Source organism: Mammaliicoccus sp. O-M54 (genome assembly GCF_022386035.1).
GTDB lineage: Bacteria > Bacillota > Bacilli > Staphylococcales > Staphylococcaceae > Mammaliicoccus > Mammaliicoccus sciuri_A.
On the sequence record NZ_JAJNJE010000009.1, the window covers coordinates 1 to 57,671 of the forward strand.

A 57,671-nucleotide genomic window follows, 5' to 3' on the forward strand; every position below is an offset into this window, starting at 1 on the left:
TAATTATATCTTCAATTCCAGCACGTGACGCTTCTTCTACAATATATTGAATTGTTGGTTTATCTAATATTGGTAACATTTCTTTAGGCATTGCTTTTGTAGCAGGTAAAAATCTTGTTCCTAAACCAGCGGCAGGTATAATTGCTTTTTTTATTTTAGTCATAATAATCTCCTTTACTTAAATACATTTATAAATTCTTGTTTAGATTTTTCTTTATAGTAATTGAAATCAAATTCTTCAAACGATTTATTTCCTTCTAGATGTATCATAAAGCCATCTACAAGGCCTTCTACACTGTTTTCTGTAATTATCGCTTGATTTTCATTTAAATATTCAGTTGTTTCTTTTAAATTCACTGTTATTACATCAGTATTTAAAGCTAATGCTTCATATACTACTAACCCTAAACCTTCATAATTTGAAGATAGAACGAAAGCATCCACATGATCTAATAAAGGATATGGGTTGTTTATGCCACCCAGAATTACAATATTTTCTTTTGCAACTGAATCTCGAACCCATTGAATCGTTTGAGATTTCAAAGGTCCATGTGGACATACCATAATTAAAAATACATTAGGATTTTCAATATATACTTTTTCAAATGCAGCTATTAACTTATCGTGACCTTTTTGATAATCATATCTTCCAATATTCATGTATACTTTAATTTCTGGATTATACAAGGCATCGAGCATTCTACATTTTGAAACCCTCATTTGATTATATAATTCCACAGAATGAACAATAGGGTCCTTCTCATTTAAATTAAAGTATTCATCGATTACATCTTGGTTATTCACAAATAAATGTTTGAACGTTTCTGTTAACTCTCTATCTTTTAAGAAATCTTCATAAAGTCCAGTAATAGAGTTTACAATACTTTTTTCTATTTTATCTTTTTGAGTTACTAATGTTGATTTTGAATATTCTTCTTTAGTTTCCAATTGCTTTATAGAATTAGTTATATTTTCCGTCAATACTGTTTGTTCTGGATAATCCTGTATTATTTTATCATCTAGCTGTTCTTGATCTAAATTGGCAAAATCCAAATACATATTTTCGTTATAAGCATAATCAACATGTACAATATCAATTGATTCTAATAAATTTTCTTTTGCTAGTTTTCTTGTTCTTTGTTCTCCTAAGAAATTATTTACAGTGACGACTTTATTAGAAACTTGAGGTAAATGATTGATTAGATTTGCTTTTAGATTTCTATGAACAAGTACGATTTTATTTGCTTTTTCATATGCACCATAGATAATTTTTTTACTAAAATTCTTTTTAGCTTCATACTCAGCAAACATATCAGTATGAACCCAGATAGCAGTATTGGTATCAATATGTCGCATCATTTCAGCACTTTTTCTTTCAAAACCAGTATAATGAATAAACCAATCTATTTTTAAATCACCAAATAGTCTACTAAATTCTTCTTTAAAAATTCTGCTTAAATCTTTTTCCATGCCTTTAATTTTGAATTTTTCGTTCCATAAATATCTTTTCATCAGCAATCTATCTTTAATACTACCGTTTATTTCTCCAACTGTTGGATAAAAATGAACGTTTTCAGGTAAATCTAACAAGCGATAATAATGTTCTTTTTTAACCTTATCTTTTTCAAAGAAACAAATATAATTTTTTTCTGTAGTATCAATATTTTCTAATGTGTTGATTAAAGCAGTCGTAATACCATTGCTCCAAAATCCTCCACTAACAATTACTACTGTTTCTTTACCATTATGAAGATTATGTTCTTCAATCGTTAAATCATCTTTATCTAGAAACATATGATTAATAATAATTTTAGGCGCATCTATCTTGTCATACTTATTATATTCATTTTTAAATTCTTGATAATCGATTTGTTGCGGAATTTGTTCAACTTGCTTTAACAATCCTTCTAAGCTATTTGATTGTAGAAATGGGTATAATGATAAATCGTCATATAAACCTCTATTTTCTTTATAATCTTTATAATCATAAGTATAAAGTATAACTGGTTTACCTAAATTCACGTAATCGTACATTACTGATGAATAATCTGTAATAAGACAATCAGTGACAGCTAGAAATTCATATGTCTCAATGTTAGACGGGAATGGTTTAACTTTCTCGTATGAATCTGGAATAATCGTTTTTTCAAATGGATGAAGTTTTACGTATAGCACTGTATTTTCATCTAAATTTTCTTCAAAATATGTAATTAACTTTGTAACATGTTGTGAATTCTGTACACTACCAATATTCCCTCTCCATGTAGGCATATATGCTAGTATTTTTTTATTATTTAAATTCAAATCATTTCTATTCTGATTTCTTTTCTCTTCTTCAAAAAAGACACTGTTTCTTGGAGAAGGACCAACTATAAATTTACCGTTATAAACATTGTTTAAATGATGCGTTCTTGCCAATATTTCCATTGTTTTTTGATTATTGACATATATTCTATCAGCCATATAGAAGTTTCTTTGCACATTAGCAATATCTACTACTTTAGGAATATCTTTACCCATATGTTTTAAAGGTGTTCCATGCCAAATGATATAATATTTCTGCCCTTCTCTCTTATTAAAGAATGGATAAAATGTTGTATCATTTATTAAATATTCACAAGTAGCCATTAATTCATAGTATTGATTCGACATATGTTTTACAAAATTAATTTTCTTTAGTTCTGACTTATCGAAAAATAACTCAATATCTTCTGTCTCTTTCAAAGCTACATAAATTTTAAAATTTAGTTTACTATTATTTAACAATTCTTTTATCATGTAATAAATATGACCACTATATGTATCACCATGCACCGCTTCAAAAAGTATATTACCTTTTTTAATTTTTTTATTACGTCTTGCATTTACATATATTAACTTACCTTTATTTTTCTTATAATTATTATATTTCTTTAAAACTCTATTTTTCATTTTTTCCTCTTCTTTCTAATAAATTGTTATCTATTATAATTTCGGGAAATTCAGTCAAACTCGATCAACACATCGAATCGTCTGTCGATTATTCTATTCCTCTTTATATTCACCATTTTTAATTTCCAAATAATCTTGAACTATATTTTGTATTTTAATTAACATGTATATTAAAACCGTTGCCATGCTCATAAATTTGAGAAATAACTTCATATCTCAGCCCCCTTGTCCCATATCTCTTTATTTATAATTTTGTAAAATATCAAGTGTATATTTTGAAATCTTAACTACTATTTCTATTTATAAAACAACATATTAATAAAAGCGTTTTCAAAAATAGGAAAAATAATACATTTTACATACTATGATTATATCATTAAAATTCAAAAGAAAAAGGTAATTATTTGAAGTCGCAAAATTAAAACTTACTCTCTTCAATTTTAAAATAATAGACATTTATTTTTTTGTTTTTCTATAGTATTTTAATTCAAGAAATATCGAACAAATCTAAAATAATATATATTTCATACAAACTACTTATAATAAGTTGATTGTATGTCCTCCAAGATTTAATAGTATGATCCTCATATATTTTTAGCTACTTATTCTCCTGTATCATCTTATTATGTGTCACGCGGTTATCGAAATTTTTAGCGATATTAATTTTATAATCTGTATGTTTGTCATAATCTGTTCCATACACGCAAGCATACAAGATATCCATTAAGAAGCTGATGGAATCTCGAGTTGTGAAGTTGCTTATTTTGGAATATAACTTTTCTCTTGTTGAGATGCGTAATGTACTGTCTGCGTATTTGGTTACTGTATTTTCACCAATACTTGTGAGTCCGATAATCGGAATATGCTTTTTCTTTAACATTGGTAATAATTTCAAGATGCTTTGATTTTCACCACTATATGAAATGAAGATGGCACATGTATGTTTCGACGACTTCTCTATTTCAAAGTGGGGTTCGAGTGCACAGAGTTTAACGGTTTTGCCAATTTGGTTCATTCTCATTTCAAAGTCTTCGCATATCATCAAATTATGATACAGTCCAAAGATTTTAATGGTTTCCGCTTCTTTTAAATACGTGACTGCTTTATCCAATTCTTGATGATCGATTAAATGCACAGTATCGTCTATCGTTGTTTGATTGAGTCGTGCTAATTTATGGCTAATGGAAATGTTATTATCTGATGCATCAAATGGAAAGTTTGCATCTATTGATTCATAATGTCGATTTAAGTATTCTACTTCTTCTAAATAATGATCTTTCAACTCTAACCAACCGTCGTATCCTAACTTTTTAGCTATGCGAATACCAGTAGAAGGATGTGTATATGTTTCTTTAGAAATTTGATTTAACGTCTTAGACTTAATCTTCTCTTTTTCTTCAAACAAATATTGAATGATACTTTGTTCTGCTTGTGAAAATATATCTTCTTTCATTCTTTCTGTTAAAAGCATATTGATATCTCCTTTTGTAAAAAGTCATTACAAAAATCCGGTTTATTTTTAGGAAATTTGTAAATGCCATTTGATAATGCCCGATTTGCCTTTTTAATGATTACTTCTATTTTATACTTAACGTGTATAAGAAAGAAAATATTAGGAGGTCATTATAATGGAAAAAGGGATAAAAATTGTAACTATCGGTGGCGGCAGCAGTTATACGCCTGAATTGATGGAAGGTTTTATTAAACGTTATGAATCGTTACCTTTAAGTGAAATTTGGTTGGTGGACATTCCTGAAGGTAAAGAGAAATTAGAAACTGTCGGCAAAATGGCACAAAGAATGTGGGATGCTTCTCCATATGATGTCACAGTACATTTATCATTAGATAGACGCGAAGCTTTAAAAGATGCTGATTTCGTTACAACACAATTTAGAGTAGGTTTATTAGATGCTAGAATCAAAGATGAGCGCATTCCTTTATCACATGGTTTCTTAGGTCAAGAAACGAATGGTCCGGGTGGTATTTTCAAAGCGTTAAGAACAATTCCTGTCTTATTAGATATTGTCGAAGATATGAAAGAACTTTGTCCAAATGCATGGTTAATTAATTTTACAAATCCAAGTGGTATGGTTACAGATGCTATCGTACGATACGGCAAATGGGAAAAAGTACTTGGTCTATGCAATGTACCTGTGAATAGTTTGATTAATGAGCCGGAAATGTTGAATGTTGGTGAAGGAGAACTTACACATCATTTTGCAGGGTTAAACCATTTCCATTGGCATCGAGTTAAAGACGCAAATGGTCATGACGTGACTGATCAATTAAATAAACAATTAGTTGAAGATGCATCATCGTTACCTTCTAATATCTTTGATGTGCCATTTTTCGAAGAGCAATTACAACAAATGCAGCTCATTCCATGTGGTTACCATAGATATTACTACCGTGCAGAAGAAATGCTTGAGCATGCACTTAAAGAATATAATGATCCAGAAATCGGTACGCGTGCTGAACAAGTTAGACAAACGGAAAAAGAATTATTTGAACTCTATAAAGATGAACATCTCGATCATAAACCAGAGCAACTAAGTCAACGTGGTGGTACACATTATTCAGATGTCGCATGTGAGACAATTGCATCTATCGCTTCAAATAAGAATACACATGTCGTAGTATCTACTGTTAATAAAGGAGCAGTACCAGATTTAGCACCTGATGATGTGGTAGAAGTGTCAGCATATATCAACGCGACAGGTGCTCAACCAATCGCATTCGGTTCCTTACATCCAGCAGAACGCGGATGGTTACAAGTAATGAAGAATATGGAATTATGTGTAGAAGAAGCAGCCGTTACAGGAGATTACGGATTACTATTACAAGCATTTATTATCAACCCATTAATTCAAAGTGGAGAATCTGCGAAACAAGTGATGAATGAATTACTCATTGCTCATAAAGCATACTTACCACAATTCGCTGACACAATCGCTCAATTAGAAGCACAAGGTGTCACTATTAAAGATGACAAAGCAAGAGCATTGAGTGCAGAAACATCATTGAAAGAAGTGTAAGTAAGAGTATAGGAGTCTTGGATAAAGCGTGAGGCAGAATGATGTCTCACGTTTTTTTGTGTGGATGTGGATGTGAATGTGGTGCGCTAACGATCTTGTTTGTGATTCTTGAGCGTTAGAATTTCTAACAATCTTGTTTTGCACTCTTGATCGTTAGCGCCTGCGTTCCTCTCATTTTTTGAAAATTTCTACCGGCTAACGATCTTGTTTGCGATTCTTGAGCGTTAGAATTTCTAACGATCTTGTTTTGCACTCTTGATCGTTAGCGCCTCGGTTTCTCTCATTTTTTGAAAATTTTTATCCGCTAACGATCTTGTTTGTGATTCTTGAGCGTTAGAATTTCTAACGATCTTGTTTTTTCACTCTTGATCGTTAGCGCCCCCATCAAAATACAAAAAAGCCGATTGTGCCCCTGCACAATCGGCTTCAATACTTTCCTATATGATAATATTATCTATTAATCTTGCTTGGCTAAATTTAACGGCTAGTGAAATAAAGATTTGTCCTTCTATTGTATGTTGTTCTTCTAATTCTGGATAACTGTAAATTGCAACTTCTACTATATCTCCGCTCACGTTACTTTTTAAATATTGCGTGATAGCTTGTATTAAGACGTCACTATTTCTTTCGCCTTCATCATATTTCTTCTTAGCTAATGCTAAACTTTTAGATAAATGTACGGCTTCTTTTCTTTCTTCTTCTGTTAAATAAATATTTCTTGAACTTTTTGCTAGTCCGTCTGCTTCTCGCACGATATCTATTGGTACGATTTGAACTGAGTGGTTAAAGTCTTCTACCATTTTCTCTATTATAGCGAGTTGTTGTGCGTCTTTTCTACCAAAGTATGCGCGTGTTGGTTGAATAATATTAAACAGCTTATTAACAACTGTTACAACGCCATCAAAGTGACCTGGTCTTTTCTTACCTTCTAGCACTTGTGCTAAACGACCTACTGTAATCGTCATCTCTAGTTCTCCTGGATACATTTCTTCAACTGTTGGATGAAATACATAATCTACACCAATTTGTTTAAGTTTCTCTAAATCAGATTCAAATGGTCTTGGGTAATCATCAAAATCTTCATTAGGTCCGAATTGTAATGGATTTACAAAAATACTCACTGCGGTTACATCATTTTCTTCTATTGATTGTTTCATCATTTTTAAATGACCATCGTGTAATGCACCCATCGTTGGTACGAGTCCTATTGTTTTACCTTGAGATTTAAATTGAGATACGATTGAATTCATACCTTTAATACGTTCTACTACTTGCGTCACTACTCTGTCTCCCCCATCACTTTCTTCTTATATGTGTGTGCTTCTGAAGGGAATGCACCACTTTTAACTTCTTCATGATATGCTTTTAGTGCATCTACACCATTTGAAAAATCACCATATTGTTTCACAAACTTAGCAATATGTTCTGAACCGTAATTTAATAAATCATGATATACAAGTACTTGACCATCTGTACCTTTCCCTGCACCTATACCGATAACTGGAATTGTCAGTTGTTCCGTAATCACTTCTGCCAAATCACTTGGAATCGCTTCTAATACGAGCATCACTGCACCTGCTTGTTCAACTGCTTTCGCATCTTCTATCAGTTGTTCAGCTTCTCTTTTTGAGCTTGCTTGTAATTTATAACCTGTAATGCCGACACTTTGAGGTGTTAAACCTAAATGAGATACGACTGGCACACCAATTTGAGTACAACCTTGGATCAATTTCGTATGCACACCTTCGATTTTCACAGCGTTTGCTTTAGTATCTTTATACAATTGAATCGCATTTTTCATATCCGTTGTATGATCAATACCGACTGCTCCAAAAGGTACATCAACGATTACGTAACTTTCTGGTGCACCTCTTCTAACAGCTTTCGCATGATGTATCATATCTTCCATTGTCACTTCGACTGTACTATCGTAGCCCAACACAACCATTCCTAAAGAATCGCCTACTAAAATAGTGTCTATTCCTGCTGCTTCTGCTTGTTTAGCACTTGGATAATCGTATGCTGTAATCATGGATATTTTTTCTTTTTGTTCTTTCATGGACAACAATTGTTTAATGGTTTTCATCCCGTACCACCTTCTTATATTTGTTATTATGTATATATTAACATTGAAAGGAAAATAATAAATGAAAAAGTTTGGAATAATCGGTCCTGGCGCTGTGGGTACAGCCATTACATTTGCATTAACGCAATCAAACCTTGATGTTACGCTGTTTGGAAGATCAAACGCTACAGTCTATTTCCAAGAATACAATCAAGATGTGCAACATTCATTTCCCGTTCAATCTTTAGAAGATGCACATGAAAAAGTAGATATCTTATTTATTGCTGTTAAAGCAACGCAACTTGACGCACTCATCCCGTATCTTCATCATATCCTACATGCTAATAGCGTTATTATTTTAACTCAAAATGGCTATGGACAGTTAGAGAAAATTGATCACCCGCACAAATTTCATGCAGTCGTTTATATAAGTGGCCAAAAAGAAGACAACGTCGTCACGCACTTTAGAGATTGGACTTTAAGATTACCTGTTCACGCACAAACATTAGACATTAAAAGTTTAACTGAAAATAGTTTACTTAATATTGAATGTCTCGAAGATTATGATCAACATGTTTGGTATAAATTAATCGTCAATTTAGGCATTAACACGGTAACTGCTCTAACAAGACAACCAGCTCGTGTACTTAAACATGATCAAATACATGCACTTTGTTACAACTTATTAGTTGAAGGTAATCGTGTCGCTAAAGCTGAAGGTATTTATTTTGATGATGATTTTGAAGAGAGCATTATGAAAATTTATGAAGGCTACCCTGATGACATGGGTACAAGTATGTATTACGACATCATAAGTGAAAGACCTTTAGAAACAGCATTTATACAAGGTTATATCTACAAAATTAGCCAAAAACACAATTTAACAACACCTTATATAGATAGTACTTATGCAGTTTTAAGTACTTATTAATGCATCAATATTAATAGCCCCTATACCACGGGAATAATGGTATAGGGGCATTTTTTATACGTTTAATTTTCGAGTAAATAAAGTGACGATTGATAGCATAAATGCTATCATATAAATATGAAAAGCATAATATTTGAATACGACAATATAGTAAGTTTTCAAGAATATCTCAACAGCATACCTGTTAAAGATTCAGTTAAACTACTTCAGATTATATCTTTAATTGAAGAATATGGAATTCAACAAGCTCAAAAAATGGAATGGACAAAGAAACTAGAAAAGAATCTTTATGAAATACGTTCGAAAAGAGGTAGTAACATTCAACGAGTTATATATTTTAGAGTAGTTGATAACAGATATGTAATAACTCACGGTTTCACTAAGAAACAACAAAAAACACCTAAAAAAGAGATTGAAAAAGGTAAAAGAATTAGAAGAAATTATTTAGATTAAGGATGTGAAAAAAATGAGTCAAACAGACAAACTGATTGCTAAAAGTATAAGCGATAATCCTCATTTAGCTCATGAACATAAAATGGCAAGAAAAAAATTAAGAGCTGCAATGTTGGTTGTTAACTTAAGGGAGGAAAAAGGCTGGTCCCAAAGAGAGTTAGCTAATAAACTTAACAAACCTCAATCTACTATAGCCAGAATTGAAAACGGAGATGTTAACCCTTCTTTCGGTTTAATGGATGAAATCGCTCATTTAGCTGATAAAGAATTAACTTTGACTAAATTATAGAATACTTAATATTCTTTTTGGCTTTGACAAATTAATAGTACACATTAATTTATAGCCCCTATACCACGGGAATAATGGTATAGGGGCATTTTTTATACGTTTAACTTCCTATTTAATATATCTTCCATCATCAACCAACCTTTTTGATCTGTATTATCTGGGTCATATGGTTCGAAACCATAATTTAAATACATATTAATTGCTGGATAACTTGTTGTTTGTGTCGTTAAATATACTTCTTTATGACCAAGCTCTATTATTTTGTTAAGTGCTGCACTCAATAATGGCTTTGATAATTTCTTACCTTGATATTCCGGTTTAATGGCTACGAAATGTATTCTACCTAGATGTGAGTCTGTTAATGGTAATTGCCCGAACCATGCTGTCGTCGTTCCTATTACGTCTCCTGAATTATTCTCAATAAATAAGCATCTATATTTCATTTCTTCTATATGAGAGCCAAATTCTTTATGAAACCTTTGCAATGCTTCGTCTATATTTGAAAATTCTCCTGCAGCAGTTTCAACTTCTGCCCAAAGACGTTCGTCCCCTTCTTTAAACAATCTAATTGAGTAACCTTCTGGTAATTCATATTCAGGTATGTTGTCTAAATGATTTCTAATCATCTTAAGCTTAATTCTTTCCATAATAATACACCTCTATTTCTATAAAGTTACTGTAAACGTTTCAAATTACAACTTGTCATATGCCTATTATCTTTTTAATCTGACTGTCATAAAAGAAATTTTATTTTTATTCTCCTGTAACCTATGATATCAAAAATGGTGTTAGAGTGTATGAAGTAATAAAGATACAAAATTTATAAATGCTTTAAATAGCACATGGAGGATATTTTTTTATGAAGAAATTATTATTTGCAACAACAGCTGCAGCAGGCATTATTGCTTCTGGATTTGGCGCTCAAGCAGATGCAAGTGAATATACAAACTACTCTAATCAAAATACAAACTATAACTATACAACTACACAAGTCGCTCAACCGACTCAAGCAACTCAAACTACAGAATCAACTGATTCATCTAATACAAGTGAAGTATATAAAGAGTTTATCGCTGCTGGCGGTACAAAAGCATTATGGGATAACATCGTAATGCCTGAATCTAGCGGTAACCCAAATGCCGTAAATGAACTTGGCTACAGAGGTCTTGGTCAAACTAAAGAATCTTGGGGTACAGGTAGTGTTACTGAACAAACTAAAGGCATGATCAAGTATGCTAAAGAACGTTACGGTTCAATCGAAGCTGCAATTGCTTTCCGTCAAGCTAATAACTGGTGGTAAGATATAAATAAACAAACATCTGCTATGTGGATTTCCACATAGCAGTTTTTTTATACACAAAATCTTTGACAAAACCCGATATACATATTATACTCAACTTGTATCTAAATTAAATACAAGAAAGAGGTTATGTAAAATGAAAATAGGTGTTATAGCAGCAAACGGTAAAGCAGGTAAATTAATTACAGAAGAAGCAATTAACAGAGGATTAGATGTAACAGCCATCGTTCGTAACGAAAATAAAACAGTGGCAACACAATCTATTATTAAAGATATATTTGATTTAACAACTGAAGACTTAACACAATTCGATGTTGTTGTAGATGCTTTCGGTGAAATTAGAGAAGACAAACTTCATTTACACCAAGACTCTATTCAACATTTAAGTGATATTTTATCAAACACAAACACACGATTAATTATTATCGGAGGCGCTGGTAGTTTATACGTTGATGATCAATTAGAAAATCAACTTTTCGATACACCTGATTTTCCAGAAGTATTTAAACCACTTGCAAAATCTCAAGGTAAAGCTCTTGTAGACCTTCGTAAAAGAGATGACGTACGCTGGACATTTATAAGTCCTGCAGCAGAATTTATAGCTGATGGAGAAAGAACTGGAGAATACATTTTAGCTGGGGAAGTCTTCACTTTAAACGATAAAGGTGAAAGTAAAATAAGCTATGCTGATTACGCCATTGCATTAGTAGATGAAGCAACTGAAGGTAACCATATCCAAGAAAGAATTTCAGTATTATCAAAATAATACGCATTTACTATCGCAATTCTCATCTCTCAAAGTTATAATAAATAAGGAATCTAAGAGGTGAAAAGCGTGAATACACAAATATCAGTAGCAATTCATATATTATCATTACTATCTGTAAACAAAGAACCTATATCTAGTAAATTTATAGCAGGTAGCATTAATAGTAACCCTACACTTGTAAGAAAAATATGTAAATATTTAAGAAATGGTAACTTAATCGAGAGCCAACAAGGTAAATCAGGCTATCGACTGGCTCAATCAGCAGACCAAATCTTATTAGGCGACGTTTATAAACTTATTCAAGATGAAGAGCATTTCGCTAAAATTCATCAAGACACAAATCCAGATTGTATCGTCGGACAAAATATACAGTCTGCATTAGATGATGTATACACACAAGTAGATCAACAAATTATTGATACACTCAATCAAACATCCATATTAGATTTAACATCTAAAATGACCGAAACCGTACAGTAATTTTAATTATATAGAAAAAGCTGGAGACATCTTTAACAACAGATGTCTCCAGCTTTATTTTTGTTTAAATGAGAAACTGAGCGCACGATATCTACGAGTCTTCGTGCGTTACACCCCTATTTTGTACCCTAGCGCACGATATCTACGAGTCTTCGTGCGTTACACCCCTATTTTGTACCTTAGCGCACGATATCTCTCAGTCTTCGTGCGATACACTCCTATTTTGTACCCTAGCGCACGATATCTCTCAGTCTTCGTGCGATACACCCTTATTTTGTGCTCTAGCGCACGATATCTCTCAGTCTTCGTGCGTTACACCCCCATTTTGTACCTTTGCGCACGATATCTAATTAAAAAACACTAAATATATAAGAATATGTATTAAATTATTCAATCCATGCGCTATAATGGCTACTTCTAATCGGTTAGTCTTTAAATAAAGTGCGCCAAATAATAATCCTATTCCAAAGTAAATGATAAACTCACCTATGCTTGATGGTCCATGTGACAATCCAAATAGTACACTAGATGAGATATATCCTATTAATAGGTGTCCTTTAAACATCCCTTTTAACATGAAACCTCGAAATATAAGTTCTTCAAATATTGGTCCTAGTATCACAAATATAATAATAGATATGTATAGAGGTAAAGTATTTAAATCTTTATATACTTCCATTTGATTTTGTGGTTGTCCTATAATTGCCGATACAGTCCAATACATGATAAGTGCTATACCTAATGTACTCAATGTATATTTGATATCTGCTTTCTTTAAAGCTTCAAATTTAATAAGTTGTAATTGGAATCGATGCATTAAATAAAGTAACAGGATAAATAACACACACCCTATTAATACAATGAACAAATTGCTAGCTAACGCAATCGATGTATATGTACCCATGCATATAATAATGAGTAAACACGACTTTAAGATTACATACTTCGTTTGATCTTGAAAAATTGGTTCACTATCTTCAAACATTTGTTTCATACTCATTTATTTATCCTCATTTCAATAAATTAACAATTTATTTTTTATAAATAAATGTATTTCGTCCATTATAACAGGAAATCTTATGTTATTGTAACTTCTCATTATACAGCTTATTTCCAGATTTTTTACATAAAATACTGACATGACAATATGAAATATCGTATATTATATATATGTATAATTATATTTTGTAGGTGATTTAAAAGTGAACTATTTTATTGTAAATAATATCAATAATAAAATAACTGGCATTGAAAAATCAGTTATAAATAGACTAAAATTATTTAATTCATACAACTTGTCAGCAAAAATTATTACATTATCTTGGAATCCTAATTTACATAAGAATGCTCATATATTCGGAGTAAATAAACAAGTCTTTTCAATGTTTGATTATTTTCAAGAATCTATAAACATTCATATGAATACAGTTAAAGACTGGATTGAATATTGGCAACATGATTTGAACTATGAAATTAAATATATTCCTAATACAAACGATGTAAGAGTATTTCGCAATGGTAAGAGATTTATATATGCTAGTTTCCGCGACTCCGACTACAAATTATTAAATTTTGTGAATCATATAGATACAAAAGATAAAAAATGTAAAAGAGATTATTACGATTCTAGAGGTTTCTTAAGTCGTATTAGATATATGTGTGCTAAAGAAAAGCCGGTCTATGATGCTTATTTAACACCAAATGGACAAGTAAAGTTAGAAATATATTTCGATCAAAATCAAGAAAAAGAAATCATTTCTAGAATCATGCTTTATGATTTTCATTCTAAAGATTATATATTTGATAACAAAAATGAACTGGTCGCATTTTTCTATGAACATTTATATAAAGACGGTGACTTATTCTTTAGTGATAAGACTGCTATTACTTCTCCACCATTCTTACTTACAGATTCGAAAATACCCGTTATATCTGTATTACATAGTACACATGTTAAGGACAACAATGATATCGAAGGTTCAGACATTAAAAATATTTATGGTAGTGTATTCAATCATTTAGAGCGATTTTCTGGTATTTTAGTATCTACTCTTCAACAAAAGAAAGATGTAGAGAAGCGTATTCAATCAAAAATACCTGTTTATAATATTCCAGTTGGATATGCTCAACCAATAGAGCCGAATTATTCACCTACTGTGCCTGACGGACCAATTAAATTAATGTCGATCGCACGATATTCACCTGAGAAACAACTCGAGCATCAAATTCGACTCGTCGATAAATTGAAAGAAGATTTTGAGCAAATTGAACTTCATTTATTTGGATTTGGTAGTGAATTAAATAAATTAAAAGAATTGGTTGATTCATTAAGTTTAGAAGAACATGTTAAATTCCGTGGATTCATCCCTAATATTACGAAAGAAATGCACAAATTCCATGTAAGTATGATAACAAGTAATATGGAGGGATTTGCATTAGCATTGTTGGAATCATTATCAAATGGGCTACCTGCAATCAGTTATGACATCCCTTATGGACCAAGTGAATTGATTGTTAACGGTAAAAACGGTTATCTTGTTCCTAGAAATGATGAGGACAACCTTTATGAAACCGTGAAGTCTTACTTAAGTAATCCTGAACTGCAAAAAACATTCCGAGACAACTGTATGACTGAATCACAAAAATACGCACAAAGTGAAATTATTAAGAAATGGCTTCATTTATTAGGTGAAGTAAAATCATAAATTCAAACAAGAACCCCCAATTCATCATTCTGAATTAGGGGTTCTTATTTATGTTATTTCATAGGTACTATTAAATAAAATGTTGTACCGACATCCTCTTTACTTTCTACCTTTAACTGTCCGTCCATTTGTTCGGCCAGATTTTTCGCAATATATAAACCTAAACCTGACCCACCCGTATCTTTGTTTCTAGACGCTTCAACGCGATAAGTGCGATCAAATATACGGTGTAAATGTTGCTCTGCGATACCTGGACCATCATCAGAAACGGCAATGCATATATTACTGTCTTCTTTCGTAACTTTAATTTCAACTCTTGTTCCAAGTTGTGTATATTTAAATGCATTATCTAAAATATTCATGAGTATACGTTCTAATGGTACTTTATATTGTTTGAAGTAAGTGATATCTTCACATAAATTAACATCTATCGTGCGATTTTCACTCGCGATTTGTTGTTCATAAGATTGTAAAAGTGTCACAAAAAGTTTATCTAAATAGATCGTTTCTAATGGATAACTTTGTTTATGATCCCGATTAATTTCCATTACACTAGTCAATTCATCAAACATCATTGAAATTCTTTGAGATTGTTTAATTAACACACTGTAAGCTTTCTGTTGTTCATCTGATTGACTGATAATACCTTCTTTTAAACCTTCTGCATAGGACGTAATACTTGATAATGGTGTCTTTAAATCATGTGTTAAATTTTGTACCATTTCACTTTTTTCTTGTTGTTCATATTGAACTTGTTGTATTTGCGCTTCAATATTTCGAGCCATAGTATTAAAGGCCTCACTTAATTCTTTCATTTCTTTCGGACTATCTATTTTTATGGCCGTTTCACTATATTGTCCATCTGCTATTAATTTTGTTTGTTTATTCAACAATCTAATACGTTTAACTAATGGCGTAATAAACAACATACAAATGACTGTCGTTAAACAACTTGAAATAATCGCACTAATCGTCAAAAGTAATGTTGTATGTGCATTAAACCACATCCATTTATATGCAATTGCTAGAATAATTGTCGTTAATACAATGCTACTGATAAATGCAGTGATAACTTGTGTTCGAATTGTTAGCATTTATTTCGCCCTTTCAAATTTATAACCTAATCCCCAAACGGTTTTAATAACATATTCATCATATTGATGTTGTTCTAACTTTTCTCTTATACGACGTATATGTACATTTACAGTGTTGGCATCTTCGTAATAGTCGTATCCCCATACTTTTTCGAGTAGTTCTGATTTAGAAATGACCATTTTCTCGTGGTCTGCTAAATACCAAAGTACATCAAATTCTTTTACTCTTAATGATACTTCTTGATCATTTACTTTAATGATTTTTTCTTGTTTACATAATTGTAAAGAACCAAATGTTAAGTAATCTTGTTTAAAATATTTTTGAGTACGATTTAATAAGTTATGCGCTCTTAACACGAGTTCACGAGGACTGAATGGTTTCTTTATATAATCGTCTGCACCTAACGTCAATGCATAGATCGTATCGTGTTCTTGCGTCTTAGCAGTTAAATAGATAAAAGGAATGTCTAGTTCCCGCGCTTTCATCTCTTTAACGACATCATAACCGTTTTTTTCGGGCATCATAATATCTAATATCATTAAATCAATTGCGTCATTCAACTGATGGATGGCTTGTTGTCCATCCGAAGCTGTCACAACTTGATGCCCTTCATATTCAAAGTAAGTCTTACAAATATCTAGAATATCTTGTTCGTCATCTACAATTAAAATATGCGCCATAATCTCTATCCCGCTTCCTTCTTCATAAACTTCTTAACGATAGCAGCTGCTGATAATTTACGTAAACTTCTGATATTTAATGCAATCAATATAAAGCCTACAAGCTGAAGTGGATACGTAAAAATCATATCTGCTAAAATGTAATTTATCATTATAAATATACCAAAAAGTGCTGCATAATACTCCAGAAATCCTAGAATTAAAGCTAATCCTAAAAATATTTCACCTAAAGGAATGACCCATTCCCATAAAGTCGTATATGGTGCAATAATATGCTCAAAAAACCACTTGTACCACATAGGAGAGTCTTGATTCTGTGCGATTACTTGCGTTAATCCTTGTAAACTAAACCCTCCTGTTAATTTTTCATATCCTTGCATATAGATTAAATAACCACTATAAACGCGAATGATTAAACATATGAATGTATATATCTTTGTCATGACATGCTTTCTCCTTTTATAAAGTTTAAGGGAAACTCAGAATTACTGAATTCCCCCTTAGTGAAACGTATTTATTTTAATTTAGCACTACCGAATACAACATGTGCTTTATCACAATAAATTGTCACTTCATTATATTTAGATGTGTCCATGTCTTTTAAATCAAATGTTTGTTCCATCTTATCGTAATCTACTTTATCAATTTTCATACCTTTTTTAATATCGCCATCTTTAGTTAAGTAAACATGTAAGTCAGGTCCTTTTGATGATTTGAAATCAGTTAACATTAATTTATTATCTTTAATCGTTGCCTTACCTTCTACTTTTTCACCATTCATAGATTCAAACATTCCAGACATCATCATGTCTTTCATGTCACTGTCTTTCATGTTTTCTTTACTCATGTCTTTATCTTTCATTTCAGTTTTCGTATCCATCTTATCGTCTTTTTGCATATCATTATTACCACATGCACCTAATAATATAGTTGTTGTTAATGCAAATGCTCCAAATGTTGTTTTAGTTAAGTTCATTTAACACATCTCCTCTTTAGTTGATATGTTAAGTTTATGCCCTATGACATCAATAAACCATTAACTGTTTATTAACTACTATGAACTCATTATTAATTCTCGATTTTAATGACACTTTGTGTTTCAGAACGGCTCATGAATACTTTTTTCGCCATATTGATAAATAATCCAGTCTCTACAACGCCTATGATAGATATTAAATCTTGATTTAATTGTTCTGGATGATGAATCTCTCCAAACTCACAATCTAATATGTAATGATCATTGTCTGTTATATATACATTTGAATCTTTCGTTCGTAATGTCGCTTGGCAACCTAAACTTTCTATTGCACGTGCTGTGATTTCCCATCCAAAAGGCACAACTTCTACTGGTAGCTTAAACTTACCTAACGTCTTAACGTATTTAGTTTCATCTATAATCACAATAAAATTATCCGTGGCATTCGCAACAATTTTTTCACGTAGTAACGCACCACCGCCACCTTTAATCAATTGAAGATTTTCGTCCACTTCATCAGCACCATCAATAACTAAATCTAAGTGGCTCACTTCTGAAAAATCAGTAAGCGGAATTTGATGAATACGCGCTAATTCAGCAGTATCTTCAGATGTTGGTATACCTTTAATTTGAAGGCCATTTTTAACACGTTCACCTAACTTCTCAATTGCATAACGCATAGTTGAACCTGTACCAATTCCTATCGTCATACCATCTTGTATATCATTAACCGCTTCATAAGCAACTTCTCTCTTTAGCTCATCTTGATTCACGTTGTACACCTCATTCGATTTTTTCAATTATTGTTTCAAGTTTAACACACCTAAAATATATGTTCAGAGTACAAAAAAGCTGAGGCAACTTCATGCCTCAGCTAATCAAAACTATATATATAAAATTATGGATTATTTAGTTTGAGAAGTTTCTTGATCAGTTCTTGGTAATGGGTAGAAACCTGCTACAAACTGTTTCCATAATGGGTCTGGTAAATCATGTTTATCTGCTCTTTCAGGATCGAATACAGAAACGATTTCGTCTTCTTTTCCTTGTTCGATTTTTGATACGAATTGGTAATCAAGTAACAATTCTCTACCAAGTGCAATAAGTGGTGCACCTGTTTCAATTGCTGATAATGCATCGTCAGCAGTAAAGATTGAACCAATTCCTATTAATGGCACACGACCATTTATCCATTCTAATAATAATTTAATACGTTCTTCACCTTTATATTGACCTTCTCTTGTTGTTGAATGAATATCCATTAATGATACATGTAAGTAATCAAGTGGTTTTTCAGATAAAGTCTTAACAAGTTGTTCTGTTAATTCCATAGAAATACCTGGAGATTCTACTTCTTCAGGAGAGAATCGATAACCTACAATAAAGTCAGGTGTTGCATGTTCACGTACAACTTTAAGTACAGCATCAACAACTGCTAAAGGATATTTAATATGTTCACCCCACTCATCATCTCTTCTGTTGTAATAAGGTGAGAAGAATTGATGAATTAAATAATGGTTTGCACCATGAATTTCAACACCATCAAAGCCAGCATCTATTGCTATTTTAGTAGCGTTCGCGAAAGATTCAATAGTATGTTCAATTTCTTCTACAGTTAATGCTCTCGCAACATGTGTTTCTTGTTGTCCGAAGCCTTTCACTTCAACTTCACTAGGAGCAGCCGCTTCACCAGTTGGCGTTAATCCAGGTAATGCCATCGCACCACCATGATGGATTTGAATTAAAGCTTTCGCACCATTTTTCTTCATAACTTCAGCTTGTTTCTTCAGCCCAGCAAGATCCGCTTCTTTAGATACAGAAGGTTGTCCAGGGAAAGCTTGGCCAAGTGGTTCAACATAACTCGCAGCAGTAATAGAAATACCTACATCTTGAGAACGTTTTTCTATATATGGAATTTCAATATCAGAAATCGTACCATCTTCATTTGATGAAATATGTGTTAATGGCGCAAGTACAAATCTATTCTTAACTTCCACACCATTCGGTAATTTTAAAGATTTAAATAAAGGTTCATATTTTTTGTTCATTTTCAATAACTCCTCCTTATGAAATAACACTATACCACCATCAGAAAATAACATGCCAATTTAATGCTTATAGAAATGGTATGAAATAGATTTTTTTGGTTATCTCGTGAGTTTACTTCATCTTTAACTCATATGTTTGGTAATTTATGAAAAGATAAAATTTTCTTTTAGAATCAATTAATATCAAATGAAGTTTCTTATAAATTAGGTGTCAAATTGATAAGGGCGCAAATGGTGAAAGTTACAAATATTAAAGTTTATACCATGAATATAGTAGCAAGCGATTGTATTATTTCCATATATTCTTATGATTTATGACACCATAATGCATAAGAATATAAAAAAATTGTCAAATCAGAAAGAAATGGCTATAATTACATAAAAAATTTGTAAATGAAATATGCTAATTTAAAATATTAATACTAATAAATGGGAGGTTTTTATGAATAATATTAAAGGAAATAGATATATATATCATTATCATGTTTTTGAAAATGCTATAGAATCTTTTGCTAACTATAATTTAAGTAAAATAAGAGAAGTGTTACCTATAGTGGCATATGGTGAATTTCAGAGAGAAAATGATATAAATATTGGGAGAATTACTGAGAACCATAAGCTTTTTAAAAGCCAAAAATTTTATAATGAAATATTAAAATACGTAGGAAGAAATTATTTAGAGTCTGAAGGATATTACAATAGTTATATATCTATGGATTCATACTCTAGTTATCATACTTATTTCTTAGCACCTATAGTATTTGAAAAAATGAATAAAACTATATATATTTACTTTACTTTGAAAATTTTTGATCAAAAAATCTTTTATGTAGAAATATCTGATGAGTTAGATAAATTAGAAATAACAGAAGATAATTTCAATATTTTAGAAACTGCACAAAAAAACGATAAAGTTTTAGCTCCTAAATTAACAAATGGAGAAATTGACTATGAAGAAATGGTAATAAAAGATGGAGTAATAAATGACTTTGTCACTGACTATTGGAAAGAAATAGTCGAAAATATTGAAAAAATTTTTAATCAAAAAACTAAACATTCTTATTATACTCTTTTTATGATAGACAATAGTATGCATAATATTTCTAGTAATATTAACGATTATAAAAAACTTGCTGCAGCGCCATATTATAATAAATTAGGAACTTATTTTTTAAATGAAGTAAATCAATTTACCTTTAATCATTTTACTTTTATTGGAAATATCGATCGCATGGTTATTAATATCAAAAGTGGAAAAAATGAATATGAAATCCCCAAAAAAGAGTATTTAAATGATAAGACACATTTTAGAGGAATTAACAATGCCTTTATTATGTCTGCATTAAACCACATTTATATAAAGAAAACTATATTAAATCTTTTGGCAGAAACTACATATGTTGATACACCGATACATAAAGAATGGCTCAATAAACTGGAAAAAACTATAATACAAGGATATTCTTTAAAATACTTGCCATCTCATAATCTAAGAAGTAAACTAGACAAAAATTTTATAGATGATAAAGAGTTTGAAATAATACAAAAAGTACATTTAGAAAATTCTAATAATGTAATAAATAAACAACAAAAGGTTATGGAATCAAAAATAAATTTTCTAAATATTATTATCTTAATATTTACTATTATTTCATTAGGTCAAATTATTAATATCTTTACAAATAATAAATGGGTTATAATGGGTATTATTTTAGCTGTTGGTATTATTACTTTGGTTATATATATGGGTTATTTAAATTGGGTGAAAAAGAAACTTATTTAGATAGGGTTACTAGTTTGTTCAATTATATATCTTATTAAAAATTAAAATTAATGTTTATCTATAGTACACTCCCATATTACAAATAAGGTTTTGAAATATTAGAAACTCAAATATGAATCAAAGTATAAGGTGATCAAATACTTATATACTATACGAGAGTATGTATAAAAATTCCTAATAATTTGAGAAGATATCTTTTTTTCTATATGGTACATTCAATCCGGAAAATAGTGAAAATAATAGTCCAATTATTCCTATAATAATTGATATAATTGTACTTGGAGAAATTATATACATACCAAATACATCTTTAACAATATTGGATTGATGTATAACAATACACAATAATATAATACTTAAAGGGTAAAAAAGTAATAATATTTTGATTGCCATACCTATATAATTAAATAGAATAGTCTCTAAATTAATCTGTTTATTTATAAATGATAGTAAAAAATACATTAACCCTAAAATAAAATAAGATGTGCTAATAAAATAAGGCGTTAATAGAAGTACGTTTCCAACATTTATTAGGTTTCCAGAATTAGAGATATTATCTATCAATGAATATATGAATGATATTCTATTAAATATAGGTGAAATAGTTAAATCATATAAACCTAAAATGGTTATTGAAAAAAATATAATTGTTAGATTTTTTGTATACCATTCAAATTTTAATAAATCAATAAGCTTAATGAATAAATTTTCCATATATCTTTCTCCTTAACAATTATTCTATAGCGTCTATTCCATATCCTCTTCTCAAATAACTGTTTATTCATCGTATAAGGAATTAATTACTCTTTCTAAGATATGCTAAAAAAGGGAATCCTTCTTTTTCCCTTTCCTTTTTTCCGATACTTAACTTATATTATAGACTCGGATTCGCTTAATAAGTTAACTCCCAGTTCTAAAAATATACTTATCATAAAAATTTGCCCATATGTTTTGATTGATACATTCATTTTGAGCTGTGTAAATTAATATTATTATAATTTAAACATTAGGAGAATCTATTAATCTTTTAGATTTTCATACAGCAATTATACATCCTAAACAAATCTTTCGATTATATTAACCACCCATTAAAACTATGTTCTAGTTTTAATACATACATATAATCAGTTTTTAGGATTTAATATTATACTCTATTTATCTAATATAGTTGCTTAAATTATATTAGTTAAGATATCTGGCTTATTATATCTTTCTCATAGTGCTTCACTTGAGAAAAAATAGTATCCTTAAATTTCTTCTCAACATTTTCTTCATCAGGCTCTATATTATAAAAGTTTTTTAGAATATAACGTTTGCGAGATAAATCTATTTCATCAGGTTTAAATATATAGTGACTTTTTTGTAAATTATATTTCATCTCAAAATAAGTTTTGCTGAACTTTTTGATTTCTTTTATTTTTTCATTTGTAGTGATTTCACTAACTTTACGTTTTACGAGCATATCTAAATGATATAAAATTGTTAAATCTGTTATTTGTAAATAATGAAATAACCATCCATATCTATTGTGTTTATGGCTTCCATCATCTTTATTATTGATTATACAACCTGTTATCAATAAATTTAAGTTAAATATCATTTTTTCAAGAGAATACTTTTTGTCTCTCTTAAAGGCAGTAATTATATTTAATAGTTTATTCTCTAGTTTGTTAATACTTTTTTTATTCATCACAATTCTTACAAGATCTTTAGAATTACTTTTATTCCCTATATCATAGCCTAAAAAATTAAACTTATCATTATATATATTACCCACTCTACATTTACTTTCGTTTATTTCTAGACTTAAATCTTCTTTTAGTTTCACTCTAATTTCCTCTTTAAAACTATTTGCCTCTTCTTCACTTGGAAATAATAATAGTAAATCATCCACATATCGTATATAAGTTACGTTTTCTTTTTCATTATAATATCTATCAAATTCTTTTAAATATATATTAGATAAAATGTTTGAAATTGCTATACCTTGAGGTAACCCTCTATCGTTTTTACTAGTACTTGGATATGTAGGTGTTTCAATAGCTTTTTTAATAAGATTAATTGTTTTCTTATCTTTAATCCTATTTTTTAATTTCTTTAATAAAATGTCATGTTCTATTTCATCAAAAAAACTCTTAATATCTATTTTTAAAAAGTAAGATCTATTTTCATATTGAAATTCTTCTTTTATTTTCTTTATCCATTCTTGTGGTAATTTGGTTCTTTTGTATTCTGGATAATAATTTTTCAATGTTTCATTTAATGCTTTTAAACAAACTTTATCAGTCATTGTAGGTATAGATATACATCTAGGTAGTTCGTTCCTACCTTTTAATATTAATTTTTCTTTATATGAAGTAAAACGATAAGAATCACATAAAACATCACTTCTTATTTTTGATATAATTTCTGGCTCAATTTCCTTAAATCTATTATGTGTCATATTGTCTATACCTATGGCAGTATTAAACTTCACACATTTATTACTTATTTTTATTAAATTGTTTAATTTGAATTGGCTTTTTAGTAGTTTTCTGTTCAAAATATCGACCTCTATTGATCAAAAATATATTAATAGTACGATTGGGAATATTAAAATAAATATATAAAGCAAATTATATATATAATTACTTAAAATTGGCCAAGATGTGTTGCTTTCTTTTCTTCTCTTAACTTTTTGATAATCAATTTCCTTATGATTTGGAGTACTTTCTAGAATTTTTATATAATCATTTTTAATTTTCATAAACAATTTTGATGATTGTTCATCATTATATTGATCAAGACAATTTTCTAAATCATCTAATTCCTCTTCAATTTTCATTAATTCTAAATATGATCTTTTATATTGAATTGCCTGCTCTTTAAAATCCATGGAAGCTATAATTACGCTGACTCCCATAATAGCTATAGACAAAAACAAACTAATTAATGATTGGATTTCACTATTATAAACAATAGATAATATAGAGATTATAATTAATAAAGCAGAATAAAAATTTAGAAATATTATTGCTTTATTATTATTTGCTAAACACCTTGCTTCAGCGTTCATTCGTGCTTTTTTAGTAATCCAAACTTTATTATTTTTATAATTTTGTACTATATCTTTAATTTTTATTTCCTCATTTCTAGTTTAAATAAAGGTAGAAGCAGAGGTATAAAAGAAGAATATGCTAAGTAGCCTTTAAACTATTTTGTTATGGTATTAGGTAACAAGAATATTGATAATATCTTGCCTTTAAATCGATTGATTTAAAACCTCTGCCTCTTTAATATTTTAAAATAAAATCAAATTTATAACAACTATATTTTAGTTTTATCTCTTTTAATATTCCTTCATTAAATCTAATATTAATTTATTTTAAAATTGACTATTTTTACCGTTTTACGATTAACACCATCGAATTTTAGAGGCTCTTCCCAGCACACGAAAAAAACTGAACTTAATTTGATAAGTTCAGTTTTTCCTATTATATCCTAAGCTTTTTTCTACTTTTCTTCGGATAGTTTTTTATTTGTACGTTGTTGTAATAATACGGCTACTGCTCCAATGATAACGATAATTGCAATAACGCCTGCGATTCCTAAGAATTTCGCGATATAACCGACTACAATTCCGACTGCTAAGAAGTCTGTGTCTGAGAACGTAGTGGATGCTGCGCCTAAATCACCCATGAATGGTAATAGTAATAATGGTAAGAATGTTACTAAGATACCATTTAATGCTGAACCTGCGATTGCACCTTTAATACCACCTCTTGCATTACCGAACACACCTGCTGTTGCGCCTAAGAAGAAGTGTGGGACAACGCCTGGTAATATAACGACGCCACCAATTAAGAACATAATAAACATACCGATGACACCTGTAATGAAACTTACAAAGAATCCAATTAATACTGCATTTTGTGCATAAGGAAATACGATAGGACAGTCTAATGCTGGTTTCGTATTAGGTACAAGCTTTTCAGAAATACCTTTAAATGCTGGTACAATTTCAGCTAAGATCAGTCTAACACCTGTTAAAATGATAAACACACCTGCAGCAAATGTCACACCTTGAATAACAGAGAAGACAATAAAGTTAGTGCCATCACTTAATTCAGAATGAACGAAACTTGGACCTGCAAATAAAGCTGCTATAATATATAGAACGATCATTGTTAGTGAGATACTGATTGTACTTTCTCTTAGGAAACTCAATCCTTTAGGGAAGTTAATATCTTCTGTTGATTTTGATTTCCCAGAAAATAATTTACCGACTTCTCCTGCTGCCCAATAACTAACTGTTCCAAAGTGACCAATTGCCACTTGATCAGACCCCGTAATTTTCTTCATTGTAGACTGACCAAGTGCAGGTAATACAGCCATAATCAATCCTAAAATAATAGATCCCATAACAACTGTCATCGTGCCTGTAATGTTACCAACAGTTAGAAGAATCGCTAGAAACGCTGCCATGTAAAAAGTATGATGCCCCGTTAAGAAAATGTACTTCAAGTTCGTAAATCTTGCTATAAATATGTTCACAAGCATACCGAACATCATAATTAATGCTGCTGTTGTACCATAATCTTTCAGCGCAATTGATATAATGGCTTCGTTATTCGGCACGACGCCTTGAACACCAAATGCTTCATGAAACATTTTTCCAAAAGGTTCTAGTGAATTTGTTACAACGCCTGCTCCAGCACTTAAGACTAGGAATCCGAGTATCGTTTTAATTGTGCCTGACGTAATGTCTGCTGCTGATTTCTTCTGTACAATTAACCCGATTAACGCGATAAGTGCTACGAGTATAGCTGGTTGACTAAATACATCTACAAAAAATCCTAAAATTGAATTCATGTTGGTGTCTCCCCTTTGCTTATAATATGTTCAATCCTTTTAATTTTTCTTCAAGTTTATTTTGCAATTCTTCTTTGTCTAAAATATTATCTAACACAACTACTTCACCTAAACGTTGTGCATTCTCTTCTAAGTCTCTTCCACAAATAAATATATCTGCCATATCTGGACTAGCTGTCATAATATCACTGTGTTCTACTTCTATATCAGATGGTGCTTGTAAATTCTTCAAAGCTTCTTGTGCATTCATTTCTACCATGAAACTACTTCCTAAACCGTGTCCACATACTACTAAAATTTTCATATTAATCATTCTCCTTAAATATATTGATAATTTCTGATTTGCTGTTCGCATCAATCAGTGATTGAACTGTTTCTTTGTCGCTTAAAATAGTTGCTAATTTCCTTAAAATTTCAAGATGTGCTTCATTATCAATTGCACTTAAAACAAATATTAACGATGCATAATGGCTATTATCCGAGAAATTAATATGTTCATTTAATTTAAGTAAGCTTAACCCTACTTTATGAACATCATCATTCGGTCTTGCATGTGCAATCGCAATCTCTGGCGCAATAACAATGTATGGTCCCATATCATGCACACTTTGAATCATTGAATTGATATAAGCTTGATTAAAATAACCCACTTCCAATAACGGTTGAGCTGCAATTTGAATACTCTCTTCCCAATTGGATACTTTTTCTTTAATTTGAATGTGTTCTTCTTTTATAATCAAGGTCAAATTTAGACACTCTCCTCACTTTGGCTTGCTTTTTTTATGAGTTGTCGTATTACTGCTTTGTCGCCTTTCATTAATTCTGCTCTTGCGTCTTCATCCATAATGATTTGACTCAACTGACCAAGTGCATTCAAATGTATTTGTGGTTGGCTCGTCGCAAGTGTAATCACAACTTTTACAGGATCAAATCGTTCATGACCGAAGTCTATGCCATCTTCGAAATGTGTAATAGACATGCTGACCGGTACATTTACATTTTCAAAATTCGAATGAAGTAAAGCAATATTCGGACCAATGACCATATACGGTCCAAATTTATCTAAATGCTTCATAATATCGGTACTATATTGAGGATTTACATGGTTTGAATTCACCAACATTTCAACACTCTTTTGGATGGCTTCATTTCTACTTCCAACTTTCACATGTGTTTCGATATGTTCTTCTAGAATGACATCTTCTAAGCTCGGACCGACCGTTTTGAAACTGGATATATATCGTTCTCTATAATCATTAATCATTTCATTGATCTTGTTTCTATCATCTTTATTCAAGAATGGTGACACTTCTATCGTTGGTACTGAAAAACCTTCTACTGGAACGGTCGAAAGTATATAATCTACACCGTGAGATTTCAGAAAGCTTTCTGAAATGTCATATATTGAAAAGGCATCTAATATTTCTAACTCTGGGTAAATATTTTTTATTCGGCTTTTCAACAATTGTGATGTTCCAACGCCAGAACCACATAATAAGATGACTTTAATATGTGTCGTTTCCTCGTTAGACATGCGTTCTATTGAAGATGCAATATGAAGTGCTAAATATGCAATTTCATCTTCGTTAAATTTAACGTGATAGGCTTCTTCAAATATCCAAACTTGTTGTTTAATCGCTAAAACTACTTCATAATACTCTCTTAATATCTCTTGCTTTAGAGGATTCTCATGTTGCATATTGAAAGACATGCGATGAATTGCCGGTTGTAAATGTGTGACAAGTCCTGTTATCAATTTATGGTCATGCATAAGCGGAACACCTATTTGAGCACTGACTTTTTGAATAAATAATTTAGATAGTTCCGTAATATTCTGTTGTGATTGTTCTTGATGATACTTGTTTACACGTGCACCTAATAAATGCAAAGTTATAAATGCCGCTTCACTTTTAGGAAATACGATATCAAATAACTTTTCTAACTCGGCAGTTATTTGAATGGCAATTTGAAATGCCTCTGTCTTACGCAGCCTCTCATACTCTTCATCAGGGATTTCAAATACAAATTCTGCTTTGGCACGATGAATTGCAATAATAATGTGATATATTAAACCATCAATACCAACTTGAACTAATTGAAAGTCTTGATTATTAATGGTCGTAATCACAGCTCGTCGTATTTTCTCAAGCTCTTCTTTCGAGAATACTTCAATACCAATTTGTGCAGTGGATTTCTTAAAGTATTCATTCACCACATGCGCATATGCTTCTCTGAGTTGCTTTTCATTACCTTCTATTACAAAACCTTTATTCTTTTTATATTCCAGCATAAGGCCATACGTTTCTAACCAAGCTTGAACACTTTTCAAATCATCTACAACCGTTCGTCGTGATACATTTAACAAATCTGCTAAACTTTGAGAACTGATTGGCTGTGTAGATTCAAATAATCTTAGAATAATTTGTTCTTTTCTTTCATTCTTAGAATAATGAATATCTAACTCAACATCGGATGATGCCATGTAGCTTTCTTTATGTGATAATTTGACGCCTAAACTTTTATTTCTTTCAACATCAATATTCAATTTCTCTTTAAACGATTCGATATACTCTAAATCATATTGAATCGTACGTTCACTCACTTGAAATAAAGATGCTAATTCAGAAATCGTGACGAAGTTGTTCTCAGATGATAAATAAGACAATATATTTCTCTGTCGTTTACTCAGCAATCAAATAACCTCCCTGTATTTATTGTAAGCGTTTACTGATTGTTATAGATGTGTAATCTACTTCGTTATATAATCCGAAACATTTCACATCAATGCAACTGATTGCATTATTGCATAAAAAAACCACATAATCTGATTGTGGTCAGATTATGCGGATATTCATTAAATCAGCTATTTAGTTGTTCAAACAATTCTATAATTGCGCGCCGTTTGTTAAGATAACCTCTTTATACCAGTCGAAAGAATCTTTTTTAGATCTATTGCCTGTACCGTTGCCGTCGTCATCTTTATCTACATATATAAATCCGTAACGTTTACTCATCTCACTTGTAGACATAGATACTAAATCAATAGGTCCCCATGCTAAGTAACCCATTAAATCTACACCGTCTTGTACAGCTTTTTTCATTTCTTGTATATGTTTTTGTAAATAATCTATTCTATAAGTATCGTGAATGCTTCCATCTTCTTCTACGACGTCTTTCGCACCTAATCCATTTTCTACGATGAATAATGGTTTATGATATCTATCCCAGAATTCATTTAGCACGATACGGAGTCCTATTGGATCTATTTGCCAACCCCAATCTGATGCTTCCAAGTATGGATTTTTCAAGCTATTCATCAAGTTGCCTTCTGTTACTTCTCCTTCTTCACTGTTTGCGGATAATAACGACATATAATAACTAAATGAAATATAATCTACTGTATATGCTTTAAGTGTTTCTAAGTCACCATCTTCAATCTTTAATGAAAAATCATTTTCTTTTAAAAATTGTTTATAGTAGTTTGGATATTCTCCTAAAGCATGAACATCTGTATATAGTAGATTCATTTGATCTTCTTGCATAGCTTTTAGTACATCTTCTGGATTACATGTATATGGATAATGTTTCATTCTCGCTAACATACAACCAATTTGTGCGTCTGCATCAATTTCTCTTAGTGCTTTTGTTGCTAAACTAGATGCTAATAATTGATGGTGTAACGCTTGATAAGATGCTTCTGTTGGATTCTCTAATTTATCTGAAATGATACCGCCACCTGTGAATGGTGAAATATTAATGATATTGATTTCGTTAAATGTCATCCAATATTTCACTAAACCTTTATATCGATTAAACACAGTTTTAGCATAATGTTCAAAATGTCCAACAACTGCACGATCTACCCATCCATTATATCGCTCTGTTAAACCATATGGCGTTTCATAGTGACTCAAAGTGACAACAGGTTCGATATTATATGATTTTAATGTTTTGAACACTTTTTCATAAAATGCTAATCCCGCTTCATTTGGTTCTGCTTCATATCCTTTAGGGAAAATTCTAGACCAATGAATAGATAATCTAAATGCTTTAAATCCCATTTCAGCTAATAATTTAATATCTTCTTCATAACGATGATAAAAATCAATACCTTCTCTTTTAGGGAATCGACCGGTATGTTCACCGCTCAACACTTTCTGAATATGTTCAGTTGTCACTTCCATATGATTATCTTTCGTTCTTTGATCTTTCGGAATATATTCTACAAAGTCCGCACTTGATAAACCTTTACCATCTTCATCAAATGCACCTTCTATTTGATTGGCTGCAGTTGCGCCACCCCATAAAAAGCCATCTTTAAATCCAGTGTTCGTCTCCATATTCATTACTCCTTTGATAGTTGAAATTTAATAGCTTAAGTCTTCACCATTTGTTTGAATCACTTTTTGATACCAATAGAATGAATCTTTAGGTGTACGGTCTAAAGTACCGTTACCTCGATTATCACGGTCAACATAGATAAAGCCATAACGTTTCTTCATTTCTCCGCTTCCTGCTGAAACAAGATCAATACAACCCCAAGATGTATAGCCTAATAACTCAACACCGTCTTTAACAGCTTCAATCATTTGATCTAAATGTTCACTTAAATATTTAATTCGATATTCATCATGAATCTTACCGTCTTCAGTTACTTCATCTTTCGCACCAAGTCCATTTTCTACAATAAATAATGGTTTTTGGTAGCGATCATAAATTTGATTCATTGTAACGCGTAAACCTACTGGGTCAATTTGCCAACCCCAATCAGAAGCTTCTAAGTAAGGATTCTTTAATGATGCAAATGCGTTGCCGGCACCTTTTTGTTTATTAACTTCTTCATCTCCACTTTCTAATCTGCTTGAATAGTATGAGAATGAAATAAAATCGACAGTATGTGCTTTTAATATTTCTGCATCGCCTTGTTCTTGTTGAATCTCTACACCTAATTCTTCAAACATGCGTTTACTATAACTCGGATATTCACCTCTTGATTGCACATCAATAAAGATATATTGTTCTCTATTTTTCTGAAGTGCTGCTAACATATCTTGAGGATGACAAGTATTTGGATAAACTTCCCCAGCAGCTAACATGCAACCAATTTGGAAATCTGGATTAATTTCTTTACCGACTTTAGTAGCAAGACTTGAACCAACTAATAAATGATGTGCAGCTTGATATTTAATTTGTTCAGCATTAGCTTCATCTTCAATAATGAGCCCACCACCAATATAAGGTATGTGTAAAATCATGTTGATCTCGTTGTGTGTTAACCAATATTTCACTTTATCTTTGTAACGTTCAAATACAACTCGACTGTAGTTCACAAAGAAATCAATCGTTTTTCTGTTATACCAGCCACCGTATTCTTGAGCTAAATAAAGTGGTGTATCAAAATGATTTAATGTTACTAAAGGTTCAATGTCATAAGCTTTTAAAGTATCGAACACTTTATCATAAAAAGCTAAGCCTTGTTCATTTGGTTCAGCTTCGTCACCTTTCGGGAAAATTCTTGGCCATGAAATAGACATTCTCAACACTTTATAGCCCATTTCTGCAAATAGTTTAATATCTTCTTCATAACGATGATAAAAATCAATCGATTCATGACTTGGGTAGTAATCAAATGTTTCTTTTAAACCTTTAGCTGGATTGAATAATGGAATTTGTCTTTCTTCTCCTGCTGGTAGAACATCCACTAAACTTAATCCTTTACCATCAACATCATATGCACCTTCACATTGATTGGCTGCTACTGCGCCACCCCATAAGAAATCTTTACTTAAACTCATTTAAAATCCTCCTCTATAAAATAACCGTCAATATATGTTTACCTGTTTCAATCGTTTTATGATCTTCAAGAACGACATCTTTTGCTAAATTTGAATTTGTGACAACAACCGGAATAACTGTATCGTAACCTTCTTGCTTAATTGCTTCTCTATCGAATTCAATTAAAGGTTGTCCGATTTCAACTGTTTCTCCTTGTGATACAAGCGGCTTGAAATACTTTCCTTCTAATTTAACTGTATCAATACCAATATGAATCAATACTTCAGCACCATTGTCTGATTTTAATCCAATTGCATGACCAGTCGGGAATAAACTTTCGACAACACCATTAAATGGTGCCACAACAACATTGCTATCCGGTTCAATCGCAATACCTTTACCCATTGCTAAAGATGAGAAGACAGGATCTTGAATCGTTGTTAAATCTACAACATTACCTGATACTGGTGATTCTACTAATACATCATTTACGACTGCTTCTTGTGCTGTTTCTCCAGCGTCAGCACCTTTTTCAATTGTTGCTTCTTTCTTATCACTATGCGTTAAATAACCGACAATTAAACCAAGCACTAATGCTGCACCTGTTGCGATTAATGACATCCAGAATGCCATATCTAATCCTGCTTTGCCGATAAAAATTGTATATCCGAAAATACCAAGTCCGCCCATAAAGAACATTTTCGTACCTGCCCAACCGATCATAGCGCCAGTTATCCCCGCTATAATACAGCTATAAATAAATGGTTTCTTTCTAGGTAAAGTAATACCGTAAATAGCAGGCTCTGTTACGCCAAAGATACCTGACACGAATGCAGGAATACTTAAAGATTTAAGTTGCTTATTCTTAGTTCTAAAGAATATACCTAATACAATACCTGTTTGAGCAAATGAAGCTGCAAACGTTAAAGGTATAATAATGTCGTATCCTGATGTTGAAATATTATTAATGGCAATGGCTACTAGCCCCCAATGTAAACCGAAAATAACAAGGACTTGCCAGAATGCGCCAACCAATAATCCTGCAAATAATGGACTAAAGTTATATAAACCTATTGCACCTGCACCAATTAAATTGGCTGCCCATGTAGAGATAGGTCCAATAATTAAGAATGTTAATGGCACAATAATAATTAATGTAAAGAATGGTACTAAGAACGCCTTCACGACATCTGGTATAACTTTCTTCAAGAATTTTTCTAATTTAGATGCAAAGAATACTGAGAACACAATAGGAATAACACTTTGTGTATAAGTCATTGATATGACTGGGATGCCTAAAAATGTTAAAGCACTTTCTGATTCAAAGAATGTGCCACTAAAAAGCATCGTTGCATTTTCATTACCTAACGCCATCGCACTTACAAGCGTTGGATAAACAAGTGCTGCACCTAGTGCCATACCAATAAACTGATTAGAGCCAAATTTCTTCGCTGCTGTTAAACCTAAGAATATTGGGAAAAAGTAGAATAATGCATCACCAATTGCATGCATGATTTGATATGTTCCCGACTTTTCAGTAAGCCAACCAATTGCTAAAAATAGTGCTGCGAAACCTTTGATCATCCCCGCTGCAGCTAACACACCTAAAATTGGTTGGAATATACCTGAAATCAAATCAATAAAGCGATTAAATAATGATCCGTTGCTTGATGAACTACCACTAGAAGCACCATCACTCATATTTGCTTCTTTACGAACTGCATCATATACATCTGGAACATGATTACCAATTACAACTTGGTATTGACCGCCCGATTCCATGACCGTCACAATACCTTCTTTATTCTTTAAATATTCTGTATCAGCTTTTCCCGTATCTTTTAGCTGAAATCTTAATCTTGTAATACAATGCGTTAAAGAATTGATATTTTCTTTACCACCGACTTTCTCTACGATATCTTTTGCTAACGCTTCATACTTCATTTAAATCCCTCCATTTTCATAGAAAAAACCCAGAATAATACATACGAATCCCAATGTTCGTTATGCATTACTCTGGGTTTTGCCTACTTAAAGTTACAATCCCAAACAGCAAATTCACTTGCCGTTTAAAGTAATTGTTTATTAATTTAAATTTATTATAACGCTTACATTTTATTTGTCAACGCTTTCATGCAGATTTTAATAATCGAGCAATATGTAGAATAAGATAAACCCTTTCGTCATTAGATAAATCGTGATTATAATTTCTTTTTAGAAAATCACCAATTTTATCGACACAACGGTTGGATTCACTATATTTTCTCTGTAAAGATGCCAATAAAGATATATCCATCACTTCTTCTAAACTTTCAGAATTAATTAATCTCTGACTGAAGAATTTTAAATGTGTTATAAAACGCGCATAACTTAATTCTTCTTCAAAAATATCTAAATTAAAGTGATATCTCACTAGATTCACAATACTCTGAGTGATTTTTGTAATTTCATAAACGTTTGAGATAGACTCGTTCATATTCGCATTGACGATATGCATCGCGATAAAGCCAGCTTCGTCTTTAGGCATATCAAGATTAAAATGTTTAGCCACCCTATCAATACCGAACAAACCAATTCTATATTCATCTGGATATAATCGCTTAATTTCATAAAGCAAAGGATTATTAATAACTGTACCTTCTTTATGACGTTTAATTGCATAATTTATATGATCCGTTAACGCTATGTAAATAGATTCAGACAATGGTTCTTTATAAAGTTTATTCGCTTCAACAATAATTTCCTGAGAAATGAGTAACACATCATCATCTAATTCATTAATTAAAGTAAGCATTCTCTCTTGTTCGTCACTCGTCATTCTAAAAATCTTATCAATTTTATCTTTCTCAATAGCCTGGCCATTCTTCTTCCCAAAAGCAATACCAGCCCCCATTACAATGCGTTCTTCCCCATTAATCTTAGAAATCACAACATTGTTATTTAAGATTTTCGTAATCTTCACGACATTCACCCTTCCAATAAATGTACTGACTTTTCAATTAATTATCATTATAGCAAGAATTAAAAATAATGAAATAATTTATATAGTTGTTTTAATTCAGTTCTTATATTTTTGGTGAGTCTTTGCTTGGGGATTATATAAGGTGATATGGTGGCGTTGTGAACACTTTCGTCCAAACTTGTTCATAACAGGGGCGATAGTTACAAAACTCAGCCGAAGTGTTACTATAGACCTCCTTAGTTACAAAACTCGGTTGAAGTGTTACTAACACACCCACTATTTGCACTTCTCAACAAACTTGCTAATAAATCTTATCTAAAAGGAATTCCTTCATAAAAAAAGCCAACAAAATCAAAACTATGACTTTGTTGGCATGTACGAGACTATTATTTATATCTCTTTTAAAATTTCTTTATTTACTGTTTTTAGTTTTTCTTCTACCAAATAATAATAATGAACCTAATCCTGCTATAAGTGATCCAAATAATGCATATTGTGTATTATCTAATTCACCTGTATTTGGTAATTCATTTTTATTTTCTTGCTTTTTACTTTGTTCTTTTGATTGTTCAGTAGCCATTTTTTCTTTATTTGTTTCTTGTTTTGTTGATTCAACTTTATCTTTGTTTGCTACTGTCATAACTGAATTCTGTTGATCTTTATTTGTCATGACTTGATCTTTTGTAGACATAGTTGTTGGTTGCATACTATTATTAGCAGCTGGTTCTGATTTGTGATCCATTGTTGGACTTGTCTCCGGACTTGGTTCTGGCATTGGCTCTGGTGTTGGCTCCGGAGTCGGCTCTGGTGTCGGTTCTGGACTTGGCTCCGGACTTGGTTCTGGCATTGGCTCTGGTGTCGGTTCTGGACTTGGCTCCGGACTTGGCTCTGGTGTTGGTTCTGGCATTGGCTCCGGACTTGGTTCTGGTGTTGGCTCCGGAGTCGGTTCCGGTGTTGGCTCTGGTGTTGGCTCTGGTGTTGGTTCCGGTGTAACAGCTGCATCGCCTAAGTCTTGAATTCTGACATGGTAAGCACCTTCGTAATCTACATTTTCTGTAACGAGATGAATTTTAATGATTGCATTATAGAGTTCTTGACCTTCTACAATAGGGAATAAGATTGTTCTTGTATCTTTTTCACTATCTTTATCAATAATGATAGGACGTTTATATCCATCTTCACCTTCTACTTGGAAATCTTTCCACATTGAATCATGTTTTAAAGTAACAGCCAACATCTTCTTACCGTCATATTCAACTACTTTAGCAGGATGTTCAACTTCGAAGTCCATATGCGATTGTTCATCTTTAGAACTATGCAATACTTTAAAGTTTCTATCTTTTGCTTTTGACATATCTACATTTGTAACGGGTGCTTTTTCAAATTCTGTTACAGCAGATTTTAATTCTTTATCTAATTTTTCTTTAAGTACTTTTAACTCTTCTTGAAGTTGTGGTTTTTCATCATCAGATACTTTATTGATTAATTTTTCAAGTTCACGAACTTTATCTTCTAAAGTTATCGCTTTGTCATATTTCTCTCTATCTTTTTGTTTCTTATACTCGTCTTCTGTAACATAATCAGAAGCGTCTTTAGTAATTGGTTTAGCAAATACGATATGACCAAGTTCATGTTCAGACTTTTCGCCAAATATTAATGAAGAACCTTTTATTTTTAATTCTTTCGTGTTCTCATTAACTTTAACTCTAATAGTTGCGACTTCATTTTCTGTATCAAATGATACAACGTCGTAGTCTAACTTTTTATCACCATCAAAGAGATCAAACTCAACCCATGTAGAAGGCGCATCTACACGTAACTCTAATACTGGTTGATCACCATCAAAAATCACACTTGCTGGGTCTTTAATCATAGCCCCATAGTAGAACATTTCTGAATCATCTTTCGGGTTGATAACTTTAAAGTTAATTGGTCGTTTTTCACCATCAACTTTTTTATTATGAATGTCTTTGTTTTTAACATCTTCTCTTAATTTTGAAGTTTCTTCTTTTGGCTTTTCTGGTTCTACTTTTGGTGCTTCTGGAACTGCATTATCAAAAATAACACGTGTTGTATATTTGTTGTCATAGTTAATAAAAGGTACAACGATATGTACTTTTGATGTAAGTTCTGAAACGCCTGATGGTACTTCAACTTTAACAACACGTTTATCATCATTTTCTTCTAATGTTGTCATATTAAGTTTTTCATCACCATTATATAATTCAAACATCTTCCACCAGCTAGGATGTAATAATGTGAAATTCAAATAGTTTTTCCCATTTTCTTGGCTTAATTTTGATGGATGTTCTAAATAATCATCCATTACAGATTTTGCATCTTCCGTTTCTTTCTTAACAATAAATCCAAAGTCTTGTGCTTCATTTTCTTCAGATACAGCACTTTTCTCTTTATCATTTGTTGCTTCACTAGTTGCAGTTGAACGTGTTGGTTGAGCATTAGCTGTTTCTTCAGTTGCTACTTTGTCTTCTGATTCATTCGATTCTTTAGATGAAGTTAATGTTTCCTCGTCTTTAGATACTGTCGTTTCTTTATTTGAAGCTGGTGTTTCAGTTTCTTCTTTTACTTCAGTTTCTTTATCTGAACTTGTTTCATCTTTTGTAGCTGTTTCTTCAGAAGCTGGTGTTTCTTCAGAAGCTGGTGTTTCTTCAGAAGCTGGTGCTGAGTTTGTATCTTCCGCTTCAGTTACTTCATTTTCTTCAGCTACATCAGTATTAGGAGTAGCTTCTTTATCTGTATTTTCTGATTCTGCTGATTCTGCTGATTCTGCTGTTTCAGTAGCTGTAGCATCGTTAGCTTCTGATGGCTCACCTTGACTATCATCTGTAGCAGTCGCCGCTTCATTTACTGTATCAACTTTATCTTCCATTGCATTAGCTGTTTGACCTGCTCCTAAAAACAATGTCGCACCAATTGCAATTGAAGCTATCCCTCCCGACAATTTTCTAATTGAAAAATGATGTTGTTTCTTGATTGTAGAACGATTCTTGTTGTTTTCTTGCTGTTTTGTCATATTCATCTCTCCCGTATTTTAAAGTCGATAATGATAATCGTTATCATTTGTCAATTCAAAATTATACCATCTAATCAAAAATTTAGGAATATATAAATGGATATTTTTGTCATTTTTTTGACGGATTATACTCGTCTAAATGAGTGCACAAAAAAAATCAGCTTAGGACATGTTCATCCTAAACTGATTTCACATCTTTTATTCAGCTACTTTAATAACTTGTTTACCAAAATTATCGCCTGTAAATAACTTACGGAATGCATTTGGAATTTGATCAAATCCTTCATCTATAGTTACTTCGGATTTAATTTTCCCTTCTTGTACCCATTGTGCTAACTGTTCACTTGCTTCTTTAACATCTTCATTAAATTGTGCAACAATGAATCCTTGCATCAATGCTTGGCTTTTAATCAATGTTTGTTGAATACGTGGTCCAATATCTTCGCCTTTAAGATTATATGAAGAAATTGCGCCACAAACTGGTATACGCGCAAATTTATTTAAATGTTTAAACACTTCATCTGAAAGTGCCCCACCAACATTTTCAAAATAAACATCAATACCATTTGGAACGGCTTTTTCTAATGCTTCAGCAAAGTCATCTTTCTTATAATCTATACCTTCGTCAAAGCCTAATGTTTCAGTTAAGTAATTTACTTTCTCTGATCCGCCTGCAATGCCTACTACGTGCGCACCTTTCAACTTAGCAATTTGTCCTACGACAGAACCAACCGCACCCGATGCAGCTGAAACAACTACTGTTTCACCTTCTTGAGGTTTACCAATTTTCAAGAGTCCTTGATAAGCTGTCATACCAGGCATTCCTAGTACACTTAAATATAGGTATAACGGTACTTCAGTTGATGGAATTTTAGTAACATATTTTTCATTGATTGTTATATATTTTTGCCAAGGTAAAATACCTGTTACAATATCGCCTTCTTTAAGACCAGAAGCATTTGATTGAACGACTTCTGCAACGATATGGCCGTTAAATGGTTTATCTAATTCATAAGACTGAGTATAACTTTTAGAATCATTCATACGTCCTCTCATGTATGGATCTACAGAAACATATATTGATTTTAATAATACTTCTTCATTATTTGGTTCTTTCACTTCTATTTCTTCATAACGAAATACATCATCTTGAGGGATACCTTCAGTTCTTTTAGCTAATACAATTTGTTCATTTTTCATGGATTATCCTCCTCATTTATAAAAAACAATTACTTACTTTACGCTTGTCAATATTAAACGTGATTATTGAGTGAGTCAAACAGTCTGTTCAAAAATTGATTTATCTAAACTTTTATCATATTTTATTTAAAATTCACTAAATTTTCAAATTAAATACATAATAATTCCTTTTTAAAAATAAAATTACACTAATAGAATTATTTAAACATATAGAATTTTTAGACAAATCTCTGTATAATTGTCTGCCGGAGGTGCAACATGAATCAATTTTTCAAGAAGAAAGAACACCTTTCTTCTCAATCGAATAAAAAACTTAAAAAAACACTCGGCGCTTTTGATTTAACCATGCTTGGAGTCGGAGCTGTTGTTGGTAGTGGTATTTTTATCTTACCTGGTGAAATCTCCTCTACAATAACTGGTCCTGGAATTATGCTTTCATTTATTATCGCTGCAATCGGATGTGGTTTAGCAGCTTTATGTTATTCTGAATTTTCATCAAAAATTCCACAAGCTGGTAGCGCCTATACATATAGTTATTATGTTTTTGGTGAAGGTATTGCTTGGATATTAGGTTGGGCATTATTACTTGAATATGGCTTAGCAATAGCAGCAGTCGCAAGTGGCTGGTCTTCATATGTTGTTAACTTATTATCTGGTATGAACATCCATGTCGTAAAAGCTTTATCTGGTTCATATGACCCATCTAGTGGTCATTATTTTGATTTACCAGCATTTATTATCATTATGATCATTGGCGCATTATTAATTATTGGCGTAAAAGAATCTACGCGCATCAATAATATTATGGTTATTGTCAAAATAATGGTCGTCCTACTCTTTATAATAGTAGGTATTTTTTACGTTAAACCTGATAATTGGAGTCCATTCTTACCATTTGGTTTCAATGGTGTGTTAACAGGTGCTTCAATGGTGTTCTTTGCATATATTGGATTTGATGCAGTATCATCTGCAGCTGAAGAAGTTAAAAATCCTCAAAAGAACATGCCAATCGGAATTATTGGTGCATTAACGATTTGTACGATTTTATACATTATCGTTTCAGCTGTACTTACAGGTGTCGTACCCTATCAAAATTTAGAAGGTGTCGGCGCACCAGTTGCATATGCATTACAATCCATTAATCAAAATTGGATAGCTGGATTCCTGTCACTAGGTGCAATCGTTGGTATGACAACAGTTATCTTCGTCATGTCTTATGGCGGAACGCGTTTAATATTCGCGATGAGTAGAGATGGTTTACTACCAAAAGTATTCTCTAAAACGAACCAAAAGCAAACTCCCGTACAAAATACTGTCATTCTCACATTATCTATGGGAATCGTATCAGGTCTTGTACCTTTATCAGAACTCGCTTCATTAATTAATATCGGTACATTATTTGCATTTTGTACCGTTTCAATAGGCGTTCTGTTCTTAAGAAGAAATCATACATTACCATCAGAAGGCTTTAATGTACCTTTATATCCTGTATTACCAATCGTATCCTTTATCATCTGTTTATACTTGATGACAAACTTAACACGTACAACTTGGATAGCATTTATTATATGGTTTATTTTAGGAATTATCATGTACTTTACGTATGGAATAAGACACTCAAAATTAAGAACCAAATAAATTTTTCAATTCCAAGATTTCAAAATTTACAATTCTATCGCTTTCTGTCATGATTCAAATATAGAAATCAAATTGATAGAGAGAAAGAGGTTATCTTATGTTAATCATAAATGCGAAGTTTGAAGTTCAAGCACAAGCAGTTGAACAATATGAAGCATTGATTAAAGATTTAGTAGCATCATCAAGACAAGAAACAGGAAACATCGGTTACGAACACTTCAAATCAACTGAGTCAGACAACACTTATTTAATGTATGAAATTTGGGAAAACCAAGAAGCTATAGAAGCACATAATAATAGCGAACACTTCCAACAATTTATTAAAAGTGTAAAGCCATTATTAGCCGGACCTTCAGATATTAAAGTAAGTGCAAGCAAAGAATAGAACTTACTCATAGCTGAAGAATCCTATAAATAAACGAATAAGCATATCACTTACCTGAAAAACTCAGAAAATAAAGTGATATGCTTATTTTTTGTGTGATTACGATGGGCTAACTTCCATTTTTCTGAATTCTGGTAGTTAGAACGCTGTAACTTCCATTTTTCTGAATTCTGGTAATTAGAATGCTGTAACTTCCATTATTCCGAATTGTGGTAGTTAGAGCGCTGTAACTTCCATTTTTCTGAATTCTGGTAATTAGATGGGCGCTCACTTACGGACATTTCTCAGAATTCTGTCCTTAACAGCACCTCTTACGGACATTTCTTGGAATTCTGTCCCTAACGACACCTCTTACGGACATTTCTCGGAATTATGTCCCTAACGACGCCTATATCAAACTAAATTCAAATACTTTCTACTTCCAAGCTGGTTTATCTGATCCTCTGACCATCAAGACTGTATCGTAATGTCCTGGTGTTTCACTCATTTCTACTTGGTCTGTTACACCTACATATGTTCCAAGTGGTGTTTCTGCTTCAAATTGTTCTGGTGCTACGGCACGATGCTCTTCATTACTATTTGCTACTTCTTGTGCATATGCTTTATCAAATATACCTAAAGACATTAAATACGCAGACACTTTACTTAATGATACAGATACACTATAACTACCCCCTTCTACTGCTCGTCTTTCTAATGCTTTAATTGTACCGAGTTCTAACAACCATGAAATAACATAATCATTTACAACAACAATTGGTGGCAATGCGGGTTGTTCATCTGTTCCTTCTAAACTCATGACACCTGTGACACTTCCTGCCGTCTGATCAAATCCATTTCTATCTGACCATGGTCCAGCATGTCCATGTAAATTAACAGAAGCATGTATGATACCTGGTTTCTTCTCTGCTAATGCTTGAGCTGTCACATTGTAGTTTTCCATAAATCCATGTCTTTTATTAATGAAGAATATATCTGCATCACTTAACAATTCATCAAATTTATCTCTATGTGACTGTTGATTTGTAATATCTAAATAAGTTGAACGCATTCCGACATTAGAAGTTAAATACATAGTTTCTACTTCTAACTCAGTTGGTCGCCATACATTGAGTACGTCTGCTCCGTGTAATGCTAAACCTCTACCGAGTCCAGCTCCTGCTATAACATGTCCCATTCCTAATGCTCTTATGCCACTTAATGGTTGTTCTGGGTTCTCAGTGAATGGTATCGGTTCAGATTCTCCTATTTTCTTAATTTCAATGAGTTCTGATTCTGCGATATATTTAAACTGTTCTTCTTCAACAAACTCTTCAACAGAGCGTACGAGCGGCATCACGATACCTTTTTTAGAACCCGCTTCTTCTAATTCTTTACCATTCCACTGTTTAATCGCTTTAGTAACCGCTTCTTTCGTTCCACGACAATCTAATAAATCTAATACATGTTCTTTAGCATTTGGATAAGGGTTTAATGGCATTACCCATCTATTATCTTTCGTTTCATAAAAATTAAATCTAAATGGTGTATGTGGATCTTCTTGACCTTTTGCTGGAAATCCATTTAATGTTTCCCATTTTCTTTCGTAAAAAGGTGATAATCTTTTTAATGCTTTTCTAATATCGACATGAATGTCTTGTCCTTTACCACCTCGAACTTGCCATAAATGCGCTAAAGCAACTGATTTAGCTGCCAAACCTAACCCTGCTAATCCGGCAATTCGCAATGTACTTGGTAACACCGGATCTTTACCATAGAATGTAACATTACCACCACTATCTGCAGTCGTATAACCAACTGAATTAAGAATTTCTTCTAAAGCTGCATTTAAATCAAAGTGATCGTCAGTTACTCTATTCTGTTTATTATTTAACAACGTTTCTTTCAACATTTCGGCATCTTGTTTCAATTTGTTCTCCTCCAATATTTTTCATATTATTATTATAAAAATGTTCGACTTTAAAAAACAATGTGTGTAAAATGAGAAAAGCAACACATTTTCAAATTATGTTGCATTCATAAGAAGGTGAACAGTTTGGACAAGAAACAAAAACAATCCAGAAACAAAATTCAGAATGCATTATTAACATGTTTAAATACAACGAGCATTCAATCCATAACAGTTAAACAGTTATGTGAAGAAGCTGAAATCAATCGTTCAACATTTTATAGACATTATCCATCAATTGAAGTATTAATGTCTCATACGATATCCAGTTACTTTCAACTACTATTCGGAGAGCCTTATAAATTTTATTTAAAACATCATAGCATTAGTGAATCACAATTCTATATCGCTAATAATATCTTTAGCCATATATCCCATAATGCGTATTTCTATCAAACGATGTTCAAACACTATCCTAATTTCTACATCTTGCTTAAAAATCATATCCATCAAAGATACATTATCTTTTTTGAAGATACTGGCTTTCAAAATGACATGATTTTAGATAAAGATATTGTCGCTGAATACGTTGCATCGGCTTATGCAGGCATGATACAAGGTTGGGTCATTAGAGCATTAGACACACCACCTGATGAAATGGCACAAAGATTAATCACACTTAATTCGACAGGACCCATCAAATTATTAATAGACGCAGAGAAAAAGCCAAGGCAATAAAATCATTGCCTTGGCTTTATATGAACTACATAAATTCTGATATTGTTTCTACAATTAAATATATATTAAGCACACTTAGAACTACTGCGAGTATCCAAGATATAATATTAACCCATCTTTTATTGACGAATTGTTTACCCATGATGTTTGGATTACTTGTTGCCATGATTAATGGAATAATACTAAATGGTAAAGCTAAACTTAAAAATACTTGTGTGAAAATTAATAAATCTTCTATTTTTGTATCGCTTGATCCGTATAACCATAAACATAGAAATACTGGTATAACTGCGATAACTCTTGTAATGATTCTACGTACCCATGGTTTAAGTTTAATTTTCAAGAAACCTTCCATAACAATTTGTCCTGATAATGTACCTGTTATTGTAGAATTTTGTCCTGAAGCTAATAATGCTATTGCAAATAGTGTACTCATGACAGCACCACCTATTGCACCGCCTACGTGAGAGTGGCTTAAAGCATCATATAAATCAAAGAATCTTCCTAAAGCTTCATGACTACCAAAGAATAATGCTGCACCTAATACTAATAATAAACAGTTAATAATAAACGCAATTGTTAATTGAATATTAGAATCGATTGTTGCATATTTAATCGCACTTTTTTTACCTTTATCTGTTCTTTCATAATTTCTAGACTGAACGATTGATGAATGTAAATATAAGTTATGTGGCATAATCGTTGCACCAATAATACCTAACGCAATATATAAAGCGCCTTTATTCGTAACAATTTCAGAACTTGGTAAAAATCCTGCCATTAAGGAACCAGCATCCGGTGAAGAAAGATACACTTCAAACATAAAGATAATCAGAACTGTAAATATAAGTACACCTACAATTGCTTCTATTTTTCTAAATCCGAGTTTAATAATTAAAAGTAAAAGTAAAACATCTAATACTGTGATCGTTACCCCTAAAGTCAATGGAATGTTAAATAGTAAATTTAAAGCAATCGCACTACCTATTACTTCAGCAATATCAGTTGCCATAATAGCTAATTCAGCTAAAATCCAAGCAAATACACCTAAAGATTTATTGGTCATATGCTCCGTAACTTGTGCTAAATCCATCCCACTTGCTATACCTAATCTTGCACACATGCTTTGTAAAAGCATAGCAGATAAACTAGATATTAAAATCACAAATAATAATATATAACCATACTGAGCCCCACCAGACATTGATGTAATCCAGTTACCCGGATCCATATATCCGACTGCTACAAGCAAACCAGGACCTAAATACATTAGGAACTTTCTAAATGCATTTGCTTCAGCATCAAAAGAGACCGTACTATTAATTTCTTCTAAACTTTTGCCCATGTCTAACACCTCTATATCAAGAGGATATACCTATCTATTTAATTTGTAAACATTTTAATTAGGGTAACCTAAACTTATTGTTATAAAAAAAGAATCCAAAGCACATAACGTGCCTTAGACCCTTAAAATATTATACATTTTCTTCTTTTACTAAAGGATTGTCAGGTTTAATAAAGAACCACATGATGATTGCGAATGCTACTGGAACCATCATTAATTGTAGTGTCATTGTCCAACCAATTTTATCTGCTAGTAAACCAGCTAAGATTGGACTTAATAATGCACCAATATTGCCCCATAAGTTCATCCAACCTGAAACTGTACCAGAGAAGTTACGTCCTAAGTCTGTAGCAGTTGCCCAGCTCATACCCATTGATAAACCTACACCACCAAGACATAAAGATAACCAGAAAATATTCATATATAAGTTATCTGTAGCTAACGCAAAGTATAGTGATATACAGAATACAACAAATCCAGAAATTGCGATTACACCACGTGCAACAAATTTAGATTTACCTGTAGATAAAATTTTATCTGAAATTGTACCACCTAGCATAATCAATATAAACATTGCTAACCAAGGAGCACCCGCGATAAAGCCCATTTGTTTAAATTCTACATGATATTCTTCGTGAATATATGTTGGTAACCAAATTAAGAATAATGTAATGACAAATTGTACAACAAAATATTGTGCTGCAATTGCATAGAAACTGAAACGTTTGAAGAATACATTCCAAGGTGCAGTTGTTTTACCTGTATCTACAACGTCACGTGTTTCCATAATAAATCTTTTTTCTGCTTCATTTACCATTTTATGTTGTTCTGGTAAATCTTTAGCGATAATTACCCATAAGATTGCAATTAATATTCCAACTAAACCGAAAATATAAAATACTGCTTGCCAACCAAACGCATTCATAATTGCGATTGTTACAATTGGTGCGATTACTGGACCGAAGTATGAACCTGCTAATAATGCAGAAGATGCACGTCCTTTTTCATTCTTATTAAACCAGTAACTATTAAATACAGCATTTGATGGGTACATAGGTGCTTCACCTACACCAAATAAGAAACGTACTAAGTATAGTAAGCCATGATTTTTCACAATACCTGTAAGAATTGTGAAAGCACTCCACCATAATAATGCGATTGTTAACATTTTCTTAGGACCAAACTTTTCAGCTAATATCCCTGAAGGTACTTGCATTAAAGCATAACCAAGTGAGAAGAATGATGCTAATAGCCCGAATTGAGCTTTGTTCATATTTAAATCTTCCATCATAGGTCCGGCGATAATAGAGATGTTTGAACGATCCATATATGCGATAATCCCTATAATAAAGAATGCAATTGCAAAAAACCATCTTATATTAGTTCTTTTTTCTTTCATAAATATCCAACTTTCTTAATTAATTTCCCTTCAAATTCATGTGGTCATATGATGACTCTATTTATTAATAAGTTGAATATAGCACAAACAGGAAACGCTTACAACATAAATTTTAAAGATTTATAATATTATTTCATTGTGAATAAATACACAAGTATATAAAATTAAAACCCAGACATATGCCTGGGTTCATTGCATGATTACTTTTCATATGGGATAACATTATCGCCATATTCATCTTTAATATATTTCTTCATTTCTTTAGACTGTAGAACTTTCAGAAGTTCTTGGAATTTCTTATCATTTTTATGTCCTTCTTTTACAGCTAATATATTCGCAAATGGTGATGACTTATCTTCAATTGCAATCGAATCTTTCACTGGATTCAGTCCGTTATCAATTGCATAGTTTGAATTCATAATGACTAAATCGCCTTCACCACTGTTATATGTTTTAGGTAAAAATTCTGCACCTTGTTTGTTATTAAAGTTCAAATTCTTTTTATTTTCTATAATATCATCAAATTTGGCATCTTCAATTTTCACTTTTGGATCTATTTTGATCAATCCTTCATTAACAAAGAATGATAAAAATCTTCCTTCTTCAGCTGGGTTGTTAGACACATAGATTGTTGCGCCATCTGGTAAGTGTTTCAAATCTTTATGTTTTTTACTATAAACACCCATTGGCGTTGTGAAAACTTTTCCAACCTCTTCAATTTTATATCCATGTGTTGCTTTTTCAGCTTTTAAGTAAGGCACATGTTGAAATAGATTTGCATCAACATCACCTTTATCTAATAATTTGTTAGGCACTTTATAATCATTCACTGTTTTAACTTCTAAGTCATAACCTTTTTCTTTCATTTTTTCTTTAGCATGTTCAACGACATCACCATGCGGAGCCGGAGAAGCAGCAACCGTAATCTTTGTATTTTCACTTCCACTTGACTTTCCACACGCAGCTAATAATAAAATAATACCGATAAAACTAACAAACTTTACGAATTTACTCATATGTATACACGCCTCTTTCCGATATAAAATTAAAAATAAAAAAACTTCCTCTAAAAAATTAGAGAAAGTTAGATAAACCTCCTCTCATCTTCAAAAGTTTAGACAAACTTTATGTGAATTAGCACCTTTCCAAATAGAAGGTTGCTGGGCTTCATAGGGCACATCCCTCAGCCACTCTTGATAAGAGTCTTTTATTATTTTTTATTAATCCTATCATTGTACTCAAGATTAGTCAATTTGAAATTTTACACTGATGAATGGGGGTGTTGGATTGGATGGTGGTGATGAGAGCAATAAGATATGTGAGTTGGGGGAAAGTTGGGGGGATTATATAAGTGTGAAGCCATATCTTAGGCTATACTCGGTATTTAAGCCATGACTTGGCTCATCTCTTGGCTTTATTCAGCACTTAAGCCACGACTTAGGCCATCTCTTGGCTTTATTCGGTATTTAAGCCATAACTTGGACTATCTCTTGGCTTTATTCGACACTTAAGCCACGACTTGCCTCATCTCTTGGCTTTATTCAGCACTTAAGCCATGACTTGGCTCATCTCTTGGCTTTATTCAGCACTTAAGCCACGACTTGCCTCATCTCTTGGCTTTATTCAGCACTTAAGCCATGACTTGGCTCATCTCTTGGCTTTATTCCGCCTTTAACTCACATCTTGCCTCATTCTAAATAACAAATCCTCCTACTTCACGATTTGATTATCTTCTTTTATATCGGGTAGTGTAATATTACAAACTTTTTTTGTCACTTAGCCAACGGATTGTTATATCTATTAAAGGGAGTGAAGACAATGAAGAAAGTTTATCAGTTAATTGGTACGACTGCGTTATCGACGAGTTTATTACTTGGTGTGTCAGCTGTCGAAAATTCTGATCAAGCTATTGCAGCAAATTCAAAGTCAGAAACAACACCTTGGTATAACTATGATGGCTACACATATAATAACCCGTCCTTTGTATTAGATTATAATTTTGTAGAAGCACTTTATGCAGATAATGTAACGATTAATGGTTACCAAACGGAATATGATGCTAAAACTGGTACTGGTGGTCATTCATCTAAAGTCTATGACACGACAATATTAAAAGACGACAATGGTAAAGTTGGTACAATCATGTTTGATGTTAAATCTGGCGTTGTTACAAAAGCTGAATTTAAAAAAGCACATGAAGCAACGATGTTAGTTGATGAAGGAGACCAATATTTAAAATATGGTACTTTAAATCAACATTACCTCGCCTCTTTTGATAAAGATGGTTATTTAGTTCATATGGAAATTGGTGTTATTCCTCAATAATTGATATGTTCATATTAAAATAAGCGAGATAGAATTCTGATTCCACAGCGTTCTATCTCGCTCTTTTTCATTATTCATGTGTCTCGATACAAAAACTTTCTACATTACAATGAGGACATAATAGCTTTCTTGTTTGATAAGTATGATTAGATTTGAACCATTCTGAGAAGATCGGTTTAAATTCATTTTGGCAATTTGGACATAAGTAACTTACAATAGCATAGTATTTTTTAACGGCAAATGCTGCATACAATAGTACGAATGGATAAACGATGATAACTGGTTTCCATTTTTTCTTTGTTATTGCCATGGCAATGCTTGTATATTGACCAATGCCGACAATCATAGATACAAACATAAATTTGCTTCGGAATTTTTTCATTAGTTGATGCTTTTTAGATTTATTTTGTAAATTTAAGATATTAGATACTGGATATTCACTTTCTTCACTTATATTCTTTTTAATAAATTGAATTTGTTTCAATTGGTCACTTTCATTTTTAATATTTTCCTCTAGTTCAATGATTTTTTCACTTAACAGTACATTGAGTGTGTTGATAGACTCATTTGATTTCAACAATTCTTTAATTTCTTTCAAAGAAAAATTCATACCTTTCAAAATCAATACAATCTTTAATTGATTCAAATCCGCTTCTGTATATAATCTTCTATTATTCTCAGATGTCTCACTTGGACTAACAATGCCTTTCTTATCGTAATACTGTACTGTACGAACTGTTACATGACATTTCTTAGCTACTTCTCCTGTAGTCATCATATTAACCACTCCTTGTATTATTGGTTTTTATACTTATATCCTATTTTATGACGTAGCGTCACAATCAACTTAAAAATACAAATTAATTTACTTTATAGCCGGTCAGACTGCCGGAACTCTAAAAACCTGTCATTCCTATAAAACTGGTGCGTACAGCGATTTGAAAACGCTTGATATTTACAACGGAATTTGACTATTAATTTTATAAGCGTATAATATTGTCCCGTGCTTTAATTTTAACAATAAAAACAAACAAAAATTGATTAAAAATTAGAATGGGAGATTGGATGAGTAATCATAACGAAAACAAAAAAATTAACTTGACCCAACTCGTACTATTAGGACTTGGTTCTTTAATCGGTTCTGGATGGTTATTTGGGGCATGGGAAGCATCATCAATTGCAGGTCCTGCCGCAATTATATCTTGGGTAATAGGCTTTATTGTTATAGGATCGATAGCTTATAACTATATTGAAATTGGAACAATGTTCCCACAATCTGGTGGTATGAGTAACTACGCGCAGTATACACATGGTTCACTGCTTGGTTTCATAGCATCATGGGCAAACTGGGTATCATTAGTAACGATTATCCCTATCGAGGCTGTATCAGCTGTTCAATACATCAGCTCTTGGCCATGGGATTGGGCTAAACCTACTAGCCAACTTATGCATGATGGTTCAATTAGTAATATTGGATTATTTGCAGTATTTATTATCATTATTATTTTCTCATTATTAAATTATTGGTCAGTTAAACTATTAACATCATTTACAAGTTTAATATCATTCTTCAAATTAGGTGTGCCACTTGTAACGATTATTATGTTAATTATTTCTGGATTTGATACAGGAAACTATGGTTCATCAATAGGAGAATTTATGCCGTATGGTAGTGCACCAATATTCGCTGCTACAACAGCGTCTGGTATTATATTCTCATTTAACGCATTCCAAACAATTATTAACATGGGATCTGAAATTCAAAATCCTGAAAAGAATATTTATAAAGGTATATTAATTTCACTTTCTTTAAGTGCTGCATTATATATTATTTTACAAAGTACATTTATTACATCTATGCCAGCAGACATGCTTTCTGAAAGTGGTGGTTGGAGCGGTATTAATTTCGACTCACCATTTGCTAACTTAGCCATCATATTAGGATTAAACTGGTTAGCTATTCTATTATATTTAGAAGCCGTTGTATCACCATTTGGTACAGGTGTTTCATTTGTAGCGATTACTGGTCGTGTATTACGTGCAATGGAGAAAAACGGTCATATTCCTAAATTCTTAGGTTCTATGAACGAAAAATACAACATTCCACGTGTCGCAATTGTATTTAACGCTATCGTCAGTATGATTATGGTTTCATTATTTAGAGATTGGGCAGTATTAGCAAGTGTTATCTCTACAGCAACACTTGTTGCATATTTAACTGGTCCAACAACTGTTATTTCATTAAGAAAAATGGCACCGAATATGCATAGACCATTCCGTGCGAAAATGCTTGGCTTTATGGCACCATTTTCATTCGTTGTTGCATCACTCGCAATATATTGGGCTATGTGGCCAACAACAGCACAAGTTATATTTATTATCATTTTAGGTTTACCAATTTACTTCTTCTATGAATATAAGACAAATTGGACAAATACTAAAAAACAAATTGGTGGTAGTATTTGGATCATCGCATACCTTATCATTCTTGCTTTCTTATCATTTATCGGAAGTAAAGAATTTAACGGACTTAATTGGATCCACTACCCATATGATTTCATCGTCATTGCAGTTGTTGCACTTGTATTCTATAAATTAGGTACAACAAGTTACTTTGAAGGTATTTATTTCAAACGCGCGAAGAAAATTAATAAAAAAATGAAAGAAAACCTACCAGATGAATCTCAAGAATAATTATTAGTTAAAAGCAATCGCTAATCGAGCGATTGCTTTTTTTATGTTCTTATCCCCTTTTTACCCCTTTTCTTACTTAAGTTAAATCTACTATGTATTCAATTTTAATAATATTCATACATTTTGAATTATTCGTTGTGTCTTACAAACGTTGTCATATCAGTATAATCACAAAGGTGTACACAAAAGTTAATAACATTTGTGATTAAAGCTTGTACAACTCTTTGATGACCTGTGTTAAATTATGACTAACAACAAAGGAGGTATTCAAAATACAAAAAGAAAACTTTAATATCATTTCAGAAATGATAAAAAATCCAAAAGTAAAAGGCAAAGACTTAGAATCAATGTTTAACATTTCACGAAGACAACTTGGGTACAGGATTCAAAAGTTAAATGACTGGTTTAAAGAACATGATTATCCGGAAATCGAACGAACTAGCCAAGGTTATTTTATCGTTGATGACACCATTAAAGATTTTCTTAATGTTCCAATTGAATCCACCTATCAAGAGAATGAGCAGGTATATACCGCATACCAACGTGCACACCTCATTTTATTGATGTTGTTTAGTGAAGAAGAAGGTCTTTCATTAAATCACTTCTCAATTGATTTAGAAGTCAGCAAAAATACGATTCTAAATGATATTAAGAAATTGAAAGAACTTCTACAACCATACGAAGTTAATTTGAAATATAGTCGTACAAATGGTTATTACTTAGCTGGTAGTGAATTTGAAATTCGAAGGCTTCTTATGAGGCTCATCGATAAAGTCTTTACAATGCATATTGTTCAGTCTGATATCGTCAAAAGTTTAAATATTATTGATGAAAAAATTGAATTAATCAATAAACAAATCACTAAAATCGAACAATATTTAGACAGGAAATTCATTGATCAAAGTACACAAACATTACCTTATAAACTTTATTTAATTTTACGAAGAATTAAGCATGACAAAATTGTTTCATCATTTTCTATAGGATATGACGATTTATCGGATACGAAAGAATATCAAGCAACAGAAATTTTGACATCGAACTATCCAAATATTCCGAGACAAGAAAAGTTATTCATTACTTTACAGTTGTTGTCAACGAGTGTTCAGTGGTCAGATGTCAGTGATGTTCAACATATCCCAGAACTCAAAAAAGCACTTATAGACATGATTGTTCAATTTGAAAAAATTACTTTTATTAAATTTAAAGATAGAGATTCTTTGATTAACCAATTAATGCTTCATATGGAACCTGCTTTTTACAGAATTCGATATCAATTATCTGATGTAGAAGGTTTAGAAAATTCCTTAAAAGAAGATTATAAAGAACTCTTTCATCTCGTTAAATTATCTTCAAAACCTTTAGAAAAGTTCTTCGGGCAATCATTACCTGAAAATGAAATTGCTTATTTAACCATACTGATTGGTGGCAGTTTAAGAAGGCAAGATGAAGAAATTGAACAAAAAGTAAAAGCAGTCGTTGTTTGTACACAAGGTACATCCATTTCTCAGCTCATGTTACAAGAGTTGCGAAGTGTATTTCCTGAATTTATATTCCTTGATGCATTGTCATTACGTGATTTCAATCAGTATGAATTAGACTTTGATATCGTCTTTTCACCGATGCATATCATGACACCTAAAAAATTGTATATCACGAAAACGATATTAACTGCTCAAGAAAAACATGAACTACGGCAACATGTATTCGGTCAATTAAATAATACGATGGAAACAGAAATACAAGTCGAAAAAATGATTTCGGCTATTAGAGAATATGCAACAATTCATAATGAATCAGAGCTTTTCAAAATCGTAAAAGCACAATTTGAAGATACGTATGCATATTCATCAGTTAAAGCATCAACATTATCTATTAATAGTACTTTGAACTTACAAGATTTATTACCAACCAATCATATCAATTTTGTAGAGCGCGTAGCTGATATTGAAGAAGCCATTCAATTAACGGCTAATCCGTTAGTAAGAATGAAATATGTCGACCCGCTTTATATAGATAAGATGCATGCAGCATTTGATGATACGTATATGGTTATTAACCAAAATATCGCAATCCCTCATGCTGATGGTGATCAAGTCGTTCATAGAACTGCAATGAGTATGTTGATTTTGAAAGAGCCACTCGAGTTGAGTACTGGATTAAAAGTTCATATCTTCGTAGCAATCGCTGCTACAGATAAGTTCAAACATTTAAGACCACTACTACAACTGAGAGATATGTCTCAAGACGATGAAGCTATACAACAAATTGTTCAAACAGATTCAAAAATTGATGTATATAAAATCATTCAACACTTTTCAAAAATAGATTAAGTCAAAGGGGTTGCATAATATGCAAGATTTAAAGATCGATGCTTCTAACGTCATTCTAGATTTAGAAGCTAAGACGAATGTTGAAGCGTTGAGTAAGTTGTCAGATGTTATGTATCAAAATAATTATGTTAAAGACACTTACAAAGACGCAGTGATAGAAAGAGAAAAGTCATTTGCAACTGGTTTACCAACTGTATATTGCTCAGTGGCAATCCCACATACCGACATACAACACGTTCAGACGAGATCAATAGGTATTGCAGTACTAAAAGAAACCGTTCCATTTGTCATTATGGGAGAAATTGAAGAAACAACAGATGTGAAATTAATATTCATGTTAGCAATGGATAAAGAAGATGCTCAACTATCATTATTACAAAAACTGATGGGAATCTTCCAAAACGATCAATTACTTGAATTGATTGCCAATGCACAAGATAAACAAACAATTGTAGATGCAATAGATAAAGAATTAAGCGAAGTATAAAAAAATTAACAGGAAGAGTTCGATGTACACATCGACTCAAATTAGGAGGAAATTATTATGAAACAAGTATTAGTAGCATGTGGAGCAGGAATCGCAACGTCAACAGTGGTTAACAACGCAATTGAGGAAATGGCTAAAGAACACAACATTAAAGTAGATTTAAAACAAATCAAAATCTCTGAAGTTGGTGCATACGCTGATACAGCTGATTTATTAGTAACAACAGCAATGACACAAAAAGAATACAAATTCCCAGTTATTAACGCACGTAACTTCTTAACTGGAATTGGTGTTGAAGATACTAAGAAAGAAATTTTAGACGCTTTACAAAGTTAAACAAATTCAAAATTAAAAACTAGCATGAGGTTGGAATAAATCATATTTCATCCTCATTCTTCTAAAAAGAGGATGGTGTAGGGAATGAATGGTTTTGTAAATTTTATTCAAGCATTTCTTGATTTAGGTGCAACGGTAATTTTACCGATTGTCATATTCTTATTAGGGTTATTTTTCAGACAGAAAGTTGGCGCAGCATTTAGATCTGGTTTAACGATTGGTGTTGCCTTCGTAGGTATTTTCTTAGTAATTGATTTACTTGTTAACAATTTAGGACCAGCAGCACAAGCAATGGTTAAAAATTTAGGCGTAAGTTTAAATGTAATCGATGTAGGTTGGCCTGCTACATCATCAATTGCATGGGCATCTGTTATCGCTGCATTTATTATTCCTTTAGGTATTGTGATTAATGTCATCATGTTATTAACTAAAACAACTAAAACAATGAACGTTGATATTTGGAACTTCTGGCACTATACATTCTGTGGTGCAATGGTTTATGCCGTTTCAGGGAGCATTTGGCAATCATTAGTTGCAGCTGCATTATTCCAAATCGTCTGCTTAAAAGTAGCTGACTGGACTGCACCAATGATGAGTAAATTCTATGATTTACCAGGTGTATCTATTGCAACTGGTAGTACGATTTCTTATGTACCTGGTATCTTCCTTGTTAAAGGTCTTCAAAAAGTGCCTGGTATTAACAAATTAAATGCTGACCCAGATACAATTCAAAAACGTTTTGGCGCTTTCGGTGAATCTATATTTGTTGGTCTAGTACTTGGTTTAGCAATCGGTTTATTAGCTGGCTACAACGCTGGTGACGTTATTAACTTAGGTATGTCAATGGCTGCTGTTATGGTCTTAATGCCTCGTATGGTTAAGATTCTTATGGAAGGTTTAATGCCTGTATCAGAATCAGCTCGTACATGGTTAAACAAACGCTTTGGAGATCGTGAAATTTATATCGGTTTAGATGCTGCGGTTGCATTAGGTCATCCAGCTGTTATCTCAACTGCTTTAATCTTAGTACCTGTAACTGTATTATTAGCTGTTATTTTACCAGGTAACCAAGTATTACCTTTTGGTGACTTAGCAACAATTCCATTTATCGTCGCATTTATCGTAGGTGCAGCACGCGGTAATATCATACATTCAGTTATCGTAGGTACAATTATGATTGCAATTTCACTATACATCGCAACAGATGTAGCACCTATCTTCACAAGCATGGCTGACGGTACTAGTGTGAAAATGCCATCAGGATCTTCACAAATCTCAAGTCTTGACCAAGGTGGTAACATCTTAAACTATATTATCTTCAAGTTCTTTGCATTGTTCAACTAACATTAAGGGGATGACTTTAAATGAAAGCATTAGTAAAAACAGCACCTGGTTTTGGTAATTTAGAAATTTTAGATAAAGAAATTCCAGAACCAAATGAAAATGAGATAAAAATAAAAGTTCATTATGCCGGTATTTGTGGTACAGATGTCCACACATATGAAGGTCATTACAATGTAAACTTCCCTGTAACACTTGGCCATGAATTTTCTGGAGAAATCGTTGAGCTTGGTGATAAAGTTGAAGGATTCGAAATTGGTGATCGTGTAACGTCTGAAACAACTTATTATATTTGTGGTGAATGTGAATACTGTCAATCAGGAGACTACAATTTATGTAATCATCGTAAAGGTTTAGGTACGCAACAAAACGGTGGCTTCACACAATATCTTGTAGCAAGAGCAGCAAGTGTTCACAAGTTACCTGACAATGTTTCTTATAAAGCCGCTTCTATGACTGAACCACTTGCTTGTGCACATCACGCAGTATCTAAAATTGAAATTAATCAAGGTGATACTGTAGTTGTTATGGGACCAGGTCCAATTGGCCTACTCGTTGCACAAGTCGTTAAAAGTAAAGGTGGCAAAGTCGTTATAACTGGTTTAGATAACGATAAAGCGCGTTTAGCAAAAGCAGAAGAATTAAATTTAGATCATGTTGTGAATATTCAACATACAGACTTGAAAGAATATGTTAATAACATTACAGACGGATACGGTGCAGACGTTGTATTAGAATGTTCAGGCGCTGTACCTGCTGCTAAGCAAGGTCTTGATCTATTACGCAAAAAAGGTCTATATGTTCAAGTTGGTATTTTTAAAGATCCCGAAATACCTTTTGATTTAGAAAAAATTGTCCAAAAAGAAATTAGAGTTGTTGGTAGTAGAAGTCAGAAACCTGCCGATTGGGAACCATCATTACAACTCATGAGTACTGGACAAGTAAATGCAGAAGCACTTGTTACTGCTGAGCTTGATATTACTGAATGGGATGAAGGTTACAATCACATTAAAGGCGGCGAAGGTATTAAAGTATTACTTCGCCCTATCGAATAAAACAAATAATCTTTTAAAAGATAAAAAAGGAGAATGTTGATTATGGTTGAACACATGTTAGATTTTATGCTTGGGCCAATGAGAGGTATTACGCAATTCTATATGGATAATTTACTCGTATGTAATAGTGCTGTCTTCTTAAGTTATTTCGGTTCTAAACTTTACAAGAAGAAGAAAGTGACTTCAGAACAAACCTCATAATATAAATAGAGGGGAGGATAATACTTTTGAAAGCCTTAAATTTATATGGTATTGAAGATTTAAGATTTGAAGAAACAGCTGTACCAAAGATAGATGCACCAAATGATGTCATTATTAAAGTTAAAGCAACAGGTATCTGTGGAT

At 32.1% G+C, this 57,671-nt stretch carries 52 protein-coding genes and 1 riboswitch (1 of these 53 running past the window's edge); of the genes, 21 read left to right on the forward strand and 31 right to left on the reverse strand.

Annotated elements, in window-relative coordinates:
* From LQ673_RS12840 to LQ673_RS12850, 3 genes are all read right to left on the reverse strand, one after another.
* Positions 1-163: sugar phosphate nucleotidyltransferase (locus LQ673_RS12840; protein WP_275584089.1), on the reverse strand; the 163-nt coding region annotated here is incomplete at its 3' end.
* Between the two features lie 11 nt (positions 164-174).
* Complete coding sequence (locus LQ673_RS12845; RefSeq protein ID WP_191836537.1) at positions 175-2,931, reverse strand: CDP-glycerol glycerophosphotransferase family protein; 2,757 nt, start codon at positions 2,929-2,931, stop codon at positions 175-177.
* Between the two features lie 598 nt (positions 2,932-3,529).
* Positions 3,530-4,402, reverse strand: a complete 873-nt coding sequence (locus LQ673_RS12850; RefSeq protein WP_191836538.1) for a MurR/RpiR family transcriptional regulator — start codon at positions 4,400-4,402, stop codon at positions 3,530-3,532.
* Positions 4,403-4,559: 157 nt separating this feature from the next.
* Between LQ673_RS12850 and LQ673_RS12855 the strand changes: the two genes are divergently transcribed.
* Positions 4,560-5,966: a 6-phospho-beta-glucosidase gene (locus LQ673_RS12855; protein WP_191836539.1), complete on the forward strand. Its 1,407-nt coding sequence runs from the start codon at positions 4,560-4,562 to the stop codon at positions 5,964-5,966.
* 437 nt (positions 5,967-6,403) lie between these two features.
* Here LQ673_RS12855 and panC read toward each other — a convergent pair whose 3' ends face one another.
* Both panC and panB read right to left on the reverse strand, forming a co-directional pair.
* Positions 6,404-7,246 carry a pantoate--beta-alanine ligase gene (gene panC, locus LQ673_RS12860; protein ID WP_191836540.1) on the reverse strand — a complete coding sequence of 281 codons (843 nt, stop codon included), beginning with the start codon at positions 7,244-7,246 and terminating at the stop codon, positions 6,404-6,406.
* Positions 7,246-8,052 carry a 3-methyl-2-oxobutanoate hydroxymethyltransferase gene (panB, locus tag LQ673_RS12865; protein WP_191836541.1) on the reverse strand — a complete coding sequence of 269 codons (807 nt, stop codon included), beginning with the start codon at positions 8,050-8,052 and terminating at the stop codon, positions 7,246-7,248. The genes panC and panB overlap by 1 nt, the downstream gene beginning before the upstream one ends.
* A gap of 61 nt (positions 8,053-8,113) precedes the next feature.
* On the opposite strand from panB, the gene LQ673_RS12870 reads away from it, so the two are divergent.
* From LQ673_RS12870 to LQ673_RS12880, 3 genes are all read left to right on the forward strand, one after another.
* Positions 8,114-8,962: an oxidoreductase gene (locus LQ673_RS12870; protein ID WP_191836542.1), complete on the forward strand. Its 849-nt coding sequence runs from the start codon at positions 8,114-8,116 to the stop codon at positions 8,960-8,962.
* Positions 8,963-9,079: 117 nt separating this feature from the next.
* Positions 9,080-9,415 carry a type II toxin-antitoxin system RelE/ParE family toxin gene (locus LQ673_RS12875; protein WP_037590126.1) on the forward strand — a complete coding sequence of 112 codons (336 nt, stop codon included), beginning with the start codon at positions 9,080-9,082 and terminating at the stop codon, positions 9,413-9,415.
* A gap of 13 nt (positions 9,416-9,428) precedes the next feature.
* On the forward strand, positions 9,429-9,704 hold the full coding sequence (locus tag LQ673_RS12880) for a helix-turn-helix domain-containing protein (RefSeq protein WP_037590125.1): 276 nt from the start codon (positions 9,429-9,431) through the stop codon (positions 9,702-9,704).
* A 92-nt stretch (positions 9,705-9,796) separates the two neighbouring features.
* On the opposite strand, the gene LQ673_RS12885 is transcribed toward LQ673_RS12880, so the two are convergent.
* Positions 9,797-10,351, reverse strand: coding sequence for a GNAT family N-acetyltransferase (locus LQ673_RS12885; protein ID WP_191836543.1), 555 nt, complete (start codon positions 10,349-10,351; stop codon positions 9,797-9,799).
* 212 nt (positions 10,352-10,563) lie between these two features.
* On the opposite strand from LQ673_RS12885, the gene LQ673_RS12890 reads away from it, so the two are divergent.
* The 3 genes from LQ673_RS12890 (at position 10,564) to LQ673_RS12900 (ending at position 12,253) form a co-directional block, all read left to right on the forward strand.
* Positions 10,564-11,004, forward strand: a complete 441-nt coding sequence (locus tag LQ673_RS12890; protein ID WP_126476519.1) for an aggregation-promoting factor C-terminal-like domain-containing protein — start codon at positions 10,564-10,566, stop codon at positions 11,002-11,004.
* A gap of 136 nt (positions 11,005-11,140) precedes the next feature.
* Positions 11,141-11,770 carry an NAD(P)-dependent oxidoreductase gene (locus tag LQ673_RS12895; protein ID WP_191836544.1) on the forward strand — a complete coding sequence of 210 codons (630 nt, stop codon included), beginning with the start codon at positions 11,141-11,143 and terminating at the stop codon, positions 11,768-11,770.
* Positions 11,771-11,839: 69 nt separating this feature from the next.
* Entirely contained in the window at positions 11,840-12,253 is a 414-nt protein-coding gene (locus LQ673_RS12900; RefSeq protein ID WP_025906348.1) for an Rrf2 family transcriptional regulator, read from the forward strand.
* A gap of 346 nt (positions 12,254-12,599) precedes the next feature.
* Here the strand turns inward: LQ673_RS12900 and LQ673_RS12905 are convergent, their stop codons facing one another.
* Entirely contained in the window at positions 12,600-13,253 is a 654-nt protein-coding gene (locus tag LQ673_RS12905) for a CPBP family intramembrane glutamic endopeptidase (protein WP_191836545.1), read from the reverse strand.
* A gap of 202 nt (positions 13,254-13,455) precedes the next feature.
* On the opposite strand from LQ673_RS12905, the gene LQ673_RS14850 reads away from it, so the two are divergent.
* Positions 13,456-14,958, forward strand: coding sequence for a glycosyltransferase (locus LQ673_RS14850; protein ID WP_239705846.1), 1,503 nt, complete (start codon positions 13,456-13,458; stop codon positions 14,956-14,958).
* A gap of 53 nt (positions 14,959-15,011) precedes the next feature.
* Here LQ673_RS14850 and LQ673_RS12915 read toward each other — a convergent pair whose 3' ends face one another.
* The 6 genes from LQ673_RS12915 to LQ673_RS12940 all read right to left on the reverse strand — a co-directional run bounded on the left by LQ673_RS12915 (position 15,012) and on the right by LQ673_RS12940 (position 19,757).
* Positions 15,012-16,052 carry a sensor histidine kinase gene (locus LQ673_RS12915; protein ID WP_037590118.1) on the reverse strand — a complete coding sequence of 347 codons (1,041 nt, stop codon included), beginning with the start codon at positions 16,050-16,052 and terminating at the stop codon, positions 15,012-15,014.
* The gene (locus LQ673_RS12920) at positions 16,053-16,733 is read right to left on the reverse strand and encodes a response regulator transcription factor (protein WP_126476521.1); all 681 of its coding nucleotides are present in this window, start codon (positions 16,731-16,733) and stop codon (positions 16,053-16,055) included.
* A gap of 5 nt (positions 16,734-16,738) precedes the next feature.
* Positions 16,739-17,176 carry a DoxX family protein gene (locus tag LQ673_RS12925; protein ID WP_037590117.1) on the reverse strand — a complete coding sequence of 146 codons (438 nt, stop codon included), beginning with the start codon at positions 17,174-17,176 and terminating at the stop codon, positions 16,739-16,741.
* Positions 17,177-17,247: 71 nt separating this feature from the next.
* On the reverse strand, positions 17,248-17,709 hold the full coding sequence (locus LQ673_RS12930; protein ID WP_037590116.1) for a DM13 domain-containing protein: 462 nt from the start codon (positions 17,707-17,709) through the stop codon (positions 17,248-17,250).
* Between the two features lie 92 nt (positions 17,710-17,801).
* On the reverse strand, positions 17,802-18,482 hold the full coding sequence (gene rpiA / locus LQ673_RS12935) for a ribose-5-phosphate isomerase RpiA (RefSeq protein WP_191836547.1): 681 nt from the start codon (positions 18,480-18,482) through the stop codon (positions 17,802-17,804).
* Between the two features lie 132 nt (positions 18,483-18,614).
* Positions 18,615-19,757 (reverse strand): NADH-dependent flavin oxidoreductase, encoded by a 1,143-nt coding sequence (locus LQ673_RS12940; protein ID WP_037590114.1) that lies wholly within the window; start codon positions 19,755-19,757, stop codon positions 18,615-18,617.
* Positions 19,758-20,199: 442 nt separating this feature from the next.
* Here LQ673_RS12940 and LQ673_RS12945 point away from each other — a divergent pair, with 442 nt between their 5' ends.
* Positions 20,200-21,540 carry a hypothetical protein gene (locus LQ673_RS12945; protein WP_204171249.1) on the forward strand — a complete coding sequence of 447 codons (1,341 nt, stop codon included), beginning with the start codon at positions 20,200-20,202 and terminating at the stop codon, positions 21,538-21,540.
* A 174-nt stretch (positions 21,541-21,714) separates the two neighbouring features.
* Here LQ673_RS12945 and LQ673_RS12950 read toward each other — a convergent pair whose 3' ends face one another.
* The 13 genes from LQ673_RS12950 to LQ673_RS13010 all read right to left on the reverse strand — a co-directional run bounded on the left by LQ673_RS12950 (position 21,715) and on the right by LQ673_RS13010 (position 39,362).
* Positions 21,715-22,254, reverse strand: coding sequence for a hypothetical protein (locus tag LQ673_RS12950; protein ID WP_204171248.1), 540 nt, complete (start codon positions 22,252-22,254; stop codon positions 21,715-21,717).
* A gap of 472 nt (positions 22,255-22,726) precedes the next feature.
* A complete protein-coding gene (locus tag LQ673_RS12955) occupies positions 22,727-24,082 on the reverse strand; it encodes a reverse transcriptase domain-containing protein (RefSeq protein WP_204171247.1) in 1,356 nt (451 codons plus the stop codon).
* Positions 24,083-24,100: 18 nt separating this feature from the next.
* On the reverse strand, positions 24,101-24,661 hold the full coding sequence (locus tag LQ673_RS12960; RefSeq protein WP_345772912.1) for an SLATT domain-containing protein: 561 nt from the start codon (positions 24,659-24,661) through the stop codon (positions 24,101-24,103).
* Positions 24,662-25,032: 371 nt separating this feature from the next.
* Entirely contained in the window at positions 25,033-26,391 is a 1,359-nt protein-coding gene (locus tag LQ673_RS12965; protein WP_191836434.1) for a PTS ascorbate transporter subunit IIC, read from the reverse strand.
* Positions 26,392-26,410: 19 nt separating this feature from the next.
* Positions 26,411-26,695 carry a PTS sugar transporter subunit IIB gene (locus LQ673_RS12970; protein ID WP_025906341.1) on the reverse strand — a complete coding sequence of 95 codons (285 nt, stop codon included), beginning with the start codon at positions 26,693-26,695 and terminating at the stop codon, positions 26,411-26,413.
* A gap of 1 nt (position 26,696) precedes the next feature.
* Complete coding sequence (locus LQ673_RS12975; RefSeq protein ID WP_048541650.1) at positions 26,697-27,137, reverse strand: PTS sugar transporter subunit IIA; 441 nt, start codon at positions 27,135-27,137, stop codon at positions 26,697-26,699.
* A gap of 2 nt (positions 27,138-27,139) precedes the next feature.
* Positions 27,140-29,083: a BglG family transcription antiterminator gene (locus LQ673_RS12980; RefSeq protein ID WP_191836433.1), complete on the reverse strand. Its 1,944-nt coding sequence runs from the start codon at positions 29,081-29,083 to the stop codon at positions 27,140-27,142.
* A gap of 193 nt (positions 29,084-29,276) precedes the next feature.
* A complete protein-coding gene (locus tag LQ673_RS12985; protein ID WP_191836432.1) occupies positions 29,277-30,731 on the reverse strand; it encodes a glycoside hydrolase family 1 protein in 1,455 nt (484 codons plus the stop codon).
* A 27-nt stretch (positions 30,732-30,758) separates the two neighbouring features.
* Positions 30,759-32,186, reverse strand: coding sequence for a 6-phospho-beta-glucosidase (locus tag LQ673_RS12990; protein WP_126476526.1), 1,428 nt, complete (start codon positions 32,184-32,186; stop codon positions 30,759-30,761).
* Positions 32,187-32,199: 13 nt separating this feature from the next.
* Complete coding sequence (locus LQ673_RS12995; RefSeq protein ID WP_191836431.1) at positions 32,200-34,110, reverse strand: beta-glucoside-specific PTS transporter subunit IIABC; 1,911 nt, start codon at positions 34,108-34,110, stop codon at positions 32,200-32,202.
* 187 nt (positions 34,111-34,297) lie between these two features.
* Entirely contained in the window at positions 34,298-35,128 is an 831-nt protein-coding gene (gene licT / locus LQ673_RS13000) for a BglG family transcription antiterminator LicT (protein ID WP_191836430.1), read from the reverse strand.
* Between the two features lie 412 nt (positions 35,129-35,540).
* Positions 35,541-38,162, reverse strand: coding sequence for an NEAT domain-containing protein (locus LQ673_RS13005; protein WP_239745069.1), 2,622 nt, complete (start codon positions 38,160-38,162; stop codon positions 35,541-35,543).
* Between the two features lie 198 nt (positions 38,163-38,360).
* Entirely contained in the window at positions 38,361-39,362 is a 1,002-nt protein-coding gene (locus tag LQ673_RS13010) for an NADP-dependent oxidoreductase (protein ID WP_037590618.1), read from the reverse strand.
* 258 nt (positions 39,363-39,620) lie between these two features.
* Between LQ673_RS13010 and LQ673_RS13015 the strand changes: the two genes are divergently transcribed.
* The gene (locus LQ673_RS13015; protein ID WP_126476532.1) at positions 39,621-41,000 is read left to right on the forward strand and encodes an amino acid permease; all 1,380 of its coding nucleotides are present in this window, start codon (positions 39,621-39,623) and stop codon (positions 40,998-41,000) included.
* A 97-nt stretch (positions 41,001-41,097) separates the two neighbouring features.
* Positions 41,098-41,385, forward strand: coding sequence for a putative quinol monooxygenase (locus LQ673_RS13020; RefSeq protein ID WP_037590620.1), 288 nt, complete (start codon positions 41,098-41,100; stop codon positions 41,383-41,385).
* Between the two features lie 415 nt (positions 41,386-41,800).
* Here the strand turns inward: LQ673_RS13020 and LQ673_RS13025 are convergent, their stop codons facing one another.
* A complete protein-coding gene (locus LQ673_RS13025) occupies positions 41,801-43,294 on the reverse strand; it encodes a CoA transferase (RefSeq protein ID WP_232193908.1) in 1,494 nt (497 codons plus the stop codon).
* A gap of 126 nt (positions 43,295-43,420) precedes the next feature.
* Between LQ673_RS13025 and LQ673_RS13030 the strand changes: the two genes are divergently transcribed.
* On the forward strand, positions 43,421-44,011 hold the full coding sequence (locus LQ673_RS13030; RefSeq protein ID WP_191836427.1) for a TetR/AcrR family transcriptional regulator: 591 nt from the start codon (positions 43,421-43,423) through the stop codon (positions 44,009-44,011).
* Positions 44,012-44,036: 25 nt separating this feature from the next.
* Here the strand turns inward: LQ673_RS13030 and LQ673_RS13035 are convergent, their stop codons facing one another.
* The 3 genes from LQ673_RS13035 to LQ673_RS13045 form a co-directional block, all read right to left on the reverse strand.
* Positions 44,037-45,356 (reverse strand): Nramp family divalent metal transporter, encoded by a 1,320-nt coding sequence (locus LQ673_RS13035; RefSeq protein WP_191836426.1) that lies wholly within the window; start codon positions 45,354-45,356, stop codon positions 44,037-44,039.
* A 130-nt stretch (positions 45,357-45,486) separates the two neighbouring features.
* A complete protein-coding gene (locus LQ673_RS13040; protein WP_126476535.1) occupies positions 45,487-46,755 on the reverse strand; it encodes a pyruvate MFS transporter in 1,269 nt (422 codons plus the stop codon).
* 200 nt (positions 46,756-46,955) lie between these two features.
* A complete protein-coding gene (locus tag LQ673_RS13045; protein WP_037590472.1) occupies positions 46,956-47,771 on the reverse strand; it encodes a MetQ/NlpA family ABC transporter substrate-binding protein in 816 nt (271 codons plus the stop codon).
* Between the two features lie 81 nt (positions 47,772-47,852).
* Positions 47,853-47,958: riboswitch (SAM riboswitch) on the reverse strand.
* A gap of 615 nt (positions 47,959-48,573) precedes the next feature.
* On the opposite strand from LQ673_RS13045, the gene isaB reads away from it, so the two are divergent.
* Entirely contained in the window at positions 48,574-49,080 is a 507-nt protein-coding gene (isaB, locus tag LQ673_RS13050; RefSeq protein WP_191836425.1) for an immunodominant staphylococcal antigen IsaB family protein, read from the forward strand.
* Between the two features lie 70 nt (positions 49,081-49,150).
* Here the strand turns inward: isaB and LQ673_RS13055 are convergent, their stop codons facing one another.
* Positions 49,151-49,858, reverse strand: a complete 708-nt coding sequence (locus LQ673_RS13055; RefSeq protein WP_191836424.1) for a MerR family transcriptional regulator — start codon at positions 49,856-49,858, stop codon at positions 49,151-49,153.
* Positions 49,859-50,145: 287 nt separating this feature from the next.
* Between LQ673_RS13055 and LQ673_RS13060 the strand changes: the two genes are divergently transcribed.
* The 8 genes from LQ673_RS13060 to LQ673_RS13095 all read left to right on the forward strand — a co-directional run.
* Positions 50,146-51,774 carry an APC family permease gene (locus tag LQ673_RS13060; protein WP_025906965.1) on the forward strand — a complete coding sequence of 543 codons (1,629 nt, stop codon included), beginning with the start codon at positions 50,146-50,148 and terminating at the stop codon, positions 51,772-51,774.
* A gap of 347 nt (positions 51,775-52,121) precedes the next feature.
* Positions 52,122-54,107, forward strand: coding sequence for a BglG family transcription antiterminator (locus tag LQ673_RS13065; RefSeq protein WP_239705848.1), 1,986 nt, complete (start codon positions 52,122-52,124; stop codon positions 54,105-54,107).
* A 19-nt stretch (positions 54,108-54,126) separates the two neighbouring features.
* Positions 54,127-54,594 (forward strand): PTS sugar transporter subunit IIA, encoded by a 468-nt coding sequence (locus tag LQ673_RS13070; protein WP_037590476.1) that lies wholly within the window; start codon positions 54,127-54,129, stop codon positions 54,592-54,594.
* A gap of 57 nt (positions 54,595-54,651) precedes the next feature.
* A complete protein-coding gene (locus LQ673_RS13075; RefSeq protein ID WP_037590477.1) occupies positions 54,652-54,930 on the forward strand; it encodes a PTS sugar transporter subunit IIB in 279 nt (92 codons plus the stop codon).
* An 84-nt stretch (positions 54,931-55,014) separates the two neighbouring features.
* On the forward strand, positions 55,015-56,274 hold the full coding sequence (locus LQ673_RS13080) for a PTS galactitol transporter subunit IIC (protein ID WP_107565950.1): 1,260 nt from the start codon (positions 55,015-55,017) through the stop codon (positions 56,272-56,274).
* A gap of 20 nt (positions 56,275-56,294) precedes the next feature.
* Complete coding sequence (locus tag LQ673_RS13085; protein ID WP_159315949.1) at positions 56,295-57,326, forward strand: zinc-binding dehydrogenase; 1,032 nt, start codon at positions 56,295-56,297, stop codon at positions 57,324-57,326.
* A 42-nt stretch (positions 57,327-57,368) separates the two neighbouring features.
* Positions 57,369-57,527 (forward strand): hypothetical protein, encoded by a 159-nt coding sequence (locus tag LQ673_RS13090; protein WP_191836422.1) that lies wholly within the window; start codon positions 57,369-57,371, stop codon positions 57,525-57,527.
* Positions 57,528-57,553: 26 nt separating this feature from the next.
* Positions 57,554-57,671, forward strand: the 5' portion of a protein-coding gene (locus LQ673_RS13095; protein WP_191836421.1) for a galactitol-1-phosphate 5-dehydrogenase. The gene runs 920 nt beyond the window's last position; only the first 118 of its 1,038 coding nucleotides appear in the window; it begins with the start codon at positions 57,554-57,556; its stop codon lies off the right edge, out of view.

Bases quoted from the DNA above. Each gene is read 5' to 3' on its own strand.
- LQ673_RS12845 (WP_191836537.1), bottom strand. From the start codon at position 2,931: ATGAAAAATAGAGTTTTAAAGAAATATAATAATTATAAGAAAAATAAA.
- LQ673_RS12850 (WP_191836538.1), bottom strand. From the start codon at position 4,402: ATGCTTTTAACAGAAAGAATGAAAGAAGATATATTTTCACAAGCAGAA.
- LQ673_RS12855 (WP_191836539.1), top strand. From the start codon at position 4,560: ATGGAAAAAGGGATAAAAATTGTAACTATCGGTGGCGGCAGCAGTTAT.
- panB (WP_191836541.1), bottom strand. From the start codon at position 8,052: ATGAAAACCATTAAACAATTGTTGTCCATGAAAGAACAAAAAGAAAAA.
- LQ673_RS12870 (WP_191836542.1), top strand. From the start codon at position 8,114: ATGAAAAAGTTTGGAATAATCGGTCCTGGCGCTGTGGGTACAGCCATT.
- LQ673_RS12875 (WP_037590126.1), top strand. From the start codon at position 9,080: ATGAAAAGCATAATATTTGAATACGACAATATAGTAAGTTTTCAAGAA.
- LQ673_RS12880 (WP_037590125.1), top strand. From the start codon at position 9,429: ATGAGTCAAACAGACAAACTGATTGCTAAAAGTATAAGCGATAATCCT.
- LQ673_RS12885 (WP_191836543.1), bottom strand. From the start codon at position 10,351: ATGGAAAGAATTAAGCTTAAGATGATTAGAAATCATTTAGACAACATA.
- LQ673_RS12890 (WP_126476519.1), top strand. From the start codon at position 10,564: ATGAAGAAATTATTATTTGCAACAACAGCTGCAGCAGGCATTATTGCT.
- LQ673_RS12895 (WP_191836544.1), top strand. From the start codon at position 11,141: ATGAAAATAGGTGTTATAGCAGCAAACGGTAAAGCAGGTAAATTAATT.
- LQ673_RS12905 (WP_191836545.1), bottom strand. From the start codon at position 13,253: ATGAGTATGAAACAAATGTTTGAAGATAGTGAACCAATTTTTCAAGAT.
- LQ673_RS12915 (WP_037590118.1), bottom strand. From the start codon at position 16,052: ATGCTAACAATTCGAACACAAGTTATCACTGCATTTATCAGTAGCATT.
- LQ673_RS12920 (WP_126476521.1), bottom strand. From the start codon at position 16,733: ATGGCGCATATTTTAATTGTAGATGACGAACAAGATATTCTAGATATT.
- LQ673_RS12925 (WP_037590117.1), bottom strand. From the start codon at position 17,176: ATGACAAAGATATATACATTCATATGTTTAATCATTCGCGTTTATAGT.
- LQ673_RS12930 (WP_037590116.1), bottom strand. From the start codon at position 17,709: ATGAACTTAACTAAAACAACATTTGGAGCATTTGCATTAACAACAACT.
- LQ673_RS12940 (WP_037590114.1), bottom strand. From the start codon at position 19,757: ATGAACAAAAAATATGAACCTTTATTTAAATCTTTAAAATTACCGAAT.
- LQ673_RS12945 (WP_204171249.1), top strand. From the start codon at position 20,200: ATGAATAATATTAAAGGAAATAGATATATATATCATTATCATGTTTTT.
- LQ673_RS12950 (WP_204171248.1), bottom strand. From the start codon at position 22,254: ATGGAAAATTTATTCATTAAGCTTATTGATTTATTAAAATTTGAATGG.
- LQ673_RS12965 (WP_191836434.1), bottom strand. From the start codon at position 26,391: ATGAATTCAATTTTAGGATTTTTTGTAGATGTATTTAGTCAACCAGCT.
- LQ673_RS12970 (WP_025906341.1), bottom strand. From the start codon at position 26,695: ATGAAAATTTTAGTAGTATGTGGACACGGTTTAGGAAGTAGTTTCATG.
- LQ673_RS12985 (WP_191836432.1), bottom strand. From the start codon at position 30,731: ATGGAGACGAACACTGGATTTAAAGATGGCTTTTTATGGGGTGGCGCA.
- LQ673_RS12990 (WP_126476526.1), bottom strand. From the start codon at position 32,186: ATGAGTTTAAGTAAAGATTTCTTATGGGGTGGCGCAGTAGCAGCCAAT.
- LQ673_RS12995 (WP_191836431.1), bottom strand. From the start codon at position 34,110: ATGAAGTATGAAGCGTTAGCAAAAGATATCGTAGAGAAAGTCGGTGGT.
- LQ673_RS13005 (WP_239745069.1), bottom strand. From the start codon at position 38,162: ATGACAAAACAGCAAGAAAACAACAAGAATCGTTCTACAATCAAGAAA.
- LQ673_RS13010 (WP_037590618.1), bottom strand. From the start codon at position 39,362: ATGAAAAATGAACAAATTGTATTAGCTAAAAGAACTGAAGGTATCCCT.
- LQ673_RS13015 (WP_126476532.1), top strand. From the start codon at position 39,621: ATGAATCAATTTTTCAAGAAGAAAGAACACCTTTCTTCTCAATCGAAT.
- LQ673_RS13020 (WP_037590620.1), top strand. From the start codon at position 41,098: ATGTTAATCATAAATGCGAAGTTTGAAGTTCAAGCACAAGCAGTTGAA.
- LQ673_RS13035 (WP_191836426.1), bottom strand. From the start codon at position 45,356: ATGGGCAAAAGTTTAGAAGAAATTAATAGTACGGTCTCTTTTGATGCT.
- LQ673_RS13040 (WP_126476535.1), bottom strand. From the start codon at position 46,755: ATGAAAGAAAAAAGAACTAATATAAGATGGTTTTTTGCAATTGCATTC.
- LQ673_RS13045 (WP_037590472.1), bottom strand. From the start codon at position 47,771: ATGAGTAAATTCGTAAAGTTTGTTAGTTTTATCGGTATTATTTTATTA.
- isaB (WP_191836425.1), top strand. From the start codon at position 48,574: ATGAAGAAAGTTTATCAGTTAATTGGTACGACTGCGTTATCGACGAGT.
- LQ673_RS13055 (WP_191836424.1), bottom strand. From the start codon at position 49,858: ATGATGACTACAGGAGAAGTAGCTAAGAAATGTCATGTAACAGTTCGT.
- LQ673_RS13060 (WP_025906965.1), top strand. From the start codon at position 50,146: ATGAGTAATCATAACGAAAACAAAAAAATTAACTTGACCCAACTCGTA.
- LQ673_RS13065 (WP_239705848.1), top strand. From the start codon at position 52,122: ATGTTTAACATTTCACGAAGACAACTTGGGTACAGGATTCAAAAGTTA.
- LQ673_RS13070 (WP_037590476.1), top strand. From the start codon at position 54,127: ATGCAAGATTTAAAGATCGATGCTTCTAACGTCATTCTAGATTTAGAA.
- LQ673_RS13075 (WP_037590477.1), top strand. From the start codon at position 54,652: ATGAAACAAGTATTAGTAGCATGTGGAGCAGGAATCGCAACGTCAACA.
- LQ673_RS13080 (WP_107565950.1), top strand. From the start codon at position 55,015: ATGAATGGTTTTGTAAATTTTATTCAAGCATTTCTTGATTTAGGTGCA.
- LQ673_RS13085 (WP_159315949.1), top strand. From the start codon at position 56,295: ATGAAAGCATTAGTAAAAACAGCACCTGGTTTTGGTAATTTAGAAATT.
- LQ673_RS13090 (WP_191836422.1), top strand. From the start codon at position 57,369: ATGGTTGAACACATGTTAGATTTTATGCTTGGGCCAATGAGAGGTATT.